This is a genomic window from Candidatus Tisiphia endosymbiont of Metellina segmentata (assembly GCF_964030715.1).
In the GTDB taxonomy this organism is placed as follows: Bacteria; Pseudomonadota; Alphaproteobacteria; order Rickettsiales; family Rickettsiaceae; genus Tisiphia.
In genome coordinates this window covers 1,267,126-1,324,796 of record NZ_OZ034919.1, presented here as the reverse complement: position 1 = coordinate 1,324,796, position 57,671 = coordinate 1,267,126, and the positions used below count along the sequence as shown (strand labels likewise).

Below are 57,671 nucleotides of genomic sequence, written 5' to 3'. Positions count from 1 at the left end.
GGCTGGTGTTGAAAATGTTGGTGAGTTAGTTAAATTTATTCAGGAAGAGTTTAATGAGTTTGATGATTATTATGATGAAAAGAAAGAAGAAATACAAAAAAACGTCATCCAGCAGCTAGAGAAGATTAAGGAAAATCTTGATAGAGGAGAAAAGTTACCGTCTACCCCTGTTGCTAACGTTGATACGACAAAAGGACAATTCCCACCAAAGTTACAGTCAGCAGCAAAAGCTATTGGAGAAAATCTCCCCATGACTCCAAAAGATGGATACAAAACCCTTCCTCCTACTCCATCCCCCAAACTAGTTAGTATCAAAAAAGAGCATAGTTCTAGGGAAGTATAGTAATTTATGCGAATTTGGGATAACATCTAGGCTACCTCATGTCTTGTATACTACTCCCGCGAATTTGGGATAAGAATTAGTTAATTCTTATCCCAAATTCGGTGAAATTATAGATTGCTTCGTCGACCTACGGTCTCCTCGCAATGACGTATATGTCTATTAGCGAGCGAACGTACGTGAGCGTGGCAATCCATTTTGCTAAAAACATGATTTTAACTTTAGAAAGGTTTAAAATGCATTCGCGTTAGCTGCTTTAAGAATGCATCTTTCCTTATATTAAAGCCAATTCAGGATAAGAATTAGTTAATTCTTATCCTGAATTCTTATGTTATTGTTACTGATTATGACACATATAACAACTATTGATTATAATTTTAAATTATTTTTTTAATTTATGATTAAATTGTTGTTGATTATTTAAATATTTGGTATATAGTTGATCTAGGATAAAAAAATAGCTTTATGAAAACTACCTTACCTGATCGCTCACTAGTGATTAAAGAAAAGCTAGATAATATTGTTAAAGAAATCCTATATGTAGGCAAATCAAAAATAGCAATGATTATCTTATTTGGCTCTTATGCTAGAGGAGATTGGGTAGAGGATATAGAGAAGGTAGGGGATATTAGTTATTATAAGTATCAAAGTGATTTTGATCTTTTGTTGATTTTAAAGAACGGAGAATATGCCGGCTATCCAGCTATAAACCTACAACATAAGATAGAGAATAGGCTAGGTAAAAAATTCTCATTAGATGAAAAACCACCAATTACTCTGATACTTGAACCTATTAAACTGGTAAATAGGCAACTGGAAAAGGGGCAGTATTTCTTTAGTGATATCAAGAAAGAGGGAATTCTTTTATATAATAGTGGTGAATTTATACTATCTGAAGCTAAGGAACTATCATGGCAGGAACGTAGACCAATAGCTGAGAAAGATTACAAATATTGGTTTAAAAAAGCTAAGGACTTTCTATTGCTTGCTCATTTGTGTTTGGATATAGAACAATTGAATAATGCAGCCTTTATGCTTCACCAAGCTACCGAGAGCTTTTATAATGCTATCCTGTTAGTTTTTACTGGTTACAAGGCTAAGTCACATGATATACTAGGACTTGGCGATAGGGCTAGAAGTCATCATTACGATCTCTATAAGATATTTCCACATGAGACTCCTGAGCAAGAAGAGTGCTTTACGTTATTGCGAAATGCTTATGTTGATGCAAGATATGATCAAGATTATACAATTAGTAAAGAACAATTACTTTACCTTATTAACCGGGTAGAGGAATTAAAGATAGTGACTGAAAAGATATGTCTAGAAAGGATTAATAAAATAGAAGTATACTCAAATGATTTGAAGAATTGGAGCGTAAAATAAGGGGTGAGCCGACTAGGCGTAGTAAACCGTTGTTCGTACGCGAATTCCCCGCAAGTATTTGCAAAAGCCAATTCTTCAAAGCAGAAGAGTATACTGCTCGTAAATGAAGAGTTGGGTAGACAATAGTATAACTTCAAGAAGAGCTAGGCAGTAGCAAAGTCGAGCGGCGTAGCGTACATGAGTAACGGAGCAGCTTCGATCTTTAGACATGACGACGCCAATTCTTGAAGTTCACCGAGTATATAATCAAAAATTAAATTCTAATATGCGTATACCATCAATATTTAAGAAAATATTACTAATTATTCGCCAAAGTAGTCGTATAATTGTTAAATTAGTAATTATAGATCAACTAGTAAAATGGTATTTTATAAATTATCTAAGAGGTAAAGTTGGTCTAACACTAGAAGTAACCAGCTTTTTAGATATGGTTTATATTTGGAATTATGGAATTAGTTTTGGGATACTTCGAAATTATTATCAGTATAGTAATATACTTTTTATAGTTGTTAACTCTGCCCTTATAGCATATTTGTGGTATATCTTATTAAAATGTAAGACAATGCCAAGCTTTGTTGGTTGTAGTTTTTTCATTGGTGGTGCTATTGGTAATTTGATCGACCGTTTTGTTCATGGGGCGGTATTTGATTTTATTTATTTTCACTATAAAGATTTTGGTTTTCCGGTATTTAATCTAGCAGATAGTTTCATTTCATTAGGTGCAATATTCTTATTACATGATTATTATAAGACCAAGAAAATTGTTGAACAACAACAAGATGTTGAATATAATCACGCTCGATTGCAAACTGAAGCGGATAGGATTCGTGAGCTTGATTCTAAGAAAAATATAAATTTATAAAGAGGATTGATATGTACTCAAATGATTTGAAGCATGGGGGAAACAAACAAGGGATAAGCGAACGCAAACAGTACAATAAGGTACGTGAGTACGCGAATACCCAGCAAGTATTTGCAAAAACCAATTCTTTAAAGCAGAAGAGTATGCGTATAATTTTTTTGTTATTTACTACCTTAGTAACACTGTCTGCCTGCAATAAAAAAGTAAAAGAAACAATAGGTATAGTGACACCTGGTCCTAATGAGTATAGGGTACAACGCAATAAAACCTTAGAAGTTCCCCCTCACTATGAATTGCCTTCTATCGAAAAAAAAGATACAAAGAGCCACAAAATTCATTCTCCAAAAAATCTCAATGATGGAGAGCAAGCTTTAATAGAGGACATGGAAAATTAATGCTATTATTTTAATATTATATAATTTTTTTACTTAGTGGACAAAAATTTTGGTATATACTCGATTAAAATTAACAATTGCCGGGGTCTAAAACAAGGTGGGTGATAATAATAAAAGTGTTGTGTTAAATTTTGGTCCACAACATCCAGCTACCCATGGGGTATTAAGATTAATTTTAGAAATGGATGGTGAGGTTATCAATAAAGCAGACCCGCATATTGGACTGCTGCATCGTGGTACTGAAAAATTAATTGAGCATAAAACATACCTACAAGCTATACCATATTTTGATCGGTTAGATTACGTATCGCCAATGTGCCAAGAACACGCTTTTGCCTTAGCAGTTGAAGGATTGCTTGGCTGCAACGTGCCAAGACGAGCAGGGTTTATTCGAGTGATGTTTTCTGAGCTTACTCGTATCCTTAACCACATAATGAATATAACAACACAAGCCCTAGATGTTGGTGCTACTACCCCCCTATTATGGTTATTTGAGGAACGCGAAAAAATTATGGAATTTTATGAGCGTGTCTCCGGCTCTAGAATGCATGCAAATTATTTTAGACCTGGTGGGGTTGCACAGGACTTACCGAATGGTATACTAGAAGATATAAATATTTTTGTTCAGCAATTCTCAAAAAAACTAGAAGACGTCGAGACTCTGTTAAATGACAATAGAATTTGGAAACAACGCTTAGTAGATATCGGAGTAGTAAGTCAAAAAGAAGCTATGGATTGGGGGTTTTCTGGTCCAATGCTTAGAGGCTCAGGCATCGCATGGGATCTTAGAAAGGCTACTCCGTATGATGTATATGATGAGCTAGATTTTGATATACCAATTGGCAAATCTGGTGATTGTTATGATAGGTATTTGGTTCGTATTGAAGAAATGTACCAATCGCTTAAAATTATACAGCAATGTCTTGAAAAAATGCCAAAGGGTGCTATTAAAACCGATGATCCTAGAATTGCACCACCCTCAAGAGAAAAAATGAAAGAATCAATGGAAGCCATGATTAATCATTTTAAACTTTACACTGAAGGATATGATGTGCCAAAAGGCGAAATATATAAATTTGTTGAAGCACCAAAAGGCGAGTTTGGTGTGTATTTATACTCTGATGGAACAAACAGACCTTATAGATGCCGGATTAAAGCCCCTGGGTTTGCCCATCTCCAAGGTCTAGATTTCATGTCAAAAGGACATTTGATGGCAGATGTGGTAACTATTATTGCCAGTCTTGATATTGTTTTTGGAGAAATTGATCGATGAATGATGAACCACTAAATTTCAGTTTTAATGATGAGAACTTAAAAAAAGCCCAAAATATCATTAAGAAATATCCTGAAAACAAACAAAAGAGTACTATTCTGCCATTACTTGACCTTGCACAACGCCAAATGAATGGTTGGTTACCAAGAAGCTGCATAGAGTATGTAGCAAATTTTCTAAATTTACCTTTCATCCGAGCATATGAAGTTGCAACATTTTATACCATGTTTAATCTAAAGCCAGTAGGACGATATCATATACAAATTTGTGGGACTACTCCTTGTTGGCTAAGGGGTAGCGATAAAATTGTAACTATTTGTAAAAAAAAACTTGGTATTAACTTTGGTGAACTAACAAGTGATAAAAAATTTAGCCTTACAGAAGTTGAATGTTTGGGAGCTTGTGTCAATGCACCAGTTGTACAAATTAATGATGATTTCTTTGAGGACTTAGATGAAAAAAAAATGGCTGATTTAATTGATAACCTCACCTGACTTCTGCTGGTAATTTATTCGTGCTACCTCTGCTCCTCACATACATTTGAGTACGCTGTGGGTCAAGATTCCGTGGCTTCTTTAGATTCCTCAGCATAAGCAAGTTTGCCAAAGATATCTAGTGTTGTAGATATTGATGATTTGGTTAATTGCTATACTCTTCTGCTTTGAAGAATTGTTTTTTGAAAATATCATGGATTCGCATGCTCATGTACTAATATGTATATCTAGCATACTCACCATTCATTAGACCTTATATCTTAAGAATGTGTTATAAGTAATTAAAGAGGGTGACTTGAATAGACCTTGACTAAAATAGTCGCTAAGAGAATAAGTACCCTCTTTTTGGTAGTTTACCTTGAACAAATTGCAGAAGGTGGTCTTAAAAAGAGCAGCCTTGCACAATAAGAAGAAGGAGATTATATCATGAATAAAATAATAGGTCTAGACGTAAGTAAAAACTGGCTTGATATATGTGTATATAATACAAGAGATAAACCTAAATATCATCGTTTTGCCAATGATGCAGCTGGTCATGAAGAGATGATTAAATTAGCAAAAGAGCAAGAGATTAAGCTAATAATATGTGAACCTACTGGAGGATACGAAGCTGAGATTTGTCAAAAGCTGGATAATAATAACCAACAAATACATAAGGTCAATACATATAGTTTTAATTCTTTTAGTAAATCGGTGAATTTGTGTAAAACTGATAGGAAGGATGCATTTAAATTAGCATATTATGCGGATAAGATGCAGCTTTCAGCGAATTATATATATCAAGTTGAATCAGAGACTTTGAAGAGATGTCAACAAAGACGAGAAGATTTAGTATTAATGCTTAGCAATGAAAAGAAAAGACTACATCATAGCATTGATGGTATTGATAAAGAGAGTATAGAAAAGCTCATTAAATTTTTACAGAATGAAATAGCTGAGCTTGATAAAAAGTTAAACAAAACAATAGATGAGTCAGAAGAGTTAAAAGAGAAGGTAAAAATATTAGAGACTGTACCTGGTATTGGTAAATGTTTAGCTACAAAACTAATTAGTTTTGTACCTGAATTAGGGGATAAAAATTATAGTAGCAATGAATTGTCATCAATTGTTGGTATAGCTCCATATGCTCGTGATAGTGGTAATAAGCAAGGACGAAGATTTATTCGAGGAGGCAGGAAAATACCTAGAGATGCTTTATACATGGCAGTATTAGCTGGTAAGAATGGTTTCCAATATTTAAAAATTTTATATGATAGGCTTGTTAATAATTTTAAACCTAAGAAAGTTGCGATAGTTGCTTGTATGCGTAAGTTACTTGAAGTGTGCCATAAACTTATTCAACAAAAACGTGTTTTTGTTATTAAATAATATTTATCTATTTTTATAAAATTTAGATAAAAGATAATATCGAAAATTGAAATAATAAATTCTTGAACAATATCACTACTGGTTTAAACTTTCACTCTTTAAAGATAATTATTTATTACAATAGAAATTAAATTATTGACATCTAAACTACTTAGCATAGCATAAGAAATATGATATATAATTAAAGAGGTGTATTTATGCTACGCAAGGTGATTCTGAAGGAACTAATGAAATTGGATGTTTTAGGTACATTACAGCAACTAGTAGAATCAGCCAAATTACATCTTAAACAGGGCGATAAGAATAGCTGTATGACTGAGCTTGATAAACTAGAAGAGTATCTAGAAAATTTTCAAGATATTAGTATGATGCAATCAATGTTTGAAAAACATGCAATAGAACAAGGGCTAGAAAATGATGATATCCTAGAGATTGATAAACATAAACGAGATTTATAGCGGTAGATATATCTATAATAATAATCTCAATTCTTATATCGAATTCAAGGGCAAATATACTCGAAGATTTGAAGAATAGGGACAATAAACAATGGGTGAGCAACCAATTATAGATAAACTACGTGAATACGCAAATTCCTCGCAAGTATTTACGAAGCCAATTCTTTAAATCATTCGATCCACATAACAACAATATTAGTATTTTATTTTAATAATTTACTAACATGTCATGCACTTTTGACAGCCAATATCTCTTTTCCCCCTTCTAATTTGTTTATAGAACCGTGATATTGTTACAACCAAGACTTATTATTTCAATTTTCTGCATTATTTTTTCTTGCTATTAATTAACCAAATCTTCAATATCTATTAGTATTAATAAATATATTAAGGTGAATAAATGATACCAATTGCAATAATTAACGCAGTGGTGTAAAATGGGTTTTTACCTGATAAAGGTACTCAAATGGCTAGGTTAATATTACCGCAAGGTTTTCATGGTCATGATTTTATAAAAATGATGAAACATGAGCCGCATGGTCGAAATCGTATACGTTTATTGGCGATGTATTACCTTCAATTAGGCAAATCTTTTAAAGCCATATCTGAAATAGTGAAGTCACACTGGAAAACTGTGCAATCATGGCTCAGAAGATTTAGGAATCATGGTTTTGAAGGATTATTTGAATCACAAAGAAGCGGTGCCCCTAGGAAGATTAACACTATACAAGAGTCTGCTCTTTTTGATAAAATCAATACGCTCAGTGAAAGTAAAACTGGTGGGTATATAACTGGAAAGGAGCTACATATCATGTTACTTGAGGAATATGGTGCTAAATGTACTTTAAAAACAGTCTACAATACTATGCACCGCCTTGGTTTTAGCTGGATTACTTCTCGTTCAATGCATCCAAAGTCAAATCAAGAGACTCAAAATACATATAAAAAAACTTCCCAGACATGCTAACAGAATTATTACCAAAAAATATCGATAGATGTAAAGTTGATATATGGTCTCAGGATGAAACTCGAGTTGGGCAACAAGGTAGCTTAACTCGTATATGGGCTAAGCGTGGCACTAGACCCCGTAAAGTTCGGCAACAGCAATTCATTTCAACATATATTTATGGAGCTGCTTGCCATGATACAGGAGAAGCTTTTGCATTAATTTTACCATATGCAAATACACAGGCAATGAATAAATTCTTAGAAGACCTTTCTCGCAGTATTCAAGGCAACCGACATATAGCTTTACTAACGGATAATGCAGGTTGGCACACAGCCAAAAAACTAACTGTGCCAAGCAATATCACTTTGATACCGCTTCCGCCCTATGCACCGGAACTTAATGCAATGGAACAAGTTTGGGCATGGATCAAAAATCATTTCTTGTCTAACCAATGTTATGGTGTATATGAAGATATCGTCACTATGGCTTGTTACGCTTGGAATCAATTTGCTCATAATGTAGATTTAGTAAAATCAATTATGTATAGAGACTGGATAAATACACCGTGTTAATTATTGCAATTGGTATAATACTGAGGTTACTTGGATAATTTAATGCAAACTCAACTTGACTCGTCCAGTATTTAATCTATCTCTGAATGCATAATACTTTTATATTTAAACTCTAGTTTATTATCACTATTATCAAAGGAAAAAATATGCCAGACAAAGCAACAAAATCAATAATTTTAGTTCGTGTTTCAACAAGGGAGCAAAAACAATTGCTACGTCAATAAAACAGTAGTGCATCGAATGATCCAACAACCATTTTATTACGGTGAGATGAGAGTAAAAGGAGAGATGTGGTCACATGGTTATCAACCTATTATAACAAGAGAGATTTTTATGGCATGTAAAGATGTACGTTTAGGTTGGAAGAAGAAGCCATTCAAATATGGTGGGAAAGATTTCCTCTTTAGAGGATTAATCACCTGTGCAGTAACTGGCAAAATGGTAACATCTGAAATTCATAGTAAAACATATCCAAACGGTAAAGTGGATGAATGGACATATTTAGCTACTTGGGATCCACATAACCTAGACAAGAAAATATATATAAGGGAAGATGAGGTTTTAAAGCAAATAGAAGAGGTTTTTAAAAGAATAGGTTAAGAGAGAGAGACCCGGAAATGCTAAAAGAGACCCTTGCCTATTTAAAAAATACAAATGAGCTAAAAAAAGATGAGCATGGGCAAGCGACGGCTGCTTTAAAGAAAGAACATACAGAAAATGAAAATAAACTAAATTCATTAATTGATTTAAGATTAAGCAGCGAACTAAGCAAAGAAGAATTCCAAGCAAAGAAACAACAATTAAAAGATCGTCAATATGAAATTGCTCGTTTACTTAAAGTTTATGAGGAAGCAGACGATAAATTTACTGATACGGCTACAATGCTAATAACTCTAGCTTCTGAAGCCTATGAAACCTTCAAAGGTTCTGAAAGCCCTCAAAAACGCAAAATGATAAATTTCGTATTTCAGAACCTCAAACTGAGGGGCAAAAAACTTGAGACCTCTCTACGTTTCCCGTTCGATATTTTTGAAAAAATGACAACTTGTACAAAAATGGCGGGGCGTAGTGGACAATTTCAGAACCACGATAGACATAAAATTACTGATTATTCAAACGCTTACAGTCTATTACTAAAGCTCTGTAACCTGATATTGTAAATCCATATTTTTACCACAAAAAGCTAGAGAAAGTTTAATGATCTTTTTGACGTGAGAATATTCTTTAACCTTTACATCATATTGCTTATCTATAATTTGCTTTAATCCCATTTGGGCTACCAAGGCTAAATCTTCTGTATTTTTGGCGATCTTGTACTCAATAATAATAGCCTTATCTTCTTTACCAACCTTGGGGATCATGATAATATCAGCTCTACCACTTCCTGACTCCTGTTCACTTGCTATTATGTAACTAGGTGCTAACATATTAATTAAACCAAGCATAAAGCCGCTATAAAATAATTCTGCCTTTTTCTCTCCTGTTTGATGAAAACTAGTAGAATTTAGCAACAATTCTTGTAAACGCTCTTTAAATTCCTCTACTTTACCTGTTGGCAATAAACTAATAAACGAATAATATCTAGAGCTATCAATTTTTAATTGATCAGTAACCCATTGCAGCACTCTTGTTTCATAGATATATTTTAGTTCATAATTAGGGATAGATAGCTCATAGATATTTTTTTCTGATATTTTGGCAGTAGGATTTAAATAACCGCTGAACAGTAATAAACTGAGCAATCCTACTGGTTTATTGATATCAGCAAAACTTATTTGTTTGGTAATAGGTGAGATAATACTTTTTCCAGCAGCTAAGCTCTGTAAATCTTCTTGCATTTCGTCTGACAATAATGCTTTATCAACAAGACCTGTGCCTCCACTATCTAGCCAATAATAATCAAGCTTACCTTTGTGTGCTAAACATTGCATTAGTGACCACGGATTGTAAATGACCTCTCCACCAAATGTATAACCATTATACCAATCCTTAATTTGTTCAGTATTAGTGTCGAGCGGTACTTTTGTAAGCAAATCATCTACCTCTGCTTGAGTGAAACCATAGAACTTAGAGAAATCATCATCAAGTAATGTATATTCAGTAACATTATTCAAATCTGAAAACAAATTAGCCTTAGCTATCCGTAATATCCCAGTAATTACGCCTTTCTCTAAGTAGGGATTCGTTTTTAAGCTGCTCCCAAATATTCCTCTAAATAACTTAAGAATCTGCTCAAATTCTTTTGTTTTATGACCAAATTCTAAATACGCATTATTAATTGGTGTATCATATTCATCTATTAATATGTATACTTTTTGTTTAAAATGTTTATACAATATTTGACTTAAAAACTTCAGGCTATTTTTTAAATAGCTTATATTAATATCACCACTTAGATAATTTTTTAACTTTACTTTTTGCGGAATACTGAAAAATTTATTATCTTCTTGAATATATTGTTCTAAATAATTAAATCTTTCGTATAATTCTATTATTTGATCTATAATGCTACTAACAATTTCCTTATAATTATTCCCCTTCACTTCTTTAAAATTTATATATATTACTGGAAATTGACCTTGACGCTTTATTATATTTTTATGAATGGATATTTTTAAAGGCTGTAACTCTTTGGTTTCATCAAAGTCCAAATCTACTATGCCTCCAGTAAAGAGTTTATGATTTACTCTCTTTTCTTGAGCTAAAGGCTTGCCTTTTTCATCTATTTCCATTTCAAAGAATCTTCTAATCATATCCATGTTCAAGCTCTTACCCCAACGTCTTGGTCGGGTAATTAGAATTACTTCTCCACTGTCTTCTAGTAATTCTTTGATCATTAAGCTTTTATCAACAAATACATCACTATTTAACAATAACGTTTTAAAGTCATCAGTACCTACCCTCATTCTAGGTAGTTTATGCTCATCTAAAATCCTATTAATACTTTCAGTTGTTGTATTGCTCAAAGGGTTAAAGGTCATATTTTTTTTATTATTTGATAATTTACTTGGTTGTATGAAGGTTTAGTTTTTATAACGAAACCTTTATGGTATTAATCAATTTAATGTGTAAGGTTCTCTAGCATATAAGAACCATTGTTCCATGATTTCTTTAGCCCACATCTTTTTAAACATTAATTCAGGGTCTTTATAAATTTTCATGTATAATTTAAGACTTTCTTTGGTTAACGCCATCTTAGATATTTGTTTTATCATCTTGATAGCGTTGCTCACTGCTTTAGAAGTTAATACTAAACAAACTGATGATAGTAAATACTCCTGATTTACCTTCACTACACGACACCCTATAATATCTCCTATCTCTATATCTTGGTTACTGTCTATGCCTTGTATGATAATTGGTTTGTGCTTGCTCTCAATCATGTTAGTCAAAGTCAGATTCTTTCCTCTATGTACATCTGCCACTTTATAAATACACATGTAAGAATCTCGTAACCCTAGCAAATACTTTTTGTCCATATCAGTAAAAGAATCCCCTTGAGTTTTTAACAAGTGATCAATACAATTCCAATGTGTTTTAGTAATCCTATGTGGATATTCGTTACTCAGAAAAAACTCTGTTGCACCATAAATCATATAATTGGTAATATTCTCGCCTAATTTATTACTTAACTCTAGAAGATTAACTTCTGCTGAATTTTCATCAAAATTATCCGGATCGGTTATCTCGCTAATAAAACTGCCAATAACGTCATGAAATAGTAATGTGTAATCTTCTTCTAAGTTTTTAATTAATGATATTATTTGGTTAATTTTCATCATATAAAAATAAGTACGTTAATTAATAGGTCTATTTCTAATAGCTATATTTTTTATTTTATTATACCTAATTCTTTTACCATTTACAACATACGACAAAACCTCATTTGTTGAATCTTGTAAATGTTATTGGATAGATGAACTGAGCTATATACCAATAAAAGCCGGGGATTGATAGGATAACGCATCATTGTCAAATCATAGAAATTGGTAATAAAAGTTTTAGAGGAGGCAAAGATGTAGATTAAAGATTAAAATAATAGACTATGGTATGAATTAAAAATTACAATAATTTTAGAAAATTCTATCTGAATTTCAACCAAAATTAACTAATTTTTTTATGTGGTTAGAGGGGTCAATAGTTTATTACAATAGGGGGGCAAAAGATGATTACAATTTACATCAATACCATCTCCTTGACAGAAATAGCACCGTGGGGTCGTTTGATATCTGCTCGTGCTAGCCGATATCGGTGGACATACCACCATCTATTACTTAGCATTCAATAACTTACTACGATGAAGTTATTGATTCTTGGCACACTGACTTTTAAATTACCCTAGTTGAATTATATAATAAAGTTCTTGCATTAAATAAAAATGCTCTATATGTTCTCCTGCTTTAAGGTATTCATCAATAGAACATTAATAAAACTTAATGTTCTTGTTATATACCCAAGTGATTTGAAGGATTGTTTCTTGAAATCCATGTACCTCATGTCACACTACTGGATAAAAGAGACGGTGTGGTTGCAAGAGCTAGTAAATAGAGTATTTTAGATTGAACACAAAAAAATCTGTGATACTTTATTATGCAATGGCAATAAAAATAGGAGCAATTGGAGAGCAAGAGCAACCGATAAAAATGAAGAAAACGCTAGGATGTAGGAGTTATTCTGTACTACAGTTAGGTATAAGATCAATTAAACAAGCTTATAGTCGTTCTAAGCAATTTTTTGATTCCTTAATCATAAAATTGTTTAAGTTACACTTTGTGCAACCAACCTAACCTTTTTGTCCAGTAGTGTGACCTCATATACGCTGTGCTTGCTTGTCTTTTGTTTTCAAATCCAATTCTTCAAATTATTTGAGCATATACATTTTACATTACCAATAATGCCCACCTTAATTAAGTGGGTATTTACACTTGGGATGTATCAGATAACCTAAAAAAATAGATAGATTTTTTTAATTAATCTCATGGGAGGAGATATGACTAATACCGGATTAAGTATTAATAGCGTTGGTGTTCATAATAGTAATGTAACAAATACGTTAAGTATTCCCAAGGCTTATGTTAATACAAATTCTACTGATTATATAGATACATCACTTAATGTACTTAATGATAGTATTAAGCGATTTGGGAAAAAAAACAATTATGGTGACAGTACGATTATAGCAATTATCTTTTATCTAAATTTTATAAAAATAGATAAATATTATTTAATAACAAAAACACGTTTTTGTTGAATAAGTTTATGGCACACTTCAAGTAACTTACGCATACAAGCAACTATCGCAACTTTCTTAGGTTTAAAATTATTAACAAGCCTATCATATAAAATTTTTAAATATTGGAAACCATTCTTACCAGCTAATACTGCCATGTATAAAGCATCTCTAGGTATTTTCCTGCCTCCTCGAATAAATCTTCGTCCTTGCTTATTACCACTATCACGAGCATATGGAGCTATACCAACAATTGATGACAATTCATTGCTACTATAATTTTTATCCCCTAATTCAGGTACAAAACTAATTAGTTTTGTAGCTAAACATTTACCAATACCAGGTACAGTCTCTAATATTTTTACCTTCTCTTTTAACTCTTCTGACTCATCTATTGTTTTGTTTAACTTTTTATCAAGCTCAGCTATTTCATTCTGTAAAAATTTAATGAGCTTTTCTATACTCTCTTTATCAATACCATCAATGCTATGATGTAGTCTTTTCTTTTCATTGCTAAGCATTAATACTAAATCTTCTCGTCTTTGTTGACATCTCTTCAAAGTCTCTGTGATTCAACTTGATATATATAATTCGCTGAAAGCTGCATCTTATCCGCATAATATGCTAATTTAAATGCATCCTTCCTATCAGTTTTACACAAATTCACCGATTTACTAAAAGAATTAAAACTATATGTATTGACCTTATGTATTTGTTGGTTATTATTATCCAGCTTTTGACAAATCTCAGCTTCGTATCCTCCAGTAGGTTCACATATTATTAGCTTAATCTCTTGCTCTTTTGCTAATTTAATCATCTCTTCATGACCAGCTGCATCATTGGCAAAACGATGATATTTAGGTTTATCTCTTGTATTATATACACATATATCAAGCCAGTTTTTACTTACGTCTAGACCTATTATTTTATTCATGATATAATCTCCTTCTTCTTATTGTGCAAGGCTGCTCTTTTTAAGACCACCTTCTGCAATTTGTTCAAGGTAAACTACCAAAAAGAGGGTACTTATTCTCTTAGCGACTATTTTAGTCAAGGTCTATTCAAGTCACCCTCTTTAATTACTTATAACACATTCTTAAGATATAAGAACCTCCGACTTTAATAGAATACATTAAATCCCGACCTTATCGTGGGTACGAAGCTCAGAAGATAATCCATCGATTAATAGACAATATACCTAACTCCTATAATCCTTTGCATGCAGCAGCTTATTATGGTTACCTTGATATTATGGAGTTTCTTCTTGAGCAAGGTGTTGATATAGATATTAAAAGTGATAACGGCGATACTCCTTTACTTATAGTAGCACTGACAGGTAATTTAGAGGGTATAAAATTTCTTGTTGAGGAAGGTGCTGATGTAACAATAAAAAATAAAGAAGGTTTTTCCGTTTTACATATTGCAGCTCAGCAAAATGCAGCAGTAAGTGTTATAGAATTTCTTGTTAATGCAGGTGCTGATATCAATGCAGAGGATGAGTATGGTAGTACTCCTTTACATTATGCAATAAGACAAAAACTTGTTGATAATGTTAAATTCCTTGTTAAGGAAGGTGCTAATGTCAATGCACAGGATAATTATGGTAATACTCCCTTACACGTTGCAATAAGAAAAGGATATGCTGATAGTGCTGAATTGCTTATAGATAAAGGTGCTGATATCAATGTGCAGGATGGTTATGGTAATAGTCCTTTACACGATGCAGCTAGGTTTGGACAAAACGATATTATTAAATTGCTTATAGATAAAGGGGCTGATATCAATGCACAGGATGAGCATGGTAATACTCCTTTAGACATTGCAATAAGTGAAAAACATACTGATAGTGCTGAATTGCTTATAGATAAAGCTGCTGATATCAATGAACAAGATGAGCATGTTGATAGTACTACTGATAAATATCTAGAAGAGTCAGATATAGAGTTTACTACAGTTACAGATAGTATAGATACCTATAATAAAACATTTGTCAAAGATTCACAAAATCAAGACAATGATGCATTAACTTCTTTGTATTATTATCTTGCTGCTGGGGTAGCTAGTGTTATTACTTTTGGGGGTGTGGTAGCATGTTATTTATTAAATAAAAAGCAACACAAGAATGAAGCAACAAGTAATGATGGCTCTTATTATAATTATCAAAATCCTGAATCTAATTTAATTGAATTTATGGGTAAACCCGTCATCATAGATGAAGATAACGCTAAGAAAGTATGTGTAATGCTATCTTCAAAGGAATGTAGACCGCTTAGTGAATTTTTATCAGACTATTTTCATAATACTATCCAATATTTAGGTGGGTATCATCCTAAAAGTATACAGGATGGAAGTAGTAATACTATAAAAGAGGGGAATAGTAGCACTGTAGAAGTGAGTAGTCCTACTGTAGGGGGCAATGATAGTAGTATTTATGATTACCTTCCACCTCCTAGACCAGTGGATTTTTCTGATCCTAATTTTTCTACTGTTGTTCTTGTCGGGGATAGTCTATAGCTAACCCTAATAGACCCGGTGTTACGGAACGTGTAACCAGGGGCCACTTTTGAGAATTTTGCTATGTTGATGGCATCATAATGTCCAAAACCTTAGTTCTAACAATCTTGGTGTAGCATGATTTATAGATGCGAACCCTTTATCCTCTTCCTACTGGCTTATTTCTATTTAATTTCTTTTTAAGAACACCTCTAAAATCAACTTGTGGTGACACTTCTTCTTTTTTAGAAGAAACATTTAGTGCATTCGATGACTTTAGTCTACTCTTAATATTTTTTATCGCTTCTTGATCAATATTAAATCGCTGCGTGCCTTTATTTTGCTGATTTTGTTTTACCCCAATTGGACGAGGTTTCACATCAACATTATTTAACTGAAATATAGGAAGCGGAGGAGGAGGTGGTGGTGGTGGTGGTGGAATTCCCTCAGATTTAAGATTAAGAGGTGTAGACTTAGGTTTTATCTCTAGATTTTCAGCTTTTCCTGCTGCTGCTAAAGCCGCAGCTACCCTTACATTTTCTGATTTTTCAATCCTTGCCTGACGTTCTGCTTCTTCTTTACTTGCTTGTTCAAATAATTTTGCCTCTTCAGAGTATTTCTTAGCTGGACCTACAGCAACTTGTCCTTCACCTAATTTTTCGCTTCTTGCTTTAAGACGCTTTTGTAACTCATCAATAAATGTATTCCCTGTTTGAGAATTATATGAAACATCAGATAAATTTCGGTCTCTTACCTTTTTTAGATTCACTCCTTCCCTAATAGCTGTCATAAGAGAATCTTGTGCATCTAATCCAGCATTACTCCTTTTCAAATTCTGAACATGCTGAAGTTGGAAGTCTTCTTTACCAGCAATAGGCTTTAATGGAGGCATGATCACTTTAGACAATTCATTATTTACACTATCTAAGATGGTAGGAAATTTTCCTTCTTCTTTACCCTTAGCGATCTTATAAGCTTTATATAAATCTTCTATTAAATAATCATATCCTGCTCCAATATCTTTCTCTGTTACTTTAACTGTTCTAAACTCAGCGGCTAACTGAGCTGCAAGTTCTATATTTTTATTATCTAATTGATCCTTCTTATGACCTGGTTGAATAATTACTTTAGATTTTTCTCCTAAAAACCAATAAGAGAAAACATTAGGTTTATATAGTTGCATAGTTGCTTTAGCACCCTCTTGATTTTTGACAGTGATATTGCCCTGATACCCTATAATATCAGATAGCCAAGTTTTCGGTTGATCAATCTTAACTTCTATTAAATTTCTTATAAAATTTCCTACAGCTTTATTGTTACTTAGAATATTATTTATCTCTATAAAAGTAGGATCGTTATTTAAATTATTACTTTTAAAAGTATAGCCAGGGACAGTTTCAACAAAATTCAATTCAAAAGGATTTTCTTTTATGTCTTTATATATTTCTTCCAAAAGATGAGCAGGAAAGTTATGACCATTATTAGTGCCGTTTAAGTTTTTCTTTAACTGTTCTAAAGTCATTTTAGTTTTAACACTAGGGTTATGTAAATCACTATTTAGTATAATAGCTTGGAATGCTAGAAGATAAGCAGCATCCTGACCATATATATCGTGCTTTTGATTATCATTACAATATTTTTGACCAAATACTTCTACTAATCTATCTATTTTCTGAGCTTCTCCTGGTAGTTTAAAAGCTTTAAGATATTCACGCAATGCAGCAATAAAAGGTTTTTCTTTAAAATCCAGTTGCTCTACAAAAGATTTTAAAGTATTTGTATTAACTTGACCTGCAGTGCCAAGATAATCTCCAATATATTCTAAATTAAGTTGATTTTTTTCTTCAATAAATAAATTAGATAATTCTTTAGATATGTTTAAACCGTGTTTTTCACAAACTTGTTGTAATATATCTATCCCAGATTTAGGTTTGATATTAAATTGTCTGATTATTAATATTTTTTCCGCAGCTATAGCTTCTATACCCTTGTGCATAGTAATTATCTTATTCGCTATTTCAGATATTAGTTGCTTTGGAGTATCAGTAAATTGATCTGGATTCAGGGCTATTAATTCAGGAGATAATTTCTTGTAAATCTTTTCTTTTTGACTCGGTGTTATTATGATATCTTTGTTATTTAACTTGATGTTTTGAATAGCCTCATCAAAAAACTTCTGTGTTACTAGTTTAGTATTTTCAGTTTTAATAATCTGGTTTATGCACTCTGAAAAATTTTTAATATTTTCTTCTGTAATTTTTTGCTTATCTAACATACCCCATGTTTTTGTCTCATCACCATATGTAGCAAAGGCAGAAATAACAGCATCATTTATTAGATTATCTAGAGTAGGATTTTTTCCTGATTTAATAGAAAATATTATTTCTCGTCTTAATTCCTGAGGTATATTCTGAATATAAGAAGTAATCTTAGATAGAAAGATAATTTTGTCTTGTGGCATTAAGGCTTGAGGTTGATTATCATTCCCGAGTTCATAAAGATTCAAGTGTCGAAATATATTATTGTTAATTAATCTTTGATCTATTAGTTGGTTTATTCCCTCATTACTAGATAGTTGTTTGTGCATTGACTCTTTATAATTCTGTAGTTCTTGCCTAAATTCAGCAAAATAACTCTCATTAATTCCCATTTGTTCAGGTGGTTTACCTATAATTACCTTATCTATTTTTTCTTCTATTCCTTTCACTTCAGCTGATACACTGTAAGCTCCTGAATTTACAGTAGGATCAGCTTCTAAAAGAGTTTTACATGCTTCTTTAAATTGAGGATTATTGATATCAATAATCCCATTATTATTTGCTGCTATTTTAATTAATTCATCACTGATATAACCTTTCATATAGTGCATACCAGTTCTAAATGAAGTAATAAAATTTTCTAAAACTTTTTGTAAATTCTCGTTGTGTATTCTATCTTGTGTATCACTTTCATAGCCAGAGTCAATAGAGTTAGTGCTTTCATAGTGACTATTACTTAACTTATTATTTTTTGACACATATCCTCTTTCGTTATTACTACTTTAGCAGTATCCTAATATAACCCAACTATGTTTAAGAAGAATGCTGTATGGTTGATAGTATTGAAGTATTCGTTTTTTTTGCAAAAAAGGATACCCAATGAATATAGATTTTGACACATTATTTTATTTTGTCTATAGATTTTTAAAAGGTTTTGAACCTTGGTATAGAAAACGGCATCGTCAAATGGCTTTGTTCAGAAGGGTATAATCTTTTCTTAATTTAGACAGAATTATCTAATTTTTACAGAAACACAGCTACCAAATGCATTCCACTGATTAATAATATTTGCGATAGTTATCCCTTTTAATTGTTGTGAGTCTGTTGTTTGAATTAGTAATGATGAACCAATACATCTTTTAATACGAGAAATTTGGGATTCAACCAATAGCCTTTTGCCATAACCATATTTTTTGTGAAATGCATAAACACTACCTTTATTTTTAATATATTGCACTATTTTATTATGCCATTCTGTAGCATTGTGTTCATGAACTACAGCATGCTGCTTCGGTGGTGGCATCACCGGAGTAATGCCTTGGTCATTCAGGCGTTGAGTACCAACAATACTATAATATCCACAATCAGCAATTAGCTTTTTAATCTCTACTTCCTCAGGTATTAGTTTATCCAAGCTTTCAATATCCGAACTTTCATAATCTATAATTTCAATCGCATGTACATGGTTCTGTCACTGGAGTTGTTGCATATAAGGCATCAGCATTGATTATTATTCCTAATTTATCATGATCCTTTCTAAATCTTGTCAAAAATCTCTTGATTGTTCTAGATGCTTCCCTCGTTGTAATTTACTAAATAATTCTTTGAAAATAGGTCTAAACGTTACGTCACTATCTACTTGGTCTATTACGTTCCTTATCCCCTGATCGCTAGGAAGCGATTGTACTGTAAACATGCTACGCAGATTATTACGTTGTTCCTTCCTTTCCATACGCCTTTGAAATTCTAGCAAAGATACTGATTGAAAATACATACACGCCAAACCAGATAACATAATATCTGCTATACTATTACTACTATTTACACCCCTTCTATCTTCTATACCAGCAAATTTATCTGCAATCATACTTCTGATTGCACTAAAACTTAAATGTTTCTTTGAATGCATAACTTGATACCAATATAATATCGATATTATCTTAGATAATTTATCCAAGTTTGACTACTTTTTTAACTATTCCTCTACGAAAAACTTATTCCATATCCTTGTACTTACCATCCTTCTATGACATATTTGGAATCGCCGCACAAGTATCGATCATTTACTAGAATTGATTCGATACTATCCGGAATCGCTGCTAAATATTAGATCCTTGCAATTATAATTCAAAAAACAAATACTTGAAATTGTTATTTCTCACCCTTCCGAACAAAGCACTTCTATTCTTCTACAAGAGGTCCACCAGCATGTTGCACGAACAGTTTTGTATTCTTTTGTACTTGATACCTTTCATATAGATAATTTTCATACTGCTTGCTTTCCTCAGGAGTAAAATGCTTAGCATCAAGAACATTCAACTCTTTCATTAGGATTCCAGTATGAGATCCTTTATCCTTGCCATCTTTACCAGTAGTTAGAATAGAAAGCTTATCATTTAGAAAGTTCTTTAAGGAAACATCTATTACTCGGTCTTCTTGTGCCTTAGATACAATCACATCAAGGAATCCAAGCAGTTTATTATTTTCTTCTTTAACATCGAAGATTTCCTTAAACACCAAATTCATACGAGGAGTAAATATATAATTGTTTGTCATAATAATTTCATTAATTGTTTTGAGTAATTTTCTACTTAAAATATCATCCATATATTTTTTGTCTAGTGCTAAAATTATATAAATCACTATTTATGTTAATTATAAGGCTTTGTTCAGAAGGGTAGAAAAATCACAATTTTTAGTAGTAATATTTAAATATTTGTTCTTTAAAAAAATGCAATATTTACTAATAATAATTTAGATACCATTTTATCTTACATTCCTGTTGTAATAAGATATATGAATCACACATCTAAATTAAGAAAGATTGTACCCTTCCGAACAAAGCCTCTACAACTCAATTATTGCATTTTAAGCAATCCGTTAATTTCATTAATAGACAAACCTGTCATCTTAGCAATTGACTCCACAGAATTACCATTCTGTAACAGCATCCTTACTAATCTAGCTTCACCTCTAGCTTCAGCAGTTTGAATCAGGTAGGCTTCTGCTGCTTTATTATCCATACTACGTTTAGTCTCTTGCTCATAAGTCAGCAATTCTTCTTCTGTCCAATTAAATTGGTTTAGTTCCTCATATGCTCTCTCTATGACGTTGTCAGAACCTATTAATTTACGTAAGTCTGATTCACTAGTCTCATCTGCATGTTTGAAGAAATAGCACCATTTCTCAATTATATTAGTCAGTAAATTTATATCAGTAATTTTAAACTTTGGTAGCTCGATAAAAGTAAAGGAAAAATCCTTTAAATCATGGGCATAGCTATCTTTATCCAAAATAATATGATCAGATTTATAAAATACTTTGTCTTTAAATATAATATTATCACTGATAGCAATAAATATTACCGATTTTAAATCTATATATCTAGCTCCTTCTTCCTTGCCTTTATTTAACTGCCGTGAGTAGGCTTTAGCCGCATAATACTGAGCTCTCTTCTCAAAACCTTCTTGTGGAGATACTTGCATCTCGATAATAAGCTGCACTCCATTTTCATCTTTACATAACACATCAACTACGCTCTGCTTTTTAGCAGCAATCTCCGGTATTTGGATAGTGGGCAAAAATGTTACTTCTTTAATTCTATCACCATTTTTAAGCTCTAGTACATCATTAATAAAATGAACCAGAATGTCTTTATTCTTCTCTGAACCAAATATACGGCGAAATGCCACATCATTTTTAGGATCTAGAAATTTAGTAATAGCCATAAATAGTAATTATTGAGAGTTGTTACAGTTCCTACACGTTAGTTATTATAACATAAAGCTAGCCAAATTACTAGAATATTAAACTTAACACAAGCATATTCAATTTTTATATTACCTTTAGTACAGCGATTCCAAATATGTCATAGAAGGATGGTAAGTACAAGGATATGGAATAAGTTTTTCGTAGAGGAATAATTAAAAAAGTAGTCAAATTTGGATAAATTATCTAAGATAATATCAATATTATATTGGTATCAAGTTATGCATTCAAAGAAACATTTAAGTTTTAGTTCAATCAGAAGTATGATTGCAAATAAATTTGCTAGTATAGAAGATAGAAGGGGTGTTAAATGCCAATTAAGAGCTAAATTTTTGAGATAGCAAAAAGAAAGCCGAGGATAATTTTCCAAACACATGAACCATTAGTCCATTATACGACCTAACTTTACTGGCTATTTGGATTTTCGTTTTCTCTTCAAGCCAGTTAAACAGGGATTCTATTGGTTGACGTATTCTTGAAACTGTGGTTGAAAATAGTTGGTCAGCTGCATCGATAAGCTCTTGCCCTTTTTTCTTTTTTACTGGTGTATATAGAGTTAAATTACCAGTTTTAAGTTCCTCTTTATCTTGGGTTTGATAGGCTTTATCTGCAAAAATATTAATTTTCTGATCCTGCAAAACGGGTAATATACATTCGTACGCTTTCAAGTCAGCCATACCTGCTTCTGTTAATCCAACATAACTTGGAACAGGCAGAGAACCTTGCTTATAGCCAGCTAAAATATGCAACTTAACACCATAATAATGTAGTTTTTTAGTTGCACAATAACCATTAGCTGTGGCAATTTCTAGAGCTACTTTTGCATTAAATCTTCTCCCACGATGTGCTAAAATTACCGGCATAGAATCGATCAATTGGCATGTTTTTTGACTTTCATGTACCGAAATTTGTTCATGCAAAATCTTAGTAATTGCAATAAATGCATCAGCCAATTTATTCAACCTCTGAACAAAGGCTGTATAGCTTGGCAACTTGGGAAACCAGTTTTGCAAATGACGATTGGTGTAATTATATATATCCTTAATTTTATAATTTTTGCTCATAATTCCAAACATATAAATTGTTATAATTTCTTCATCTGAAAATTCTAAATTTGCATAATTTGACATTCTACAACAATATCCTGTTAATTTTTGCTGATATATTTTGCTAATTTCCATATAAAGTGATATTAATTCTTCTTGCCAATCCATAATTTATACTCTTGTTTTCCAAAAATACAGTATCTATATATTATGGGTTGTCTTTAATCAACTTCCTTCTACTATCACTGTTTCATTATTGCCTGTTTTAGCTCTTAATTGGCATTAAATAGTAGTAATAGTATAGCAGATATTATGTTATCTAGTTTGGCGTGTATGTATTTTCAATCAGTATCTTTGCGGCTTTGTTCGGAAGGGTAGGAAATAATAATTTCAAGAATTTATTTTTTGAATTATAATTGTAAGGATCTAATATTTAGAAGCTGGAAAAATGCCATATAAAGAAAGAGTTAAACTAGGTGTAGCCAGCAATTCCAAATATGAGCTAGAAGGCTTGAAGTATCTAGTATCCAAAATAAACTTTTCGTAGAGAAAATATTAAAACAGTAGAGTTTTTCATATAAATCACTAAAATAATATCAGTATTAGTAATAAATATTGGTATAGAATTAGGTTCTGATACTGTCTTAAGAGACAAGGATTAAAGATAGAATTATTTTTAATTACTCCAAAGACAATATGTAATACCAATTGCAATAATTAACACGGTGTATTTATCCAGTCTCTATACATAATTGATTTTACTAAATCTACATTATGAGCAAATTGATTCCAAGCGTAACAAGCCATAGTGACGATATCTTCATATACACCATAACATTGGTTAGACAAGAAATGATTTTTGATCCATTCCCAAACTTGTTCCATTGCATTAAGTTCCGGTGCATAGGGCGGAAGCGGTATCAAAGTGATATTGCTTGGCACAGTTAGTTTTTTGGCTGTGTGCCAACCTGCATTATCCGTTAGTAAAGCTATATGTCGGTTGCCTTGAATACTGCGAGAAAGGTCTTCTAAGAATTTATTCATTGCCTGTGTATTTGCATATGGTAAAATTAATGCAAAAGCTTCTCCTGTATCATGGCAAGCAGCTCCATAAATATATGTTGAAATGAATTGCTGTTGCCGAACTTTACGGGGTCTAGTGCCACGCTTAGCCCATATACGAGTTAAGCTACCTTGTTGCCCAACTCGAGTTTCATCCTGAGACCATATATCAACTTTACATCTATCGATATTTTTTGATAATAATTCTGTTAGCATGTCTGGGAAGTTTTTTTATATGTATTTTGAGTCTCTTGATTTGACTTTGGATGCATTGAACGAGAAGTAATCCAGCTAAAACCAAGGCGGTGCATAGTATTGTAGACTGTTTTTAAAGTACATTTAGCACCATATTCCTCAAGTAACATGATATGTAGCTCCTTTCCAGTTATATACCCACCAGTTTTACTTTCACTGAGCGTATTGATTTTATCAAAAAGAGCAGACTCTTGTATAGTGTTAATCTTCCTAGGGGCACCGCTTCTTTGTGATTCAAATAATCCTTCAAAACCATGATTCCTAAATCTTCTGAGCCATGATTGCACAGTTTTCCAGTGTGACTTCACTATTTCAGATATGGCTTTAAAAGATTTGCCTAATTGAAGGTAATACATCGCCAATAAACGTATACGATTTCGACCATGCGGCTCATGTTTCATCATTTTTATAAAATCATGACCATGAAAACCTTGCGGTAATATTAACCTAGCCATTTGAGTACCTTTATCAGGTAAAAACCCATTTTACACCACTGCGTTAATTATTGCAATTGGTATTATAGCTCAATCAGTATGTAATCTTCAGATATAATTGATACTACAAATGAAACAATATAAAAAAATCAGTAGAGGAAATTAAAAAAACTTGACTGATACAAATATACGTATTTGGTACTAATTTAGACACAGAAAAAGTTCATATGAAAATTGCCTTAAGGCTGTATCCCTTGATCTAAAAGGGTTTCAAGGCTTCAGCAACTCATCAATTAACAATCAATTCATCTTCTGTAAACGGCATAAATAAAGCTCTATAGACCATTTGCGAGAAATTTCGTACCTTCCTGCAAAGACCCCCAACGAAGAGAATATTTTAGTTTTTCTGAAAGTGAGATTGTAAATATTACAAGCAGTCTACACACCCATATTAATGTTTTTTATGCATTACAACTTGGCTATTTTAAAGCAAAAAAGATATTTTTTCAACTCTCATGGGAAGATATTCCACAAGAGGACTTGCAGTTTATTATATACCATTATTTTGATGACAAAAATGGTTCTGTCGCATCTATAAATCATACTACAGCAAGATTGTTAAAACCCCCAGCTTCAGCTGGGAAAGACTTCAGTCCTTGTTCTAATATTTCAATTCACTATAACTTGAATATATGATATTGTAATATATGACAGATTATAACAATACTAGCCACACTGTATTTTACCATTGCTTTCATGTTGTTTGGATCACTAAATATCGATACAAAGTACTACAGGGTAACTTAAGAGTTAGGATCAGAGAGATAATTGCACAGGCGTTAGTAATATCTCTTTAGAGTAATAGCGACTTCCAGTCTAGATATCAACCCACCAGCTTCAGCTGGTTGTTATTGAGTGTTTATTCTTGGTTGTTTTTAGCTTATTCTCTAACTTATCTATACAACCAATTTGAGAATAACTAGTGTACACTATACTTTATTATAATGATTTAGATTATAGTGGTCTTGAAATAAAATTTGACAAGGTGATTAAATTTTTACAGGAAGGTGATTTTAAATCGGCAGAGGTTAAAAAGCTAAAACCTACTGATTATTTTAGAGCTAAACTGGATATAACTAACCGAGTATTGTTCAAGCCTATAAAACATAAAAATCAATATTGCTTACTTATTTTAGAAATAATTCGGAATCATGATTACGATAAATCGAGATTTTTAAAAGGCGGAGAAATAATTGAGGAAGATATAGACTTTAAGCCACTTGCAATAAATAACACTGAGTTATTGAGTGGTACTCCTACTAGTACTTCGTCTGTTCACTTGTTAAATAAGTTTATTATCTTTGATAAGCAGCAAGAAGATATATTGCATTGTATCTTGCCTTTACTGGTTATTGGCTCTGCGGGTAGCGGGAAAACTTCCGTGACTTTAGAAAAGCTTAAAAGACTTGAAGGAAGAATCTTGTATATAAGTCTATCTAGCTATCTAGTACATTACTCACAAAAATTATATTTTTCTTGCAACTACAGTAATGATAAACAACAACTTGATTTCTTATCTTTTAAAGAATTTCTAGAAACTATAGAGATTCCTAAAGGAAGGCAAGTTAATGAAAATATATTTTTGCTATGGTTTAAAAAGCAAAATCTTGCTAGATATATAGGGGACGGGCGTAAGATATTTGAAGAATTTATGGGGGTAATAGCGGGTTCTTCTGTCGATAAAGCTTATCTTACCAAAGAAGACTACCTCAATTTGGGAGTCAAGCAATCGATATTTTCACTCGAGCAACGGAATGAAATCTATGATCTTTTCCAAAAATACACTGAGTTTTTAGATAAAGAAAACTATTATGACAGTAATATTATTGCTTATAAATATACTAATTTAGTTGAGTCTACTTATGACGCAATTCTTGTTGATGAAGTTCAGGATTTTACTAATAGCCAATTATCTTTAGTATTAAAAAGTTTAAAAGATAAAAGGCAATTTCTGTTATGTGGAGACGCTAATCAAATAGTCCATCCTAATTTTTTTTCTTGGTCTAAATTAAAATCATTTTTTTATAATGATGCAGATTTAAGTACTCATAATATCACTAGGATTCTAGCAAGCAATTATCGTAATACCTTAGAAGTCACTGAACTGGCTAATCGCGTACTCCGCTTTAAGAATTATCGTTTTGGCTCAATAGATAAAGAGAGTCATTATCTGATAGAAAGCACCTCTGAAAATCATGGTAGTGTTAGTTGCCTAGAAGCTACCTCAAATATTATAAAAGAAGTAAATGCACGAACATCTAGGTCTACAAGTTACGCTATTTTAGTGTTACATGATCATTACAAGCAACAAGCAAGAGAGTTTTTTAATACCCCACTTATATTCACCGTACAAGAAGCGAAAGGATTAGAATATGATAATATAATTCTCTACAATTTTATATCCTCCGAACAAGGTTATACTACTATTAGCAAGGATATGGATAGGTCATTTCTTGACTCAGATTTTAAATATTCTAGGATAAAAGAGAAAACAGATAAGTCCCTTGAAATATACAAATTTTATATAAACTCGCTGTATGTTGCAATTACTAGGTCTATTTGTAATGTTTATATAATAGAGTCTAATCCCAGTCATAAGTTCTTATGGCTATTAGATATTAATCAAATTAAGGAAGTCAATATTGAAGCCAAGGAATCTTCTAGAGAGGAGTGGCAAAAGGAAGCGAATAAATTAATAATACAAGGTAAGGAAGAGCAGGCAAAAGCCATTGAAGATAACATATTGCAACATAAAGTAATTCCGTGGAAAATTATTGATATACAAGAATTAATTCAATTGCAAAATGCTGTATTAGAACAAAAAACTGCTAATAAAAAGGATATAATTAAACTGCTTAATTATGCAATAATATATTCTGATTCTGCAATAATAAGAAAACTGCAAGATATGGGAATAAAAGCTGCGAATAATATTGCTAAATGTGTTGCGTTAATGCAGGATGAATATTTTAGTGATTATACTTATAAAAATACTAGTGCTATGTTGCAAAAAATTGATCAATTTGGTATTGATTATAGAAATCAGTTCAATTTTACTCCTTTAATGGCTGCTACATATATTGGCAAAAAGCTGTCTGTTGAAACCTTGATTTCTTTAGGGGCGTCAGTAGATTTAATTGACAATAACCGTCGCAATGCCTTTATGATTGGAATTGCTAGGGCAACAGATGATATAAAATATTGCACAGGACTTTTCCCAAGTATTTATGAATATTTAAAACCGGATTCGATTATAGTAAAAATAAATAATAAGCTAGTTAAGATTGAATCGTATAAATCTGAGTATTTTTTCCTCTATCTTTTGCTAACAAAAGCAAGGAATATCACGCATGTCAAGGATGATGAACAACGGATAGTGTTCAAAGCCGGTAGTATTAGTAATATGCTAAAGAATTTTCCGGAAAGTATTTTACCTAAACGACGCAAATACCAAGAATATATACGATCTATACTTGCTCGCAATGAGGTAAATAGTAATTATCCCTATAACAAGCGTTTATTTACTAGAGTACAACTAGGGGTATATAGTCTTAATAAAGAATTACAGATAAAACTTAACGATAATTGGGAAGATTTGTATTAGGTGCTTATATATTAAATCTTCCCTCAAATTTGAACATCAAATGAGCAGCAATTCCAAATATGAGCTATAGTGCTGTAACAAAAGATTTTTGTATGAGAGTTACACAACTCTAGATTAAATAGACAAAAAAACTCAATAACAACCAGCTGAAGCTGGTGGGTTGATATCTAGACTGGAAGTCGCTATAGATAATGTTGCATTCCTTTATCTTAACAAAGTCTGCGATCTCATATAACATTTTTAACGTGGCTCAATCACTACGGCCTGTAATATCTCTGCCTACGCTTAGCATAATTGTTGCCAATTTCTGCCCAAGGCTCAATACTTAGTGTGCTAGGTCAACACTTCTAAGACTGTTCTTTCAACAGCTAGTTTATCTACACTTCGTGGTGCACTAAGATCAAATCTTGACTTCTATAGATTATTATTGTTGCTATTATGCGTAAATTATTATACCAATTGCAATAATTAACACGGTGTATTTATCCAGTCTCTATACATAATTGATTTTACTAAATCTACATTATGAGCAAATTGATTCCAAGCGTAACAAGCCATAGTGACGATATCTTCATATACACCATAACATTGGTTAGACAAGAAATGATTTTTGATCCATGCCCAAACTTGTTCCATTGCATTAAGTTCCGGTGCATAGGGCGGAAGCGGTATCAAAGTGATATTGCTTGGCACAGTTAGTTTTTTGGCTGTGTGCCAACCTGCATTATCCGTTAGTAAAGCTATATGTCGGTTGCCTTGAATACTGCGAGAAAGGTCTTCTAAGAATTTATTCATTGCCTGTGTATTTGCATATGGTAAAATTAATGCAAAAGCTTCTCCTGTATCATGGCAAGCAGCTCCATAAATATATGTTGAAATGAATTGCTGTTGCCGAACTTTACGGGGTCTAGTGCCACGCTTAGCCCATATACGAGTTAAGCTACCTTGTTGCCCAACTCGAGTTTCATCCTGAGACCATATATCAACTTTACATCTATCGATATTTTTTGGTAATAATTCTGTTAGCATGTCTGGGAAGTTTTTTTATATGTATTTTGAGTCTCTTGATTTGACTTTGGATGCATTGAACGAGAAGTAATCCAGCTAAAACCAAGGCGGTGCATAGTATTGTAGACTGTTTTTAAAGTACATTTAGCACCATATTCCTCAAGTAACATGATATGTAGCTCCTTTCCAGTTATATACCCACCAGTTTTACTTTCACTGAGCGTATTGATTTTATCAAAAAGAGTAGACTCTTGTATAGTGTTAATCTTCCTAGGGGCACCGCTTCTTTGTGATTCAAATAATCCTTCAAAACCATGATTCCTAAATCTTCTGAGCCATGATTGCACAGTTTTCCAGTGTGACTTCACTATTTCAGATATGGCTTTAAAAGATTTGCCTAATTGAAGGTAATACATCGCCAATAAACGTATACGATTTCGACCATGCGGCTCATGTTTCATCATTTTTATAAAATCATGACCATGAAAACCTTGCGGTAATATTAACCTAGCCATTTGAGTACCTTTATCAGTTAAAAACCCATTTTACACCACTGCGTTAATTATTGCAATTGGTATAATCCCTATAATGTGTCATAAGAGTAGTCTAAATCTCCTAGGGAAGGAAGAACTTCATCTAACAGTTCTAATTTACTCTCTGTTGGCTGATCAAAGTTAGTCTGTATTTGATTTTCTTTTTGTTCTTGTGTTGTAACTATCTCAAAAGCCTCATTTAAATACCCAATACCCTCTTTGGTAACATATACCCCCTGCATACCATTTTTCTTTGCGATATCTACATTATTTGGGTCATCATCTATTAAAACAACCTTCTTATTCTCAGAAACACCAAAATGCCTCTGGGCTTCCTCTATATGCTCCTGTTTGCCTTCATAGTCATTTCTACGAGGATGCGACACTACATAAATTTCTTTCGATAGAGTCGATCCTAAAAGTTGCTCAAGAGCGTATTTGATCCAATCAGGATATGAGCCAAAAGATACAATAGCTATATGACATCCTATAGTTAATGCTTTTTGTAACAATTCTACTAATAGCTCTTTATTTTTCCAATTTTTTGTTTCATCTGCTAGAAATCGATCTACACAATCCTGATAATTGAGAGTAACATTAAGATCATTGTGTAGGGAGTCTTTTACTATTGTTCCATCCCAATCAATACATAATAACATCTTATCAGATTGAGTTTTTTTTTTCCAAAAAATCCTTTTGCTGTTCAACTTTTAGTTGATCAGAATTTGGAGTATTCAGTATCTGTTTATCTTTTGGTGTGCTAAAATCTAAAGGGGGTAAGCTTAATCTTGCCTGTTTTAATTTTGACATCTGTTGTTCTCTTATATTTATTTTTTATTCTTCTTGAACCCAAAAACTCAGAACTTAATAAATTAATTTTAGAATTTTTGCAATAAATTATTAAGATTATTTAAGTAAAATGAAATAGATTAATCACTGTGATTAGCATATTGCATTGCTTATTAAAATATAATAAACTAGTTAAATTAACTAGTTTATTAAAGAGGATTTATGAGAATAGTTGGTATGTTTAAAACAAAAACTCACTTAACGGAGCTAATAAAAGAAGTAGAAGCAGGTGAAGAATTATGCATAACAAACAGAGGAAAAGAGGTAGCTTTTGTTATACCTGTAGCTAAATATTATTCCCAACGATTTGATGATCTATTTAAAAAACTTGCTGAACTTAAAAAACGTAGTCCTCTTGGCTCTACAGATGATGTTATTAAAATGAAAAATCTTGGTAGAAAATGAATTTAGTAGTAGATTGTTCTTTCATCATGTCATCGATTTTACCGGATGAACAGCAGCTTAAGGTCGATAACATTTACCATCAGATTTCTAACAAAGTATATAATATATTTGCCCCTGCTGTCTTTTTTTTAGAATGTAACAACGTGCTTATATCATCCTTAAAAAAACAGCGTATTATTAAAAGTAATTATGAAGAGTATTTACACCTCTTAAATAGCCTTCCAATTAATATTGATAAATTTTGTTCTAGCCCTGAATCTCTACATATAATAGCAAGGATTGCAGCTAAATATGGTCTAACGTCTTATGATGCTTCTTACCTTGAATTATCCCTACGCCTTGAAGCAAGCATTGCTACTCTAGATAATAATTTGGCTAATAGCTGTAAGATAGCAAATATAGAGTCTATAATTTAACTCACCTTACGCATGGCATTTAAAAGTCCAAGAGCAACAGCCCGACGTCATATATGGACGAAGTCCATTGATGGGTTTGGACGGAGTCCATGCCATCATTGCGAGGAAGGTCGTAGGTCGACGAAGCAATAAAAGTCACTAAGAATAGATTGTCGCGACCACTCACGTGGTCTCGCAATGACGCCGGGCTATTTTCTCTGTGATATTATAATGTAAGAACTCTATTCCATTTTGATCTATTATACTATATAATCGCCAATTAAAAAATATATTAAAGGTTTTTGATGTTTGCTATTCGCAATATTGCCATTATCGCCCACGTTGATCATGGTAAAACTACTCTAGTTGATAATATGCTTAAACAAAGTGGGACTTTCCGAGAAAACCAAGCGGTAGCAGAACGTGCTATGGATTCAAATGACCTTGAACGCGAACGTGGTATAACTATTTTAGCTAAATGTACCTCCCTTATGTGGAAAAATATCCGTATCAATATAGTTGATACTCCTGGTCACGCTGATTTTGGTGGTGAGGTAGAACGCATTCTTACTATGGTAGATGGAGTTGTATTACTAGTTGATTCTTCTGAAGGTACAATGCCTCAGACAAAATTTGTGTTGTCAAAAGCTCTAAAACTTGGTTTGAAACCAATTGTTGTTATCAATAAAATCGACCGTCCTGATAGAAGAGTAAGTGAAGTAGTTGATGAAGTATTTGAATTATTTATGGCATTAGAAGCAACTAATGAACAACTAGACTTCCCAATTATCTACGCTTCGGGACGTAGCGGTTGGGCATCGCGTCATCTAGAAGATGAGCAAAAAGACCTTTCTCCTCTTTTTGATTTGATAGTATCTCATGTACCTGCTCCTGTTTCTGATAGCAGTCTTCCCTTTTCTATGCTTGTTACTACTAGAGAATATAACTCATATTTTGGTCGTGTATTTACCGGTCTAGTGCAGAGCGGTACGGTTAAGATCAACCAAAATGTTAAAGTACTTAATCGCGATAATATGGTAATTGAAAATGCTAGAATAAGTAAAATACTATCATTCCGAGGATTGGAACGTGTAGCTGTCGATGTAGCATATGCAGGGGATATCATTGCTATTGCTGGAATCCAAAACGCTACGGTAGCTGATACTATCTGTGACCCTGAAATAATGCTAGCACTCCCTTCCTTACCTATAGATCCCCCAACATTATCTATGACCTTTGGAGTAAATGATTCTCCTCTTGCTGGACGGGAAGGATCAAAGCTTACATCACGAGTTTTAGGTGATAGATTGATGAGAGAGATCGAAAGTAATGTGGCAATACATGTCAGTCAAACTGAAGAAAAAGATGCTTTTCAAGTTGCAGGTCGTGGTGAGTTACAATTAGGAATATTAATTGAAACTATGCGACGTGAAGGTTTTGAACTATCAATCAGCAGACCACGTGTATTATTCAAAGAGGATGAACAGGGAAAAAGATTAGAACCAATTGAAGAAATCCAAGTTGATGTTGATGATGATTTTGTTGGAGTTGTTGTTAAATCCTTGGCAATACGTAAAGCAGAAATGACTGATATGCGTCCATCTGGTGGCGGTAAAACTAGAGTCACATTCTTAGGTCCATCACGCGGTCTTATTGGTTACCACGGTCAGTTTCTAACCGAAACTCGAGGTACAGGTGTTATGAACCGTATTTTTCATAGTTATGGTCCATATAAAGGGGTTATTGAAGGAAGACGTAATGGAGTATTAATTTCTAATGGGGATGGTGAATCTGTTGCTTATGCTCTATGGAATCTTGAAGAGCGTGGAAAAATGTTTATAAACCCTAATGAACTAGTATACCAGGGAATGATTATAGGCGAACATAATCGGGATAATGACCTAGAGGTAAATCCTCTGAAAGCCAAACAATTATCAAATGTCAGAGCTTCTGGCAAAGATGAAGCTATGCGTCTTATCCCACCAGTCATTATGACATTAGAACAATCTATCAGCTATATCCAAAATGATGAAAGAGTAGAAGTTACTCCTAAATCAATCCGGCTTCGTAAGGCAGTATTAAACCCTAATGACCGAAAGAGATCAGACCGACGTAACGAGGACTAATTGCTATAGTCAAATCTTTGCTAAAATAGCATGCTCTTTCGTCACTACTGGGAAAAATTGCTTGTTAAAAGGAAATAGTTCTACTTTTTTATTGCTGACAAACTCGATTTCAATGATATCACCTGCTTTAAAATTAAAAACATTTGTAATCTTTCCTATAGCCACCAAATTGGTATCTAGTACCAGTAAGCCTCTTAAGTCTTCAATATAAAATTCATCTTCACTTAATGAAGGGAAATCACGCCTATGACAAAAAAGCTTACATCCCTTTAACTCTTCAGCTAATGTCCTATTATTAATTTTGTTAAATCTACATATTATATCACCTTTAGAATTTTGACTAATGAGTTTAAGGATAATTTTTTTTCCTAATTCATCCACCAAATTCATTTTAATGATATTAGTATTTGGCATAGTAAAAGATTTGACGTAAACATTACCCTGCATTCCGTGTGCTGATGATACTACACCAACAAAAATTAAATCTTTTTTAATAGACACCACCTAATTCATTAAGAGAAACCATTTTTTCTTTTTTGGATAGTTTCCAGCTGCTTTCTCTAATTTTTCAAAATGAAATATGCCAAAGCTATATCCTATCATGACTGGAATTATAATAATCAGCAATCCATAATTACCTAAATATTTTGTTAAATAAATAAACCCAAAAGATGTGATAATATACATAATAGTATTAGATATAGCATATAAAAAACTAACATATGTGAAGCGTTTAAAAACAGGGAAATATGTAAATAAAATTGAATGGGCTGGTGTTAAACCAGGTATAATCAATATAATAAATGCTTGGAACAGAAAAATATCAAAAGGTGTTCTAGCATGACTCAATAAGTATAGGCAAACTAGAATAAGAACCCAAAAAATTACCATTCTAATTTTTAAAATCATTAGGGGGTACACGTAATAACCTAAATATATCAATGATAAATTCCCTAACATTTCTACTATTGAAACAAAGAAATTTTGATAGATAACTTGTTCAGCCGTATAACCAAAATTATTTCTAAGAATCTCTCCGCAATGAATAAATGTTAAATAAAAACATACTGGCCAAGCACAAAATATTAAAAACAAAGATAAAGTTGTTGCTTTATTAACTTTTTCTGTCCAAATAGGATTCTTTTCCAATATACTAGAATTCTCATTAATATCTGCAAAAATCATTTTCATTCGTCGTTTTGCGTCAGCAAATTCTGGTGTTTCTCGTAGAGTTGTTCTAGCTAATGAACCGACTAACGCAACCAATGCACCAAACCAAAAAGCATAACGCCAATTGAAGTTGTAAGAGGTAGAAATAAATGCAACGCCCAAAGCAAAGGTTGCCCCTAATACAGCAAAAAAACTTATTAATGCTACAGACATATATTGTTGAGGACGTTTTATAGTTTCAGTCAAATATAATTCTGCCCCTATCCTTTCTCCCATGGAACTCATACCTTGCATAATACGACATATTGATACAACCACAGCAGCAGTAATACCTATTTCAGCATAAGCTGGCAAACTAGCAATAATAATACAAGAAAATGCCATCATAAAAGTGGTAATAATAACAGTTACTTTACGTCCTATAGTATCACCAATCCATCCAAAAATTAACGCCCCAATAGGTCTTAATAAATATGTGGTACAAAAAGTAAAGGCTGAAAGTAATTGTGCTGCATGGGGATCATATTTCGGGAAAAAAAGCTCATTAAGAATTACAGCCATATGTATATAGAGCATCAGATCAAAATACTCTAGAAATGTACCGATTGAAAGTAATCCGACAGCCTCTTTTTGTTCTCTAGTTAGACAAGTTTGAGATACCCCATCTGCTTGTATTAATCTATTCATATTGACCTATATCTTCCTTATTTAACCTTAGTTTTGGATTAAAATTTTTAATTTTAATCCAAAACTGGCTAGAATAATTTAAGTTCTTTAGAAAAATGCATTCTTGAAGTGCTTCTACGAATATATTTTAATCTATTATCGTTCAGATATTAGTACACATTTGCAGCACTTTAATTACTAAACCCTTAATACCTTTATGTATTTGTGCTAAAGGAGAATTTAACATAAAAGCAGGAGTAGTAACCAATCTATTATCTTCGTCCACGACTATATCTTGAGCATTACAAGTTTCTCCTGTTGCTCCTAGCTTATGTATCAGATCATTTGATTCTCCAAGGGTAACCTTAATTTTTGTATGATTTCTTAAGACTATAGCAAGTAAAGCAGGAGCAATACATATAGCTCCAATTGGTTTTGATAAATTATAGAAGCCTACTATTATTTCCTGTAAGTCTTTTGGTACTGTAGCATTTTCATTTTTAAGTCCTATATCAGACAAATTTAGTGCAGCACCAAACCCACCCGGTAATATTAAAGCATCAAAGTCTTCAGCACGTATTTGATTTAATGGTTGAATTTTACCACGAGCAATGCGTGCTGATTCAACTAATATATTACGCTCCTCTAACATTTTTTCTTGAGTTAGATGGTTGATCACATGATGTTGATTTTTATTAGGAGTAAAAATTTTTACATTTACATTATGCTTATCAAGTTCCAATAGTGTAAAAACTGTTTCAAAGATTTCAGCCCCATCTGATGTTGATTTTTATTAGGAGCAAAAATTTTTACATTTACATTATGCTTATCAAGTTCCAATAGTGTAAAAACTGTTTCAAAGATTTCAGCCCCATCTAAATATCCACAACCTGAAATAATTACAGCAACATTTTTCATAATATTTCTATAGTTTTTTTCTGTTTTTTACTTTAAGATTTGTAGCAACTTTAGTTGATTTTGTTTTCTTACTATATGTTCTTGATGGTACTGTTGTCTTGATTATCAATTTATCAACCATAGTCCTATTATTTCTAGGCTGGTCAAAATGGGTATCTAATAGTTTTACCATTTGCATATTTCTAGACTCAGCAGATTTACCACCAGTAACAATAGCAACCAAAGATTTATTTTGTCTAGTTGCTGCAGTAATCAAGTTATAGCCGGCTGGAGTGGTATAACCAGTTTTCAACCCTTCAACTCCTTCATAAGTTTCATTTACTTTATTATGTCCTCGTACAATATTGCCTCTAAAAACAAAGTTGTTTCTAGAGAAGAAAGCATAATATTTAGGGAAATCTCGCTTAATACCTATAGCTAGTTTAGCAAGATCTCGGGCCGTAGTTTTCTGATAAGGATGATGCCATCCTGAAGCGTTTTTAAAATAAGTATCTTTCATACCAAGCTGTTTAGCACGAATATTCATCAAACGAGCAAAATTTTCTTCAGTACCTTTAATATTTTCAGCTACTACCATAGCTACATCGTTTGCTGATCTAATAATTAGCCCGAAAATAGCTTCTTTTACAGTAATAGTTTCTTTTTCTTTAAGCCCTAATTTGCAGGGCAACATTTTCTCTGCGTTTTTTGAAACATATAATCTTTGATTCATTGATAACCTGCCAGATTCTAACGCTTCAAATAACAAATACAAGGTCATTAATTTTGTCAATGAAGCAGGATATATTCTAGTAGTAGAATTTTTATCGTGCAGTATCCTACCAGTATTATAATCTACGACAAGACTTGTCTGAGTTGGCGAAGACACAAGCTTTTTTGCAGCATAAACAGGATTTAGGTTTGTACTGAATGTTATTACGCAAGTAAAAAATAGCAATAATCGTATTAACATAATTTTACGTTTTAGAAATCTTTTTATTAAGATAGAACAATATTATAAGTCCTGGCAAGGCTAGAATTATTGTTAAGATAAAAAAATTATCCCAACCCAACATTTTTACTAGGCTACCACCATAAATGGTGACTGTGTTATTAAATAAAGTACTACTACTGCTGAGTAAAGCATATTGCGATGCAGAATATTGTTTATTACACAATATGCTAATATATCCAACAAGTGCAGTCATACCCATAGCAGAAGCAAAATTTTCTATAGTAATGGCAATAAACAGAGATTCAGAACTTACTGGTTGATGATTTAACCAAATAAATGCGAAATGCGTGATACTCTGTATAATTCCCGTTATAATCAGTCCTTTAAAATTTCCAAGTCGGTATACAACTATTCCGCCAGCAAAAGACCCAGCAACTGTAGCTAGTACACCATAAAATTTAGTAATCAGTGCTATCTGTCCCTTTGTATAACCAAGTTCCATATAAAATGGCATAGATACTACAGCAAGCATAGCATCACCTAATTTAAAGAATATTACTGCTAGTAAAATAGTAACGGCATATTTCCTAACAAAGAAGTCCTTAAAAGGGTTAATTACTATTTTTGTTAGTGATAATAAAGATAAAATATCAACATTTTCTCGTAATAATGTAGGTTCATTGACAGTAATTATAAAAATTGTTGCTACAATAAAAATTATACTCATAGCCACAAATGTAGCTGACCAATCACTTGTGGTTTCAGCAAAATATAAAGCCCCAGCTCCAGTAATCAGCATGCCAAGTCTATAGCCTAATACTGCCGTAGCACTTGCTATAGCTTGGGTTTCCTGATCAAATTTATCTATCCTAAGTGCATCAACACTAATATCAAATGTTGCTGACAAGAAACCAAGGCAAATAGTAAGAAAATATAGTAAAGTTAATGATTCATTAGGTAAAATTGTACTCATAGTGAATAGTACTAAAGACATTAGTATAGTACAAAGTATCAGCCAACTTTTTCTATGACCAAATTTCTTTAATAATGGTATATTAAAATAATCTACCAAAGGAGACCAAAAAACTTTTAGCGAATAGGATAGTCTTGCAACGGCAAAAGTGGTAATAATTGCAATATCAATATTAGAATCTTTAAGCCAAGCAACTAAGCTAGTGAATAATATAGCTAGTGGCATGCCACTAATTGCCCCAAGAACCAATATTTCGAATAGTCTATAATCTTTTAAAATTCTTAATAATAACATTTATTCTTCTTTAATTTGTAGATTTCCTTCTGTTCTCTAAAGCCTTTCTTAGTTCAGTCTCGTCTGACGTTTTTATGGTATCTAATATAGTGCCTGAGGTTTTTATTGTAAGATTTATAGGTGTATTTTGATTACTAGAATTATTTAGATTAGGATTTAAGTCTGCTATATAAAAAGATAATATTGAAGATAATACCATATCCAAATTATATATATTTACAGCTAATGATGCAGCTCCGCTAGCATATTTTGTATTAAATACTAAGTCTTTCATTGTAACTATTCCATTTTTTAACTGAAGATTACCACGCAAATTATTCAATTCAGTTTGCCCTTGATACATAGATTTTGCTAAATCATCTTTTAAATACTTTAGACTATAGTCTTTATTATTAATTTTTTCTATCAATGAATCAACAGAGAAGTTACTAATCTTGGCATTTTTTACTACAAATTCTGATTGAGTGTTAAGCTCATACAATAATTCTTTTAAACTATTGCCATGAGTATCAAATGTTCCATTTATGCTCATTCCACCGTAATTGTCTAGTAATCCTCTTGGCAAAACATTAGATAATTGAGCTAAATCAATAGAATTAAGTGCATAAACAAAGTTCAGAGTATATGGATTTAATAAAATATTACCTTCTGCTTTTAATTTACCAGAAAGTAGATTTGCTTCAAGGTTATCAATCTTAAATAAAGCATTATTATTTGCTAAAGCAAGTTTAACATTTTGTAATACTAGATCATTCTGAATTATTTTTGATAATGCACAATTTAATTTTAACTCTATTTTTTCTACGTCAAATTCATTCAATAAGTTATTTCGCAGATTAAGTAAAGATTTAGGGGTTAAAAAGTTAACATTAAGAGAACCATCATTTATTATAATTGTTAGTTGCGGTTTAATGTTACTTGCTAACAAACTAGCACTAAGATTGATGTAATCACTATTGCCTCTTATATCAAGATTACTAATTCCAATATTACCTGGTGAGACATTTGCTAAGATATATGCTTTGCCAAATGAATTATTTCCTATCAGCAGATCATTTATAGTAATATCAAAATTACCTAAATAATCAGCTGTCCTAATCGGAATATATTTAGCTAAGTATGATTCATCTTTCATATTCTCCGACAAACTTTTAGCAAATTTGATCATTGGTGAGATTATTGGGTAATCGTTTCTATTTAAATCAATCGAGGAAAACTCAAGGGTTGCTATAAAATGCGGTATAGAACCAATAAATCTAGCTGTAATATTACCTGTAACTTTAGTGTTGTCAGTTTTTAGCATAAGATTTTGTAAATATACATCTATTAAAGTTAGTTTTAAATCTGAAGATAAAATAAAAGCTGTAGGCTTTGTACTAACTGCCTGTTGATAACCTAAAGTATTCAATACAGAATTAAGGTCATTATGTTGCAAGTAAATTGTGCCATCAAATATACTTCGTACTGAGTTTTGGGTTACATTACCTATCAATTGAAAATTTCCTCCGGATTTTATTGTACCAGAAAAATCATTGACCACTAATACCCCTTTATCTAAATTAAATGAAAGTTTAGTATTATTTAATATCTCATCGTTACCTAATATTATTTGGTCAACTAAAACATTCGTTATGATTGATTTATTATCAAAGATAAGTCTTAATCCAAAAACTGAATCACTAAATTGGTTAATATTGTTTGATGAAGTAATAAGTGATTTTACGTCTATTTTAGAGAAATATAATTTTATTATACTAGTAACATTGTCACTTCTGCTCAAATATACCCCTCCATTACCTACAAGCGAATTAGAGTCTATGGTTACATTTTCTAGCTTGAGCAGTTGCCCAGTAGGTAAGATATCAAATTTTATATTTACCTTTTCATTCTGATTAAATCTTCTAAATAAAGAATCTAAATCTGGCACTAGAATATGTAATATATCAGCTAAATTTTGTATTAAATATTCTGCTTTACCATTTATTAGTTTAGAGTCTATATAGGTTTCTAGCAAATGAAAATTATAATCATTATTAGAGATAGTAAGATCGAAATTTATTTGGTTGGCCTTTTTCTCAAAAAACCCAGATAATTTTCCTACATATCCTCCATCCCCTTTGAATGAAGTGCTATTAGCAATAGAGTTATTTTTAAATAAAGAGCAATTATTTAAAGTAAGAATAGGTTGGTTATTTTTATTTAGAATACTCAGATTTTTAACATTAAAATTTATATCCATTATATCATTTGTTATAAATGAACTAACTAGCCTATCATGGTTTATAATGTCAAAATCTTGTTCATCTGAATATATTGTGGCACTATATATGGTTACAGCACTAATTCTTGGTCTGAAAATTAATAATGACCATGGGACAAAGCGAATTTCTATATTTTCTAATTCTAATTTCCCTTCCTCTTTTATGTGATCAATAATCAAATAAGGTATGGGAAATTTAATTATTTTAATTTTTTTTAGATTCTGAGGAGAAATTTTTAATTCATTAACAAGACTATTACTGGCAGAAGTATAATCAACAAAGTTTACCTCAACTAATATAGTACATACTAACAACGAAATAGCAATAACAGTAAATATAATTACTTTTCTTATCATAAAATTATTATCTTCTAAGAACCAATATTACTAGGTATATATCAAAAACGTTAAAAATAAAAACTATATAATAAATATCTAACATGATGGGGGTAACAAACAAGGGGTAAGCAGACTAGGTGTGCATTTTAACACTTTTGTAATAATTTCTCCCTCAAAAACTAGTTAAAGAGAGAGTTTTTTGGTGGTCGTATTCCGGCAACTTTAGTGAAAAAACGGCATGTGACGGGAATACAGACTTTTTATTGCAATTTATTGCAATGATAAAAACCCTGAAATCCGAGAGATATATGGTGGGCGATGACAGACTCGAACTGCCGACCGTCCCGGTGTAAACGGGATGCTCTACCAACTGAGCTAAACGCCCTTTCTTTCAATTTAACGCAGATAATGCCCTATCTCCCCAAAAAAATCAAGTTATTTCTGTAAATTATTTAGATTCTATAGCTAACCTCAAGAAGGTCTATCTAAGATACTCTAATAGAGAGACCTTCTTGAGGTTAGCTATAGATGAACTACATGAGGTACAAGTATACTGCTCGTAAATGAAGAGTTGGTAGACGATAGTATAACTTCAAGAAGAGCTAGGAGTGTCAAAGTCGAGCAGCGGAGCGTACATTAGTACGTGAGCAGCAGAGATCTTTAGACACGACGACGCCAATTCTTGAAGTTCACCGAGTATATATTAATCTTCAAAATTACTATCTTTAATCTCTTTCCAAGCTTCGAGAATTTCTTTTAACACTTCTTTATTTGTTTCAATTTCGTGGTCATCAAAATCACTTAATGATTTTATTAAGTCCTCAAGATCTTTTAGTGTTAATTCAGATATATCCTCATCGGAATAATTTTTTTCTAAACTTATAGCAATTTCGTCAACATCATGCCAATGCATTATTTTTACCTAATTATTTCCATAGGCATTACTATTACCATCTAACCATTCCTCTACCAATTAAATAATATATTAGTGCAGGCTTAAATATAGTATATTATTAAAGGGGGTGAGATTATTATGCAACTATATCTGTAAAATTTAACTCAATGATAGGTAAGCCACTAGTTTGACTAGTGAGACCATCAAGGCTTGGCCTTTAGATTTAGTATAAAATAAAAAGTTATCATATATAACTTCTTTGGCTTGACGGTCAAAGGAGAAAATATATGACAACATACGAAAATTTAAATCATTCTAAATGGGATTGCAAATATCATATTGTGTTTATTCCAAAGTGTCGTAAAAAAGAATTGTACGGGAAGGTTAGAAAATATCTTGGGAACGTATTCCATGAGTTAGCTTTTCAACGTGGGAGAAAGATCATAGAGGGGCATATGGTACAAGATCATGTGCATATGCTCATCAAGATTCCTCCTAAATATTCTGTAGCTGAAGTAATAGGCTATATCAAGGGGAAAAGTGCTATAGCCGTTGCTAGGCAGTTTGGTGGACGAAAACGTAATTTTAATGGAGAAAAGTTGTGGGCTAGAGGTTATGCGGTCTCAACTGTAGGATTTGAAGAGAATCAGATCAAACACTACATTAAGAATCAAGAGCAACTTGATAGTTTAGGCTCTGACGAATCAGGAGAATTTTAATTAACAATGGCAGCCCTTTGGGCTGCTCATAACCGTCAAGCCCCTCGCTTTGCGAGGGCGTTCTGACTTAAAATACAATGAGGCTGTAAAATGCATCAATACTGGTTTAGAGATATAATTGATTTGTATAGATTTGTTTTTTTGTTTAAGATGATAGTCAATTAGATATTGAGGACTTTGGAGTATATATGGCAAAAACAGGTAAAAAAGAAAATAAGGTAAGGTTATTTAATATTAATGGTCATGTAGGTCAAGAGACTCAGTACAATATTATAGTGGCTAATTCTTACTTAAACATACCAACTAGGGAGCTTAAATATAACATTCAAAATGGCAAACTAAATAAAGATAATATAATAATTGAAATATTGCACGAAGTTAAACAAGGAGAAACGCCTATACTTAATATTCAATATAATTCAAACATGGAAAAACCTATAGTTGATATAAATGATTTAGCAGCATTAAAAAAATCAGGTATTCAAACTTGTTTTACCTTTAGTAATTATAATGCATATAATCAAACTTTGCCATATTATAACTACTGGCCACCTCTTCTTACACAAGCCAATCACGTGTTTTTTACAAATGATAACGACCGAGATAATGCGATAACTCATAGGCATGTAGAACAAAAAAGAACTTCTTACATTCCATATATCCCAGTTACAAATTTAGTAGAGTCGGAAATTCTAAAAAGACCTCCTAACATATTAGTGTCAGGGAAATTGCCTAATAAAGAAAGATTGACTGAAGTTATACTTGCTACAAAAGAACTAGGCAGAAATACTAGAGTTATAGTAGCCAGCAATCCTTCATCTGTAGAGGATGTGGCTAATATTATTACGACCAAATTTGGCATCAACGACCAAAATCAACAATTAGGTATTAAGCTAGAAGTTGAAGAAATCTTAAAAGATAAAATTGGTGGTGCTAAAAAACTAGAGCATTACGTGTCACAATTATCTGAACAATTCAAGAAAGATATTAATATGACGGAAAGAAACCCTGTTGATATATATTTTGACCTATCTGATCCATTGAAGCTTCAGAATATTGCCAAACAAGCTAAATATGCTGTAATCCAAGGAGGCTCGGTTGAAAATTTGACTAATGGTTGTATCCCATTAGCTCAAGGTCATGGGAAAAGGGCTGACATTGTTGCTGAAGTTAAGCAAAGGGAAACTGTTCTTGGAATCAATAGCTTAACTATTAAGGATATGCAGGAAAATTTAAATGAGTATAAACAAGAAAATGCTAAAAGAATTACCAGTACTCTTCAGCAAATGGCAGATGAAAGGGAAGTATCAACTAGACAAAATAAGGTAGAACATTCATTGCCTGAAGGTAGCAAATTAACTGCACTAGATTATTTATATGACGAAGATGATATTGGCAATGTATTAAAAGCATCTGTAAATCAAACAAAAGTTTCTATTATTACTCATGCTTCTATAGGAGAAGAAAGTTTATTAAAGTACACTCTTGATCGAGCTGTGTATAGTGATTTAATAGAAAATAACAAGGAAGCGGTTATTATACCCCTTAATACTGGACACGAACATTGGGTTAGTTTAGCAATCACTAAAGACAAGGAGGGGGCTATAGTGTTTACCTATAATGATCCTAAGGGAACAGATATAGATACAAGAGTGGATTTAGTAAATATGGTTAAAGAAGTTTGTCCTGATGCTAAAATAGTAGATTTACACACTGAGCAACAACAAAATGATAAAGATTGTGGAGCTTTCGTTGTGGATAATTTAATTAAAATGGCAAAAGGTGAGGCAATTCTTACCACTGAAGAATCTAAAAACATAGGAACAACATTACGCCAAGCTCATGCAAAAACAATAGACCTTGAGAAAGCCAGGCAAAAAGCTAATACCATTAGAGAATCAATAAATACCTATCCATCTCGTCCTACTACATCTCCTCCTGCTATTAGGCACAATAGCCGTCCTACAGTTAGTCCTATCAGATAATATTAAAGTTTTGCACTATATTAAAAGAATTTTCCATAAAATTCCATGATCTTTTCTTTAACCTGAATTGGATCAGTCATCATATTAACCCCTCCTCTAAATTCAGCTGAGTTTGCTAAACCACTACTATACCAACCTATATGTTTTCTAGCTAGCTGAACAGCTGTATCATTTCCATAATACTCTAACATAGCATCATAATGGCTTAGTATAACCTCTAACTGTTCTTCCATGGAAGGTGAGGGTAGCTCTTCTCCGGTTTTAAGATAATGGGCTATTTGAGAAATAAACCATGGTCTACCATATACTCCCCGACCAACCATTATGCCATCAGCCCCTGATTTTTGTAAGCATTCCTTAGCTTTAGATAAGGAGGTAATATCTCCATTAGCGATAACTGGAATCTTTACCGCATCCTTAACTTGCCTTATAAACTCCCAATCTGCTTGACCAGAATAAAACTGACATCTTGTTCTACCATGGATGGTAATCATTTGTATACCAGCATCATAGGCTATTTTTGCCAGATTTGGTGCATTCTTAGTTTGATCATCCCAGCCAGTACGCATTTTTAAAGTTACTGGGATTTTTACCGCTTTGACCGTAGTCTCTAAAATTTTTGCCGCTAATTTCTCATCTCGCATTAAAGCTGAACCAGAATAGCCATTTACTACTTTTTTAGCTGGGCAACCAAAGTTTAAATCAATAATCTTGGCTCCCATATCCTCAATCGTTTTAGCTGATTCTGCTATTATATCAGGTTCACATCCAGCAATCTGTACACATGAACCAGTAGCGTCGTCTTGAATGATTGCACATCTTTGCAAAGATTGCTTTGTTTCAATAATCATTGCCCTACTTGCTACCATTTCAGAGACTACCAAACCTGCACCAAATTTTCGTACTAATTTTCTAAATGGTAGATCAGTGACCCCAGACATTGGAGCTAATATCACCGAATGAGGTAGTTGAATATTGCCTATTTTTATCATAAATATATTTTCATTACTTTAAGTAGCTTTTAATTATAGAATAATTATTATAAATTATAATAAGATACCACAAACTAATGCTATCACTAAGAAAAATTTTTAGTATTATCTGCAGGATATTGTTATATAATATTATTGAGCATTTTCAGCTAAGAAACTATATCATGAAAATCAATGTAGAGATTATTCGAGCTTGTCAAGATTGGAAAAATCAAAAATTTATCAATAAACTATTAGTGAAGAAGGTTGTTGGTGCTATACTGAGTAAATATAAAAATTTCAAGGGAGTTGCAGAGTTTGAGTTAGCAATATTACTGACTAATAATAATGAAATGTTAAATTTGAATAGCCAATTTCGTGGCAAAGCAAAAGCTACAAATGTACTATCATTTCCTGATATAGAATTAGACTTTCGGCATTTACTTGAATTTACTCCTAATGTACATTATATGTATTTGGGGGACATAGCTTTTGGCTATGAAATAATTCAAAGTGAAGCTATAAGTCAAAATAAAGCCTTTGGAGATCATTTTATCCATCTTTTGGTACATAGTATTTTGCATTTACTAGGCTTTGATCACCAAGATAACGAGGAAGCAGATATTATGGAAAATTTAGAAGTAGAGATATTAAAGAGTTTTGCTATTGCTTCCCCATATTAGCTTTTGTTCACTTCTTTGAAAAAAGAAAACCTTGCATCTATTCATTCTAAAAGGGATATGCTGAAAAATTCTTTAAAAATTGTTACTCTTAAATCTTTTTTCTCTCGGCTGTTTTCTAAAGAGAAGCTAGAGGATAATTTTTATGATGCAATTAAAAAGCTAAAATCTAACAGTAAAAAAATGACGTTAGAAGAAAAAAAGATTTTTATGAATCTTCTGAAATTTGGTCATAAAACTGTAGAAGATGTAATGATCCCTAGATCTGATATTAAGGCAGTAAAATTAACTGCCAGTATAGATGAGTTAAGCCAAATGCTTAGTAGCAAAATACCTAATACTAGAACATTAGTTTATGATGAAACTTTGGATAATATAGTAGGCTTTATTCATATAAAAGATTTATTCAAGATACTTATTACTAAGCAACTTATTACAAATCAAGAGTTGCAGCTAAAAAAAATAATTCGTAAACCTATCATTTCTGCTCCTTCAATGAAATTGATAGATTTACTAGCAAAAATGCGAAGAGATTGTGTACAGATCTCGATAGTTGTGGATGAATATGGTGGAACTGACGGTATTGTAACCATGGAAGATATTATGGAGGAGATAGTTGGCAGAATAGATGATGAGCATGATAAGAAATCGGATAATGATAGTTTCAGAATTATCAATAATAATACTATTTTATCAAATGCTCGAGTGAAAGTTGAGGATCTCGAATCAGCTCTAGGTGTGAAACTAAAACTTCAGAATGATGAATTTGATACAATTGGTGGTTTAGTCTTAGCAAAAGTAGGTAATGTCCCTTTGGTTGGTACTAAAATTGATATTGAGCAGCAGGTTGAACTTGAAGTAATTGATGCAAGCCCAAGATCACTTAAACAAGTTAAGCTGCAGTTAAAAAATGGTACAATATTACCTGATAATACCTTATGATTATTACAACTAATTTGGCCATGAGCTATGGTGCAAAAATATTATTTACTGATGTGAGCTTGCATATTAAGAAAGGTAATAGGTATGGGCTTGTTGGAGCAAATGGTGCTGGTAAATCTACGTTCTTTAAGATTTTGCTTCAAGAGGAAGAGGCTAGTATCGGAGAATTTACCTGTGTCAAAAATGCACGTATAGGATGTTTAAAGCAGGATCAATTTCTTTATGAAAATACTTCAATTATTAATACCGTTATTGCCGGTAGAAGTGAATTATGGCAAGCACTGCAAGAAAAAGAAAAATTATTAGCAATTGATCAATGTGATGAGGAAATCGGTTATCGATTAGGTGAGTTGGAACAAATTATAGCTGACAATGATGGATATATATCAGAAATTTTTGCAGTTGAGTTATTGCTTGGTTTAGGAATACAAGAAAAATATCATCATCAGCCTTTATCCGTTCTATCCGGCGGCTATAAACTTAGGGTGTTACTGGCACAAAGTTTATTCAATAATCCTGATATATTGTTACTTGATGAGCCGACAAATCATCTTGATATAGTCTCAATTTATTGGCTAGAAAATTATCTAAAACAGAAATTCAAAGGTGCTTTGGTATTTATTTCACACGATCTTGTTTTTCTTAATAATATTTCTACACATATTCTTGATATAGATTATGGTACTATCAAGATTTATACTGGTAATTATGATATTTTTGTTCGTGATAAACAGTTGGTTACCGAACAAAAGCTTAAAGAATTCTCTCATTTAGAGAAAAAAATTGCTGTTATGCAGAGTTTCGTTGACCGGTTTAGAGCGTTGGCCACTAGAGCTAGACAGGCTGCATCCCGAGAAAAACAAATAGAAAAAATGGAATTACCTGACATCCAAAGAAGTTCGCGTGTTAGTCCATATTTTAATTTTAAGCAAAAAAGACCATCTGGAAAATTAGCATTAAAAGTTCAGGGTATTTCTAAAAGCTACGAGGATAAAAAAATATTAAATAATGTGAATTTTACTGTCTCACGTGGAGAAAAAATTGTTATTATTGGTCCAAATGGTATTGGTAAATCTACTTTGCTTAAGATTCTTATTAATAAAATTTCTGCTGATTTAGGAAGTTATGAATGGGGATATGAAACTCAAATTTCCTATTTTGCTCAGGATCATCATGAATTACTAAATGAAAGTATGAGTGTTATTGATTGGTTATCCAACCAAATACCTACTGAAAGTGATAACGTGCTACGTAGTGTATTAGGTCAATTATTATTCCGTAAAGATGAAGTAAGCAAGAATATTCTAAATTTGAGTGGAGGAGAAGGAGCACGTTTATTACTAGCAAAAATTATATTGGAAGAAAGTAATATATTGGTATTAGATGAGCCAACTAATCACTTAGATATTGAATCTAAGGATATGTTAAAAAAAGCTCTAATTAACTACCAAGGAACTCTAATATTAGTAACTCATGATCGAGATTTTGCTAGCAACATAGCCACAAGGGTTATTGCTCTATCCCACCGAACTATCACTGATTTTAAAGGTAAATATCAGGAATATTTGCATAAGTATGGTAATGATTATTTGGATAGTAGTTGGGTGTTGGCAAATAAGAGAGTGAAATAGTATAGTAAACTCAGGTTACTTTAGCAATTGGAGATAATTATGATAGAAAATACTGAACTATTGAAAGAGTTTATGGTTAAATGTTTAGAAGAAAAAAAAGCAGAAGATATAGTAGTAATAGATATAAGACAAAAAACTACATTAGCTGAATATATTATTTTTGCAAGCGGGCGTTCAACTAAAAATGTTGGAGCAATTGCTGAATATTTAGCTTTAGAGTTAAAACATCAAGTTAATATCGATACTAATATTGAAGGACTTGGAACATCTGAATGGGTATTAATAGATGCTGGAAATGTATTAGTTAATATTTTCTATCCAGAAACTAGAGAGTATTTTAAGTTGGAAGAGATGTGGAGCAAAAAATAAATTAAAAATATTAGATTTTTTACTGAAAACTACTTAGTGTATTTAAAAAATAATGTATTAATACTTCTAGGGAAAAGGTGTAAATGGAAGAGCATATTCTTATCAATATTATAATTTTAATAGGAACAGCTGTATTTGTTGTAGCAATACTTAAACGCCTTAATCTAAGCCCAGTTTTGGGTTATTTAATTGCAGGAGCGGTAATTGGAGACCATGGATTCAAGATTGTAACATATGATCAAACAAAATTACTAGGAGAATTAGGAGTAGTTTTTTTACTTTTTGCTATAGGTTTAGAATTATCTTTTGAAAGATTAAAGGTAATGAGGCGGTATGTATTTGGTCTTGGCTCACTACAAGTGTTAACTACAGCTATAGTGATTGCTGCCGCTGTTGTACTAATCAGCGGTAATAGTAGTGCTGCAATTATTATTGGAGGTGGTCTTGCTTTATCCTCAACTGCCCTTGTTATGCAAGTTATTGAGGAAAGCCGTAGCCAATCAACTCAACTAGGTCGTATATCCCTAGCTATCTTGTTGTTACAAGATTTAGCAGTTGTGCCATTGCTAGTTATGGTACCACTATTTGCTAGCAATAGTAAAGATTCGTTAGCGATAGCTCTAGGAACAGCTTTGCTTAAGGCTATCATAGCACTACTTGCAATATTTGTTGCAGGTAGAGTATTACTAAGACCTTTATTTGGGTTAATTTCATCGGACAATGGCGATATAAACGAACTACCAATTTCCATGACTCTATTGGTAGTTCTCTCTGCAGCTTGGGCTACGGAATATTTTGGTTTATCGCTTGCTTTAGGAGCTTTTGTTGCAGGTGTTTTGGTTGCAGAGACAGAATTTCGGTTGCAAGCTGAAGAAAGTATATACCCTTTCAAAAGCTTATTGCTAGGGCTATTTTTTATGAGCGTTGGAATGAATATTGACGCTCAAGAAATATACGCTCAAATATCAACTATACTAACTTGTTCTATTGCCTTGATTGTAGTAAAAACACTAATTATTGCCGCCTCTTGCATTTTATTTGGTTTTAATAAAGGAGTAGCCTTGCATGCAGGTTTATTATTATCACAAGGTGGAGAATTTGCTTTTATCTTATTCGGTCTTGGTAAAGAAACTCAGGTTATTAGAGAGAGTACGGCTAATGTTCTGTTATTAGTGGTGACATGTACTATGGCACTAACTCCATTACTGGCAATTTTAGGAAGAAAACTTGCTGAAAGACTTGATAAACAACTTGGCAAGACTCCAATACAAATTATAGAACTTGGAGCAAGAGATTTAACAAACCATATAATAATTGCCGGTTTTGGTAGTGTTGGTAGAATGGTAGCATTAGTATTGGAAGCTGAAGGAATCAATTATATAGCACTAGATGTTAATGACGAGATTGTAAAAGCAGAAACAGCTAATGGCTTTCCAGTTTTTAAAGGAGATGTATCACAGATTGATACGCTAAAAGCTGTGGGAGCAGAAAGGATTTTAACTCTAGTACTTACAATGAATAATAGTGTTACTATCAAAAAATCTCTTCGAACAATTTCAAGTCATTTTCCAGATCTTGAAGTTATTGTAAGATTAAAGAATCTAGAGAAGGCTAGAGAATTTTATGATGCTGGAGCAACAACAATCATACCAGAGAATTATGAGACGGGGTTACAGCTTGGTGGAACAATTTTAAAATTTATTGGTCTTAGTGAATATGAAATAAATCGTATCAAAGGGCAATTTAGATCAGGTAATTATGTAATAGCTAAACGAGATGATGCTTTGCGTGAATTAGAAGAGAATGATTAAGAATAACCATGGCAATCAAGTTACTAAAGCAACAGTCATATATTTTGATTATAATCTTGACCATTACACCTTTACTAACGATAGCTGATAATCAGAAATTGCCGATACCTAGATTTGCCTCAATAAAGGCTAATGAGGTAAATGCTAGAGTTGGTCCTTCGATAAAAACACCTATAGAATGGGTATTTGTTAAAAAAGGTGAACCAGTAGAAATTATTGCAGAATATGAACAATGGAGGCAAATTCGTGATATAAAAGGAGAAGGAGGCTGGGTACATTCAAGTGTATTGTCCGGTAAAAGATCGGTGATTGTGGTAAGTTCCAAATTAGTAGCTCTGACTCAAGTAGCTAATGATCAACATAAAATTGTTGCAAGAGTAAGTAATTATGTCCGTTGCCTACTTAATAAATGCAAACAAGATTATTGTCAGGTGTGCTGCAAGAATTATACTGGATGGCTACCTAAAACAGTATTGTGGGGAGTATATAAGGATGAATAATATATACCATAGTACATTTTTCTATAATCGTCATAGCAAGGGTCTTTAGATGCCGTGGCGATCTAGATAAACAGCGAAGCTGTTTTTTTAGAGTAATGCTTCGCGTATCTTGGATTGCCACGTCGCCGCTTGCAGCGGCTTCTCGCAATGACGGTTAAGGAAAAACTTGATTATTGAGTTTAAATATCGTTGCCACTTGACAGTTTCACCTGCAGTAAATGATGTTGGTTCAGAAATCACCGTAAGATATAATTAAAAAAACTTATTGTTGATTTTAGCTAAGTAATAATTTAAAATTAAAAATGAAGTAACTGTAAAGTTATTTTGGGGTGTCGAAACCTCCATTTAAGAGCGGTAAGCATCAACCGATAAAATGATGCTCTTCGATTTGCCATGGTCGGGGAGATGCTAGCTATGTTCAAGGCTTGGGGTGTAAACTTCAAGCCTAAAGGCTATCGTAACTGTCTCTTAAAGGTTTTTCGAACTCCCCGATCGCCAAGATATATATAACCTATAAAATTTTCTTTTATCATTTTATCTTTGGCGATCAAAACTCTTAATTATTAAAACATTAGAGAAGGGGTCGCATATGAACAACCAACAAGCCATTATCTTATTATATTCATCACATGCCCGTTTTGAACTCATAAGGCAATCTTTGATCAATTTTTGTAAAGAAAATAATTTTACAATAATAAAAATTATCGACACACCTAATAAATACGATGACAGTATACTTCGCGAATTAATTTATACAGTAAGCAAACAAAATAATTATAATAGCCCTATCAATCTAATCATCGATGACAGTATATTTAGTAATATTTGTTATTTCGTAACTTGGGTGGTAATTACTACTTTATTAGAAGCTAAGCTGATTAATAGGCTTTATATTCAAGAAAATATATTGCATACTACCAATACTGAAAAAGATAAATTTGATAATTTTTTAGCAACTGACATAATAACTGAGCATTATTTATTAAAATTCTGTTTTTCATATTTTAACATTATAATGCATGCTGCTAAAGCAACAATGGATTTCGATGATGAAGAATTACATAAAGGCGGCAATGCATAATATATCGAGGCTTTTAAGTGTTTTTGAGACTTTGTACTTGTGTACATGAAAGTTTATAAATCATTTAGATCAACTGCTATAGCTTCTTTCTTTTCTTTTAGTCTTTCTTCAGCAAGTTTAAGTAAATCTCTATCATCTAATATTTCAACCATTTGTTCGTATAGTTCAGTTGGAACTAAATAAGTCGTTGGTTTATTATGATTCAATAAAGCAATAGGCTCACCACTAGACTTAGCAAGCAATGCTGTAGGACTTTTCTTAAATTCTGATATACTGGCAGTAAGATTAGTATAGATATGATTCATTGTTATACCATGATTAATATTTAATTATATACCTATTATAGTACTTAATTTAGGTTTTAACAATATTTTAATTTTCCAATTTTTGACAAAGCTAGTTGTTTTTCTGATTGGCTTGATAAAGTTTAAACTCAGCTTTTCCTCAGTTTCTTCAAATCATTTGAGTATATTATATCGAATTCAGGTTATTTAAGAGGTATATTTTTAAAGCCTAAAGAAGTAAGCATATGCATGGTTTCCAGTAGTGGTAATCCCATAATATTTGAGTAAGATCCATATATGCTAGGAACAAAGGCTTCGGCATATCCATGAATTCCACAGCCGCCTGCTTTATTGATTCCTTCATCTAGGCTACAGTAAAATTCTATCTCTTGCTGGCTCAATCTTTTAAACTTGACTATGGTTTGCACTAATTTTTGTCGCAGCAGAACTTGTTCGAGAGTCTTTTTTATTATACAGATACCTGTATAAACCCTATGACGCCTTCCAGATAAAATATTAAGGCAATATCTAACATCTTCACTTGTTAAAGCCTTGGGTAGTATTTTTCTACCGTGAACCACAACAGTATCAGCTGCTATAATTATAGCTTCACCACTTATTTTTTTGGCAACAACCTCGGCTTTTTCCTGTGCTAATCTTGTTACCAACTGGTTTGGTAACTCTCGTAAGTACTCTGTTTCATTTATATTAGCGGGAATAATTTGTGTAGGAAATACCTTTATTCTTTTTAGTAATTCAAGCCTTGCAGGTGATTGTGAAGCTAGAACTATAGGTATATTCTGTTGTTTTAAAAAAGTGGATTCTATATTTGACATAAAATATGAAAGACTCTAATGACGGTGGATAACACGACCTTTTGTTAGATCATAAGGCGTCATTTCCACTGTGATTTTATCTCCGACAAGTATCCTAATACGATTCTTACGCATCCTACCAGAAGTATGGGCGATAATAAAATGACCATTTTCCAACTTCACTCTAAAAGTTGCGTTAGGCAAAAGCTCAAGGACAACGCCTTCAAAATTAATTAGCTCTTCTTTGCTCATTACAACTTAACTAAATTATAATTTTTAATTTCTAAAATGGCTTGCCGTAGTGGACAATTTCAGAACCACGCTTGACATAAAATTATAGTTATTCAAACGCTTATACACCAATATTGAAAGAATCTACATTAATATAAAAAATTTGCAAGTAATATAAGGATCACCTCACGAAAAAAGATGTAAAAAATAAAGATTTATAAAAAACTACAATTTTTATCGAAAATATGATAAAGATTTAATCTTAAAAATTTTTCACATTTTAATAGTAAACTAAAGAGATTTTAAATGGCTTATATTGTTGGTAATACAGGTAAATGGGAATATGTTATAGGCGTAGAGGTACATGCCCAAATTTCTTCAAAATCCAAGCTTTTCTCTGCTAGTTCCGCCGAATTTGCTGCTCTTCCTAATTCACAAGTATCTTTAATTGATGCAGCAATGCCTGGAATGTTACCAGTATTAAATGAATATTGTGTCCATCAAGCAATTAAGACCGGTCTCGGACTTAAGGCAAAAATCAATCTTAATTCAAGATTTGATCGTAAAAATTACTTTTACCCCGACTTACCGCAAGGATATCAAATCTCGCAATTCTATCATCCAATTGTCCAAGATGGTTATTTAGACATAGTAACTCAGCAGGGAATAACCAAGAAAATTAGAATTAATCGTTTGCATTTAGAACAGGATGCGGGCAAATCTATCCATGATCAATCTCCGTATTATAGTTTCATTGATTTAAACCGGGCTGGTGTAGGATTAATGGAAATTGTTACTGAACCAGACCTTAGCTCACCGGAGGAAACAGCTGAATTTGTTCGTAAACTCAGGGCTTTGTTAAGATATATAGGAAGTTGTGATGGTGATATGGAAAAAGGATCATTACGTTGCGATGCTAATATTTCAGTTAGGCTTCCTGGGAATCCACTCGGAACAAGGTGTGAGATCAAAAACATAAATTCGATTCGTAATATTATGCGGGCAATAGAGTTTGAAGCAAATAGGCAAGTGAATTTAATCGAAAATGGTCAGACAATAATACAGGAGACTAGATTATTTGATGCTGATATTGGTGAAACTAGGACAATGCGTTTAAAAGAAGAATCTCATGACTATAGATATTTTCCTGATCCAGATCTATTACCAATAGTTTTATCTGAGGAGCTGATAGAGCAATTAGCTCGGGAGCTACCGGAACTTCCGGATGCAAAAATTAAAAGATATATTGCAGAATATAGTTTAAACACATATGACGCTGAGGTTCTTGCTGCTGATGAACAGGTAGCATATTATTTCGAAGCAGCAGTGACATTATGCAATCCTAAGATACTTGCTAATTGGATTATTAGTGAGTTGTTTGGTCAACTTAATAAAAATGCCATTAGCTTAAATGAGTGTAAGATTACCCCAAAAATGCTTGCCCAAATGGTGAAGTTAATAGAAGATGGGGTGATTTCAGGGAAAATTGCCAAAGTAGTTTTTGAAACTATGTTTGAAACTGGCGAGCAACCGGAAAAAATTATTAAAGAAAAGGGCTTAGTGCAAATGTCAGATAGTGGTATACTATCTGCTATAATTGATGAAATATTGTCGGAAAATCCTGATTCTGTTTCTGCTTATAAAAGCGGTAAGGATAAGTTATTTGGCTTTTTTGTAGGACAAGTAATGAAAAAAACTGAAGGTAAGGCCAATCCTAACTTAGTGAATGATTTATTAAAAGACTTTCTGCATAAGTCAAAATAGTTGGTGATTTTGTCGTCGAAACTCGCCTTCGCTCCTCACGTACGTTTATGTACGCTGCGGTACTCGGCTTCGTTTCTTCTAAAAATCTCTCAACTATTTTGACTTATGCTAGGTAAGTCTAAAGGAGAGATTACAATAATTAAAATATTGGGTATTGAATCAAGTTGTGATGATACTGGCGTGGCAATAGTCACCTCAGATAAAAAAATTTTGTCAAATGTTGTTATTTCCCAACATCAAGAACACAAGCTTTTTCAAGGGGTAGTACCGGAAATTGCCGCTAGATCACATTTGCAGAATTTAGAAAAAGCAGTTAGATATGTTTTAGATGAAAGCCATCTTGAGTTATCTGATATAGATGGAATCGCAGCCACTTCCGGTCCTGGCTTGATAGGAGGAGTAATAGTTGGCTCAATGTTTGCTAGGTCCATTGCTAGTGTCTTAAAGAAGCCTTTTATTGCAGTTAACCACTTAGAAGGACATTTACTTACTGCTAGATTAACCAATAAGGCTGAATATCCTTACTTACTTCTATTAGTTTCCGGCGGACATTGTCAATTTGTTGCCGCTTCCTCCCTTGGCAAATATAAAATTTTAGGACAAACTATAGATGATTCGGTTGGAGAGTGTTTTGATAAAGTAGCTAAAATGTTGGGTTTGCCTTTCCCTGGAGGCGTAGAAATTGAGAGAAGAGCAAAATTTGGCGATCCGTCTAAATATATTTTACCAAAACCCATTATCCATCAAACTGGCTGTAATATGTCGTTTTCAGGTTTAAAGACTGCAGTACGCATATTAATATCCAAATTAGAACCTATAGGTGATCAAGAAATTAATGATATAGCAGCCAGCTTTCAATATGTGGTTGGAGAAATCTTGTCAGTAAAAATGCTTAATAGCTTTAGAATGTATGAAGAATTTATAGGTAAGTCGCTATTGCCACAAAAAACTTGCGTGCTTGCCGGTGGGGTTGCTGCTAATGATTATTTGAGGTCTATACTTAAGTATCAAGCTGCAACTCAAGGATATGCACTTTTACTACCCCCAGCACATTTATGCACTGATAATGCTGCTATGATCGCTTATGCTGGGCTAGAACGTCTACAAAACAATCTTACTGACCGACTCGATTTCTGTCCTAGAGCTAAATGGAGCTTAGAGGATTTATAAAAATGGGTATACTCGATGAAAATCAAGAAATGCGTTGTCGTTGTTCAAGTTCTTCGGTGCTCACGTACTAATGTACGCTCCGCTCCTCGACTTAAACACTCCTAGCATTTCTTGATTTTGATCTTCGTCTACCAATCCTTCATTTACGAGCAGTATAATCTAACCTGAATTCGATGTAACAAGTTACATCGAATTCAGTATTATATATAGAAACAATCAGGTTTGAAGCGGCTGCCCACCTGAAGTATCGATATAAGAATTAATAATTCTTATATCGAACTGGGGGTAATCTATTAATTATTCTTCGCCATTTGCTGCTTATTAATAGTCATATAAAACACTAATATCATGCTAATTGAAATGATCAGCATGAATAATGGTAGTTGTATCAATGATCCATCATGCATATGCCCTATTAATCCTGTAAAGCTTGCAACAATTACATAATACATAAAACCAAAAAGTGAAGATGCCGTGCCAGCAAATTTACCATAATCTTCCAAAGCTTGGCTTAAGCAGTTTGGAACTATCATTGTCTTACCTGTCATAATAATACCTAGCCATAATAAAGTTTGTAATAAAGAACCTGTCACATTATCTTTATTAATTAGATTAAAATAGCTAGATAAAAAGAATAGTAGAGATC

59 protein-coding genes and 1 tRNA gene (2 of these 60 only partly in view) are annotated in these 57,671 nt (G+C 32.5%); 30 read left to right on the top strand and 30 right to left on the bottom strand.

Annotated elements, in window-relative coordinates:
- The 12 genes from AAHM80_RS06815 to AAHM80_RS06760 all read left to right on the top strand — a co-directional run.
- Positions 1–343, top strand: partial view of a WH2 domain-containing protein gene (locus AAHM80_RS06815; protein WP_342259691.1) — the end only. The gene continues 1,898 nt to the left of window position 1, outside the view; the window shows 343 of its 2,241 coding nt (coding positions 1,899–2,241); its start codon lies off the left edge, out of view; its stop codon occupies positions 341–343.
- 462 nt (positions 344–805) lie between these two features.
- On the top strand, positions 806–1,726 hold the full coding sequence (locus tag AAHM80_RS06810; RefSeq protein ID WP_342259690.1) for a HEPN domain-containing protein: 921 nt from the start codon (positions 806–808) through the stop codon (positions 1,724–1,726).
- Positions 1,727–1,997: 271 nt separating this feature from the next.
- Positions 1,998–2,588: a signal peptidase II gene (gene lspA, locus AAHM80_RS06805; protein WP_342260460.1), complete on the top strand. Its 591-nt coding sequence runs from the start codon at positions 1,998–2,000 to the stop codon at positions 2,586–2,588.
- A gap of 11 nt (positions 2,589–2,599) precedes the next feature.
- Positions 2,600–2,983: a hypothetical protein gene (locus AAHM80_RS06800; RefSeq protein ID WP_410521491.1), complete on the top strand. Its 384-nt coding sequence runs from the start codon at positions 2,600–2,602 to the stop codon at positions 2,981–2,983.
- A gap of 97 nt (positions 2,984–3,080) precedes the next feature.
- Entirely contained in the window at positions 3,081–4,256 is a 1,176-nt protein-coding gene (nuoD, locus tag AAHM80_RS06795; protein WP_342259689.1) for an NADH dehydrogenase (quinone) subunit D, read from the top strand.
- Positions 4,253–4,750: an NADH-quinone oxidoreductase subunit NuoE gene (gene nuoE, locus AAHM80_RS06790; RefSeq protein ID WP_342259688.1), complete on the top strand. Its 498-nt coding sequence runs from the start codon at positions 4,253–4,255 to the stop codon at positions 4,748–4,750. Before nuoD ends, nuoE begins: the two co-directional genes overlap by 4 nt.
- A 426-nt stretch (positions 4,751–5,176) precedes the next feature.
- Complete coding sequence (locus AAHM80_RS06785; protein WP_342259457.1) at positions 5,177–6,118, top strand: IS110 family transposase; 942 nt, start codon at positions 5,177–5,179, stop codon at positions 6,116–6,118.
- A gap of 197 nt (positions 6,119–6,315) precedes the next feature.
- Complete coding sequence (locus tag AAHM80_RS06780) at positions 6,316–6,576, top strand: hypothetical protein (protein ID WP_341755734.1); 261 nt, start codon at positions 6,316–6,318, stop codon at positions 6,574–6,576.
- 466 nt (positions 6,577–7,042) lie between these two features.
- On the top strand, positions 7,043–7,543 hold the full coding sequence (locus AAHM80_RS06775; RefSeq protein ID WP_342259385.1) for a helix-turn-helix domain-containing protein: 501 nt from the start codon (positions 7,043–7,045) through the stop codon (positions 7,541–7,543).
- Positions 7,537–8,097 carry an IS630 family transposase gene (locus AAHM80_RS06770; RefSeq protein ID WP_342259405.1) on the top strand — a complete coding sequence of 187 codons (561 nt, stop codon included), beginning with the start codon at positions 7,537–7,539 and terminating at the stop codon, positions 8,095–8,097. The genes AAHM80_RS06775 and AAHM80_RS06770 overlap by 7 nt, the downstream gene beginning before the upstream one ends.
- A gap of 240 nt (positions 8,098–8,337) precedes the next feature.
- Complete coding sequence (locus tag AAHM80_RS06765; RefSeq protein ID WP_410521490.1) at positions 8,338–8,697, top strand: hypothetical protein; 360 nt, start codon at positions 8,338–8,340, stop codon at positions 8,695–8,697.
- Between the two features lie 17 nt (positions 8,698–8,714).
- Positions 8,715–9,257: a hypothetical protein gene (locus AAHM80_RS06760; RefSeq protein ID WP_342259686.1), complete on the top strand. Its 543-nt coding sequence runs from the start codon at positions 8,715–8,717 to the stop codon at positions 9,255–9,257.
- Here AAHM80_RS06760 and AAHM80_RS06755 read toward each other — a convergent pair.
- The 4 genes from AAHM80_RS06755 to AAHM80_RS06740 all read right to left on the bottom strand — a co-directional run bounded on the left by AAHM80_RS06755 (position 9,231) and on the right by AAHM80_RS06740 (position 14,261).
- Positions 9,231–11,078, bottom strand: coding sequence for an AAA family ATPase (locus AAHM80_RS06755; protein WP_342259685.1), 1,848 nt, complete (start codon positions 11,076–11,078; stop codon positions 9,231–9,233). The genes AAHM80_RS06760 and AAHM80_RS06755 overlap by 27 nt on opposite strands.
- Before the next feature lie 75 nt (positions 11,079–11,153).
- Positions 11,154–11,879, bottom strand: coding sequence for a hypothetical protein (locus AAHM80_RS06750; RefSeq protein WP_342259684.1), 726 nt, complete (start codon positions 11,877–11,879; stop codon positions 11,154–11,156).
- A gap of 1,438 nt (positions 11,880–13,317) precedes the next feature.
- A complete protein-coding gene (locus AAHM80_RS06745) occupies positions 13,318–13,887 on the bottom strand; it encodes a transposase (protein ID WP_342259683.1) in 570 nt (189 codons plus the stop codon).
- Positions 13,884–14,261 carry an IS110 family transposase gene (locus AAHM80_RS06740; RefSeq protein ID WP_342259682.1) on the bottom strand — a complete coding sequence of 126 codons (378 nt, stop codon included), beginning with the start codon at positions 14,259–14,261 and terminating at the stop codon, positions 13,884–13,886. The genes AAHM80_RS06745 and AAHM80_RS06740 overlap by 4 nt, the downstream gene beginning before the upstream one ends.
- Positions 14,262–14,542: 281 nt before the next feature.
- Between AAHM80_RS06740 and AAHM80_RS06735 the strand changes: the two genes are divergently transcribed.
- The gene (locus AAHM80_RS06735) at positions 14,543–15,841 is read left to right on the top strand and encodes an ankyrin repeat domain-containing protein (RefSeq protein WP_410521489.1); all 1,299 of its coding nucleotides are present in this window, start codon (positions 14,543–14,545) and stop codon (positions 15,839–15,841) included.
- Positions 15,842–15,980: 139 nt separating this feature from the next.
- On the opposite strand, the gene AAHM80_RS06730 is transcribed toward AAHM80_RS06735, so the two are convergent.
- The 8 genes from AAHM80_RS06730 to AAHM80_RS06695 form a co-directional block, all read right to left on the bottom strand.
- Positions 15,981–18,836 (bottom strand): Sec7 domain-containing protein, encoded by a 2,856-nt coding sequence (locus AAHM80_RS06730; RefSeq protein ID WP_342259681.1) that lies wholly within the window; start codon positions 18,834–18,836, stop codon positions 15,981–15,983.
- A 254-nt stretch (positions 18,837–19,090) separates the two neighbouring features.
- On the bottom strand, positions 19,091–19,492 hold the full coding sequence (locus AAHM80_RS06725; protein ID WP_342259680.1) for an IS4/IS5 family transposase: 402 nt from the start codon (positions 19,490–19,492) through the stop codon (positions 19,091–19,093).
- A 132-nt stretch (positions 19,493–19,624) separates the two neighbouring features.
- The gene (locus AAHM80_RS06720) at positions 19,625–19,987 is read right to left on the bottom strand and encodes a hypothetical protein (protein ID WP_342259679.1); all 363 of its coding nucleotides are present in this window, start codon (positions 19,985–19,987) and stop codon (positions 19,625–19,627) included.
- A 272-nt stretch (positions 19,988–20,259) separates the two neighbouring features.
- On the bottom strand, positions 20,260–20,685 hold the full coding sequence (locus tag AAHM80_RS06715; protein WP_342259678.1) for a hypothetical protein: 426 nt from the start codon (positions 20,683–20,685) through the stop codon (positions 20,260–20,262).
- A gap of 251 nt (positions 20,686–20,936) precedes the next feature.
- Entirely contained in the window at positions 20,937–21,806 is an 870-nt protein-coding gene (locus tag AAHM80_RS06710) for an Rpn family recombination-promoting nuclease/putative transposase (protein ID WP_342259677.1), read from the bottom strand.
- 357 nt (positions 21,807–22,163) lie between these two features.
- Positions 22,164–23,060 (bottom strand): transposase, encoded by an 897-nt coding sequence (locus AAHM80_RS06705; protein ID WP_342259676.1) that lies wholly within the window; start codon positions 23,058–23,060, stop codon positions 22,164–22,166.
- A 549-nt stretch (positions 23,061–23,609) separates the two neighbouring features.
- The gene (locus tag AAHM80_RS06700; protein WP_342259390.1) at positions 23,610–24,170 is read right to left on the bottom strand and encodes an IS630 family transposase; all 561 of its coding nucleotides are present in this window, start codon (positions 24,168–24,170) and stop codon (positions 23,610–23,612) included.
- Entirely contained in the window at positions 24,164–24,664 is a 501-nt protein-coding gene (locus tag AAHM80_RS06695) for a helix-turn-helix domain-containing protein (RefSeq protein WP_342259385.1), read from the bottom strand. The genes AAHM80_RS06700 and AAHM80_RS06695 overlap by 7 nt, the downstream gene beginning before the upstream one ends.
- A gap of 306 nt (positions 24,665–24,970) precedes the next feature.
- On the opposite strand from AAHM80_RS06695, the gene AAHM80_RS08595 reads away from it, so the two are divergent.
- The 3 genes from AAHM80_RS08595 to AAHM80_RS06685 all read left to right on the top strand — a co-directional run bounded on the left by AAHM80_RS08595 (position 24,971) and on the right by AAHM80_RS06685 (position 28,307).
- Positions 24,971–25,339 (top strand): DUF4158 domain-containing protein, encoded by a 369-nt coding sequence (locus AAHM80_RS08595; protein ID WP_410521528.1) that lies wholly within the window; start codon positions 24,971–24,973, stop codon positions 25,337–25,339.
- Between the two features lie 11 nt (positions 25,340–25,350).
- On the top strand, positions 25,351–25,500 hold the full coding sequence (locus AAHM80_RS06690) for a transposase (protein WP_410521488.1): 150 nt from the start codon (positions 25,351–25,353) through the stop codon (positions 25,498–25,500).
- A gap of 125 nt (positions 25,501–25,625) precedes the next feature.
- On the top strand, positions 25,626–28,307 hold the full coding sequence (locus tag AAHM80_RS06685) for a UvrD-helicase domain-containing protein (protein WP_342259675.1): 2,682 nt from the start codon (positions 25,626–25,628) through the stop codon (positions 28,305–28,307).
- A gap of 468 nt (positions 28,308–28,775) precedes the next feature.
- Here AAHM80_RS06685 and AAHM80_RS06680 read toward each other — a convergent pair whose 3' ends face one another.
- The 4 genes from AAHM80_RS06680 to AAHM80_RS06665 all read right to left on the bottom strand — a co-directional run bounded on the left by AAHM80_RS06680 (position 28,776) and on the right by AAHM80_RS06665 (position 30,658).
- Entirely contained in the window at positions 28,776–29,336 is a 561-nt protein-coding gene (locus AAHM80_RS06680; RefSeq protein ID WP_342259405.1) for an IS630 family transposase, read from the bottom strand.
- Positions 29,330–29,830: a helix-turn-helix domain-containing protein gene (locus tag AAHM80_RS06675; protein WP_342259545.1), complete on the bottom strand. Its 501-nt coding sequence runs from the start codon at positions 29,828–29,830 to the stop codon at positions 29,330–29,332. The genes AAHM80_RS06680 and AAHM80_RS06675 overlap by 7 nt, the downstream gene beginning before the upstream one ends.
- A 68-nt stretch (positions 29,831–29,898) precedes the next feature.
- The gene (locus tag AAHM80_RS06670; RefSeq protein WP_342259674.1) at positions 29,899–30,507 is read right to left on the bottom strand and encodes a hypothetical protein; all 609 of its coding nucleotides are present in this window, start codon (positions 30,505–30,507) and stop codon (positions 29,899–29,901) included.
- Between the two features lie 4 nt (positions 30,508–30,511).
- On the bottom strand, positions 30,512–30,658 hold the full coding sequence (locus tag AAHM80_RS06665; RefSeq protein WP_342259673.1) for a hypothetical protein: 147 nt from the start codon (positions 30,656–30,658) through the stop codon (positions 30,512–30,514).
- A gap of 201 nt (positions 30,659–30,859) precedes the next feature.
- Here AAHM80_RS06665 and AAHM80_RS06660 point away from each other — a divergent pair, with 201 nt between their 5' ends.
- From AAHM80_RS06660 to typA, 3 genes are all read left to right on the top strand, one after another.
- Complete coding sequence (locus AAHM80_RS06660; RefSeq protein ID WP_342259672.1) at positions 30,860–31,102, top strand: type II toxin-antitoxin system Phd/YefM family antitoxin; 243 nt, start codon at positions 30,860–30,862, stop codon at positions 31,100–31,102.
- Positions 31,099–31,518 carry a type II toxin-antitoxin system VapC family toxin gene (locus AAHM80_RS06655; protein ID WP_341755443.1) on the top strand — a complete coding sequence of 140 codons (420 nt, stop codon included), beginning with the start codon at positions 31,099–31,101 and terminating at the stop codon, positions 31,516–31,518. The genes AAHM80_RS06660 and AAHM80_RS06655 overlap by 4 nt, the downstream gene beginning before the upstream one ends.
- Positions 31,519–31,802: 284 nt before the next feature.
- Positions 31,803–33,623 carry a translational GTPase TypA gene (typA, locus tag AAHM80_RS06650; protein ID WP_342259671.1) on the top strand — a complete coding sequence of 607 codons (1,821 nt, stop codon included), beginning with the start codon at positions 31,803–31,805 and terminating at the stop codon, positions 33,621–33,623.
- A gap of 9 nt (positions 33,624–33,632) precedes the next feature.
- On the opposite strand, the gene rimM is transcribed toward typA, so the two are convergent.
- The 9 genes from rimM to iscX form a co-directional block, all read right to left on the bottom strand.
- A complete protein-coding gene (gene rimM, locus AAHM80_RS06645) occupies positions 33,633–34,124 on the bottom strand; it encodes a ribosome maturation factor RimM (RefSeq protein WP_342259670.1) in 492 nt (163 codons plus the stop codon).
- Positions 34,125–34,127: 3 nt separating this feature from the next.
- Positions 34,128–35,480, bottom strand: a complete 1,353-nt coding sequence (locus AAHM80_RS06640; protein WP_342259669.1) for an MFS transporter — start codon at positions 35,478–35,480, stop codon at positions 34,128–34,130.
- A 142-nt stretch (positions 35,481–35,622) separates the two neighbouring features.
- Positions 35,623–36,201, bottom strand: a complete 579-nt coding sequence (elbB, locus tag AAHM80_RS06635) for an isoprenoid biosynthesis glyoxalase ElbB (RefSeq protein ID WP_342259668.1) — start codon at positions 36,199–36,201, stop codon at positions 35,623–35,625.
- Entirely contained in the window at positions 36,177–36,377 is a 201-nt protein-coding gene (locus AAHM80_RS06630) for a hypothetical protein (RefSeq protein ID WP_342259667.1), read from the bottom strand. Before AAHM80_RS06630 ends, elbB begins: the two co-directional genes overlap by 25 nt.
- Positions 36,378–36,384: 7 nt before the next feature.
- Positions 36,385–37,329, bottom strand: a complete 945-nt coding sequence (locus AAHM80_RS06625; protein WP_342259666.1) for a D-alanyl-D-alanine carboxypeptidase family protein — start codon at positions 37,327–37,329, stop codon at positions 36,385–36,387.
- Positions 37,330–37,333: 4 nt separating this feature from the next.
- Complete coding sequence (locus AAHM80_RS06620; RefSeq protein WP_342259665.1) at positions 37,334–38,578, bottom strand: AmpG family muropeptide MFS transporter; 1,245 nt, start codon at positions 38,576–38,578, stop codon at positions 37,334–37,336.
- A 10-nt stretch (positions 38,579–38,588) separates the two neighbouring features.
- Entirely contained in the window at positions 38,589–41,195 is a 2,607-nt protein-coding gene (locus tag AAHM80_RS06615; protein ID WP_342259664.1) for an AsmA-like C-terminal region-containing protein, read from the bottom strand.
- Between the two features lie 291 nt (positions 41,196–41,486).
- Positions 41,487–41,562, bottom strand: a tRNA-Val gene (locus AAHM80_RS06610).
- Between the two features lie 318 nt (positions 41,563–41,880).
- A complete protein-coding gene (gene iscX / locus AAHM80_RS06605) occupies positions 41,881–42,090 on the bottom strand; it encodes a Fe-S cluster assembly protein IscX (protein WP_341747867.1) in 210 nt (69 codons plus the stop codon).
- A 269-nt stretch (positions 42,091–42,359) separates the two neighbouring features.
- Here iscX and tnpA point away from each other — a divergent pair, with 269 nt between their 5' ends.
- Entirely contained in the window at positions 42,360–42,791 is a 432-nt protein-coding gene (gene tnpA, locus AAHM80_RS06600) for an IS200/IS605 family transposase (RefSeq protein WP_342259663.1), read from the top strand.
- A 188-nt stretch (positions 42,792–42,979) separates the two neighbouring features.
- A complete protein-coding gene (locus tag AAHM80_RS06595; RefSeq protein WP_342259662.1) occupies positions 42,980–44,776 on the top strand; it encodes a Ulp1 family isopeptidase in 1,797 nt (598 codons plus the stop codon).
- A 20-nt stretch (positions 44,777–44,796) separates the two neighbouring features.
- Here the strand turns inward: AAHM80_RS06595 and dusB are convergent, their stop codons facing one another.
- Positions 44,797–45,768: a tRNA dihydrouridine synthase DusB gene (dusB, locus tag AAHM80_RS06590; protein WP_342259661.1), complete on the bottom strand. Its 972-nt coding sequence runs from the start codon at positions 45,766–45,768 to the stop codon at positions 44,797–44,799.
- Between the two features lie 164 nt (positions 45,769–45,932).
- Here dusB and ybeY point away from each other — a divergent pair, with 164 nt between their 5' ends.
- The 7 genes from ybeY to AAHM80_RS06555 all read left to right on the top strand — a co-directional run bounded on the left by ybeY (position 45,933) and on the right by AAHM80_RS06555 (position 52,761).
- On the top strand, positions 45,933–46,430 hold the full coding sequence (gene ybeY / locus AAHM80_RS06585; protein WP_341751562.1) for an rRNA maturation RNase YbeY: 498 nt from the start codon (positions 45,933–45,935) through the stop codon (positions 46,428–46,430).
- Between the two features lie 3 nt (positions 46,431–46,433).
- Entirely contained in the window at positions 46,434–47,369 is a 936-nt protein-coding gene (locus AAHM80_RS06580) for a hemolysin family protein (protein WP_342259660.1), read from the top strand.
- Entirely contained in the window at positions 47,366–49,000 is a 1,635-nt protein-coding gene (locus AAHM80_RS06575; RefSeq protein WP_342259659.1) for an ABC-F family ATP-binding cassette domain-containing protein, read from the top strand. The genes AAHM80_RS06580 and AAHM80_RS06575 overlap by 4 nt, the downstream gene beginning before the upstream one ends.
- 39 nt (positions 49,001–49,039) lie before the next feature.
- Entirely contained in the window at positions 49,040–49,369 is a 330-nt protein-coding gene (rsfS, locus tag AAHM80_RS06570) for a ribosome silencing factor (protein WP_341751565.1), read from the top strand.
- An 83-nt stretch (positions 49,370–49,452) separates the two neighbouring features.
- Positions 49,453–51,180, top strand: a complete 1,728-nt coding sequence (locus tag AAHM80_RS06565) for a cation:proton antiporter (RefSeq protein ID WP_341748266.1) — start codon at positions 49,453–49,455, stop codon at positions 51,178–51,180.
- A gap of 8 nt (positions 51,181–51,188) precedes the next feature.
- Positions 51,189–51,680 (top strand): SH3 domain-containing protein, encoded by a 492-nt coding sequence (locus tag AAHM80_RS06560; protein ID WP_342259658.1) that lies wholly within the window; start codon positions 51,189–51,191, stop codon positions 51,678–51,680.
- A 589-nt stretch (positions 51,681–52,269) separates the two neighbouring features.
- Complete coding sequence (locus AAHM80_RS06555) at positions 52,270–52,761, top strand: hypothetical protein (protein WP_342259657.1); 492 nt, start codon at positions 52,270–52,272, stop codon at positions 52,759–52,761.
- A 53-nt stretch (positions 52,762–52,814) separates the two neighbouring features.
- Here the strand turns inward: AAHM80_RS06555 and AAHM80_RS06550 are convergent, their stop codons facing one another.
- From AAHM80_RS06550 to infA, 3 genes are all read right to left on the bottom strand, one after another.
- Entirely contained in the window at positions 52,815–53,066 is a 252-nt protein-coding gene (locus AAHM80_RS06550; RefSeq protein ID WP_342259656.1) for a type II toxin-antitoxin system Phd/YefM family antitoxin, read from the bottom strand.
- Between the two features lie 182 nt (positions 53,067–53,248).
- A complete protein-coding gene (locus tag AAHM80_RS06545; RefSeq protein WP_341751571.1) occupies positions 53,249–53,881 on the bottom strand; it encodes a Maf family protein in 633 nt (210 codons plus the stop codon).
- Positions 53,882–53,896: 15 nt separating this feature from the next.
- Positions 53,897–54,112 (bottom strand): translation initiation factor IF-1, encoded by a 216-nt coding sequence (gene infA, locus AAHM80_RS06540; protein WP_341748261.1) that lies wholly within the window; start codon positions 54,110–54,112, stop codon positions 53,897–53,899.
- Between the two features lie 285 nt (positions 54,113–54,397).
- On the opposite strand from infA, the gene gatB reads away from it, so the two are divergent.
- Both gatB and tsaD read left to right on the top strand, forming a co-directional pair.
- A complete protein-coding gene (gene gatB, locus AAHM80_RS06535; protein ID WP_342259655.1) occupies positions 54,398–55,855 on the top strand; it encodes an Asp-tRNA(Asn)/Glu-tRNA(Gln) amidotransferase subunit GatB in 1,458 nt (485 codons plus the stop codon).
- A gap of 135 nt (positions 55,856–55,990) precedes the next feature.
- On the top strand, positions 55,991–57,025 hold the full coding sequence (gene tsaD / locus AAHM80_RS06530; RefSeq protein ID WP_342260457.1) for a tRNA (adenosine(37)-N6)-threonylcarbamoyltransferase complex transferase subunit TsaD: 1,035 nt from the start codon (positions 55,991–55,993) through the stop codon (positions 57,023–57,025).
- 293 nt (positions 57,026–57,318) lie between these two features.
- Here the strand turns inward: tsaD and AAHM80_RS06525 are convergent, their stop codons facing one another.
- Positions 57,319–57,671, bottom strand: partial view of a hypothetical protein gene (locus AAHM80_RS06525; RefSeq protein WP_410521487.1) — the end only. The gene runs 364 nt beyond the window's last position; 353 of the gene's 717 nt are visible here — the last part of the coding sequence; the start codon falls outside the window, past its right edge — the gene reads right to left on this strand; it ends in the stop codon at positions 57,319–57,321.

Excerpts from the sequence above, each read along its gene's own strand:
- AAHM80_RS06810 (WP_342259690.1), top strand. The coding sequence starts at position 806 with ATGAAAACTACCTTACCTGATCGCTCACTAGTGATTAAAGAAAAGCTA.
- AAHM80_RS06800 (WP_410521491.1), top strand. The coding sequence starts at position 2,600 with ATGTACTCAAATGATTTGAAGCATGGGGGAAACAAACAAGGGATAAGC.
- nuoE (WP_342259688.1), top strand. The coding sequence starts at position 4,253 with ATGAATGATGAACCACTAAATTTCAGTTTTAATGATGAGAACTTAAAA.
- AAHM80_RS06785 (WP_342259457.1), top strand. The coding sequence starts at position 5,177 with ATGAATAAAATAATAGGTCTAGACGTAAGTAAAAACTGGCTTGATATA.
- AAHM80_RS06780 (WP_341755734.1), top strand. The coding sequence starts at position 6,316 with ATGCTACGCAAGGTGATTCTGAAGGAACTAATGAAATTGGATGTTTTA.
- AAHM80_RS06775 (WP_342259385.1), top strand. The coding sequence starts at position 7,043 with ATGGCTAGGTTAATATTACCGCAAGGTTTTCATGGTCATGATTTTATA.
- AAHM80_RS06770 (WP_342259405.1), top strand. The coding sequence starts at position 7,537 with ATGCTAACAGAATTATTACCAAAAAATATCGATAGATGTAAAGTTGAT.
- AAHM80_RS06765 (WP_410521490.1), top strand. The coding sequence starts at position 8,338 with ATGATCCAACAACCATTTTATTACGGTGAGATGAGAGTAAAAGGAGAG.
- AAHM80_RS06760 (WP_342259686.1), top strand. The coding sequence starts at position 8,715 with ATGCTAAAAGAGACCCTTGCCTATTTAAAAAATACAAATGAGCTAAAA.
- AAHM80_RS06755 (WP_342259685.1), bottom strand. The coding sequence starts at position 11,078 with ATGACCTTTAACCCTTTGAGCAATACAACAACTGAAAGTATTAATAGG.
- AAHM80_RS06750 (WP_342259684.1), bottom strand. The coding sequence starts at position 11,879 with ATGATGAAAATTAACCAAATAATATCATTAATTAAAAACTTAGAAGAA.
- AAHM80_RS06740 (WP_342259682.1), bottom strand. The coding sequence starts at position 14,261 with ATGAATAAAATAATAGGTCTAGACGTAAGTAAAAACTGGCTTGATATA.
- AAHM80_RS06720 (WP_342259679.1), bottom strand. The coding sequence starts at position 19,987 with ATGCATTCAAAGAAACATTTAAGTTTTAGTGCAATCAGAAGTATGATT.
- AAHM80_RS06715 (WP_342259678.1), bottom strand. The coding sequence starts at position 20,685 with ATGGATGATATTTTAAGTAGAAAATTACTCAAAACAATTAATGAAATT.
- AAHM80_RS06710 (WP_342259677.1), bottom strand. The coding sequence starts at position 21,806 with ATGGCTATTACTAAATTTCTAGATCCTAAAAATGATGTGGCATTTCGC.
- AAHM80_RS06705 (WP_342259676.1), bottom strand. The coding sequence starts at position 23,060 with ATGGATTGGCAAGAAGAATTAATATCACTTTATATGGAAATTAGCAAA.
- AAHM80_RS06700 (WP_342259390.1), bottom strand. The coding sequence starts at position 24,170 with ATGCTAACAGAATTATTATCAAAAAATATCGATAGATGTAAAGTTGAT.
- AAHM80_RS06695 (WP_342259385.1), bottom strand. The coding sequence starts at position 24,664 with ATGGCTAGGTTAATATTACCGCAAGGTTTTCATGGTCATGATTTTATA.
- AAHM80_RS06690 (WP_410521488.1), top strand. The coding sequence starts at position 25,351 with ATGACAGATTATAACAATACTAGCCACACTGTATTTTACCATTGCTTT.
- AAHM80_RS06680 (WP_342259405.1), bottom strand. The coding sequence starts at position 29,336 with ATGCTAACAGAATTATTACCAAAAAATATCGATAGATGTAAAGTTGAT.
- AAHM80_RS06675 (WP_342259545.1), bottom strand. The coding sequence starts at position 29,830 with ATGGCTAGGTTAATATTACCGCAAGGTTTTCATGGTCATGATTTTATA.
- AAHM80_RS06670 (WP_342259674.1), bottom strand. The coding sequence starts at position 30,507 with ATGTTATTATGTATTGATTGGGATGGAACAATAGTAAAAGACTCCCTA.
- AAHM80_RS06665 (WP_342259673.1), bottom strand. The coding sequence starts at position 30,658 with ATGTCAAAATTAAAACAGGCAAGATTAAGCTTACCCCCTTTAGATTTT.
- AAHM80_RS06660 (WP_342259672.1), top strand. The coding sequence starts at position 30,860 with ATGAGAATAGTTGGTATGTTTAAAACAAAAACTCACTTAACGGAGCTA.
- AAHM80_RS06655 (WP_341755443.1), top strand. The coding sequence starts at position 31,099 with ATGAATTTAGTAGTAGATTGTTCTTTCATCATGTCATCGATTTTACCG.
- typA (WP_342259671.1), top strand. The coding sequence starts at position 31,803 with ATGTTTGCTATTCGCAATATTGCCATTATCGCCCACGTTGATCATGGT.
- AAHM80_RS06640 (WP_342259669.1), bottom strand. The coding sequence starts at position 35,480 with ATGAATAGATTAATACAAGCAGATGGGGTATCTCAAACTTGTCTAACT.
- AAHM80_RS06630 (WP_342259667.1), bottom strand. The coding sequence starts at position 36,377 with ATGAAAAATGTTGCTGTAATTATTTCAGGTTGTGGATATTTAGATGGG.
- AAHM80_RS06625 (WP_342259666.1), bottom strand. The coding sequence starts at position 37,329 with ATGTTAATACGATTATTGCTATTTTTTACTTGCGTAATAACATTCAGT.
- AAHM80_RS06620 (WP_342259665.1), bottom strand. The coding sequence starts at position 38,578 with ATGTTATTATTAAGAATTTTAAAAGATTATAGACTATTCGAAATATTG.
- AAHM80_RS06615 (WP_342259664.1), bottom strand. The coding sequence starts at position 41,195 with ATGATAAGAAAAGTAATTATATTTACTGTTATTGCTATTTCGTTGTTA.
- iscX (WP_341747867.1), bottom strand. The coding sequence starts at position 42,090 with ATGCATTGGCATGATGTTGACGAAATTGCTATAAGTTTAGAAAAAAAT.
- tnpA (WP_342259663.1), top strand. The coding sequence starts at position 42,360 with ATGACAACATACGAAAATTTAAATCATTCTAAATGGGATTGCAAATAT.
- AAHM80_RS06595 (WP_342259662.1), top strand. The coding sequence starts at position 42,980 with ATGGCAAAAACAGGTAAAAAAGAAAATAAGGTAAGGTTATTTAATATT.
- dusB (WP_342259661.1), bottom strand. The coding sequence starts at position 45,768 with ATGATAAAAATAGGCAATATTCAACTACCTCATTCGGTGATATTAGCT.
- ybeY (WP_341751562.1), top strand. The coding sequence starts at position 45,933 with ATGAAAATCAATGTAGAGATTATTCGAGCTTGTCAAGATTGGAAAAAT.
- AAHM80_RS06575 (WP_342259659.1), top strand. The coding sequence starts at position 47,366 with ATGATTATTACAACTAATTTGGCCATGAGCTATGGTGCAAAAATATTA.
- rsfS (WP_341751565.1), top strand. The coding sequence starts at position 49,040 with ATGATAGAAAATACTGAACTATTGAAAGAGTTTATGGTTAAATGTTTA.
- AAHM80_RS06565 (WP_341748266.1), top strand. The coding sequence starts at position 49,453 with ATGGAAGAGCATATTCTTATCAATATTATAATTTTAATAGGAACAGCT.
- AAHM80_RS06560 (WP_342259658.1), top strand. The coding sequence starts at position 51,189 with ATGGCAATCAAGTTACTAAAGCAACAGTCATATATTTTGATTATAATC.
- AAHM80_RS06555 (WP_342259657.1), top strand. The coding sequence starts at position 52,270 with ATGAACAACCAACAAGCCATTATCTTATTATATTCATCACATGCCCGT.
- AAHM80_RS06550 (WP_342259656.1), bottom strand. The coding sequence starts at position 53,066 with ATGAATCATATCTATACTAATCTTACTGCCAGTATATCAGAATTTAAG.
- AAHM80_RS06545 (WP_341751571.1), bottom strand. The coding sequence starts at position 53,881 with ATGTCAAATATAGAATCCACTTTTTTAAAACAACAGAATATACCTATA.
- infA (WP_341748261.1), bottom strand. The coding sequence starts at position 54,112 with ATGAGCAAAGAAGAGCTAATTAATTTTGAAGGCGTTGTCCTTGAGCTT.
- gatB (WP_342259655.1), top strand. The coding sequence starts at position 54,398 with ATGGCTTATATTGTTGGTAATACAGGTAAATGGGAATATGTTATAGGC.